Here is a 57671-nt window from a genome sequence, read left to right as displayed (position 1 = left end):
ATAAACGATAGTGATTAAATATTTAATATCCCTACGTTTCTTAGTACGTACTACTTGAAGACTAAAGAAAGCCAATATGTAAGCTGGGAAATCTTTTGATTTCTCGGCTTATTTTATTTTATTTTATTTTTGAAACTTTTCTTCTAGTCATCCGTACATAATATAGGAAGCCGATTTGTCACAAAGATAAGGAGGATCGTTATGAAATGGACACGTGTTATAAGTGGCTATTTATTGCTCTTAATATCTGTTCTATTAATCTTGCCTAACTTGCCCGTTAGCGCATCTGAAGTTTATCGAATTCCAATTCAAAAAGAAGTGGAAAAAGGTTTGTATGCTTTTTTACAACGAGCTTTTGAAGAAGCCGAAGAGGCAGGCGCCGAAGTTGTTGTTTTAGACATCAATACACCTGGCGGCTTTGTGAATTCTGCTGAAGATATTGCGAAGTTAATGGATGAAACACCCATAGACATAGTCGCTTTTATTAATGATGATGCGTTATCAGCAGGTGCATTTTTAGCGTTACATGCAGATAAAATTTACATGGTTCCAAGTGGTAGAATTGGAGCTGCAGCTGTAATTGACGGCTCTGGAAATGCAGCAGAAGATAAAGCGAACAGCGCGTGGCTTACCTCCATGAAATTTGCAGCTGAATCATCCAATCGAGATCCGCAATTTGCGCTTGCTATGGCTGATGAAAAGATTGATTTGCCACAATATCGTGCAGAACGTGGAAAACTCTTAACTTTGTCTGCTAATGAAGCCAGAGAAGTAGGATACTCAGAAGGAACTGTTGCATCTTTCGAAGAATTAATTACTAAATTGAATCTTTCAGATGTAACTGTTACTGCGGTAAGTGAAACGCTAGCCGAAAAAGTTGCTAGGTTTATAACTAACCCGATTATCGTGCCTATCCTCTTGTCAATTGCTAGTTTAGGATTAATTGTTGAACTGTATTCTCCTGGATTCGGAGTGGCTGGCACTATGGGATTAACAGCAATTGGGTTATTCTTTTTTGGACATTTAGTAGCTGGTCTTGCAGGATACGAATCCGTTCTTCTATTTGTGATTGGACTGGTACTTGTGGTAGCAGAATTCTTTTTAACAGGTGGAGTTTTGGGTATAATAGGGTTAGCGTTAATTATTGGTAGTATACTTCTTGCGGGAGGTAATGTGGTTCACATGGGAATAGCTGTGTTAATCGCGTTATTCGTTGCAATTGTGGGAATGGTGATAATCATGAAATTCTTTGGAAAGAACATGAAACTATTTAACAAGATTATTTTAAAGGATTCGACCGATACGAAGCATGGCTATGTATCGAACATAAACCGTGTTGAGTTAATTGGGAAATCAGCATTGAGCATGACACCTCTTCGTCCATCGGGTACAATTATATTAGAGGGTGAACGAATCGATGCGGTCACTGAAGGTGGCTATATCGAAATGGGTAAAGTAGTAAAAATCATTAAAGTTGAAGGCTCTCGTACAGTTGTTCGAGAAGTCACAGAAGGAGTCGAAGAAGCATGATTGAAGGAATTACAGGAAGTGCAATCGGCATTATCATTGCGATTATTGCCGCATTTATTTTACTATCAATATTCTTAACGTTTGTTCCAATCGCGTTATGGATATCTGCAGTAGCTGCTGGAGTAAGAGTTAGCATATTTACTTTAATAGGGATGAGATTACGTCGAGTTATTCCATCTCGTATTGTAAATCCTTTAATTAAAGCTGTAAAAGCAGGTTTATCGGTAACAATTAATCAATTGGAAAGTCATTATTTAGCGGGTGGTAATGTTGACCGCGTTGTAAACGCATTGATAGCAGCTCATAGAGCTAATATTGATTTACCTTTTGAACGTGCAGCAGCAATTGATCTAGCTGGTCGTGACGTATTAGAAGCTGTTCAAATGTCTGTTAATCCGAAAGTAATTGAAACTCCGTTTATTGCAGGTGTAGCAATGGATGGTATTGAAGTGAAAGCAAAAGCACGTATTACCGTTCGTGCAAACATCGATCGTTTAGTCGGTGGAGCAGGAGAAGATACAATCGTTGCACGTGTAGGTGAAGGGATTGTATCAACAATTGGTTCAAGTATTAATCATAAAAAAGTTCTTGAAAATCCAGATATGATTTCTCAAACCGTTTTATCTAAAGGACTTGATTCAGGTACTGCATTTGAAATTTTATCCATAGATATCGCGGATGTTGATATTGGTAAAAATATTGGTGCAGAACTTCAAACTGAGCAAGCTGAAGCAGATAAGAAAATTGCCCAAGCAAAAGCTGAAGAACGTCGTGCAATGGCTGTTGCTACTGAGCAAGAGATGATTGCAAAAGTTCAAGAGATGCGTGCTAAAGTTGTAGGTGCTGAAGCTGAAATTCCACTTGCAATGGCAGAGGCATTACGTGAAGGTAATTTTGGTGTAATGGATTATATGAATTACAAAAATGTTCAAGCTGATACTAGTATGCGCGATTCGATTAGTAAAATTGGCGACGATAAATCAAAAACTGATTTAACTGACTAATCCTGATCAGTAGCCCTTGAAGGAGGGATTTTACAATGGAAGTTATTATTTTTGGGATTATTGTATTTATCATTAGTGCAATTACTAAACGTAAAAATCCGAACGCTGGTGGTGGGACTCCTGATCCATCCATGTCAAAACCGGTTGATCAACGATCGACGACAAAAATTGAAGATTATGCAAGAGAAGTCTACGCGGATATGCAAAGGCAACTTTCTGATAACCAGCCTTCAACGCAATCTAAACCTGACGTAGAATACCAAATGGAAAAAAGACAAACTGCACCTTCACCTTCTAAACAAATAGACAAACAGCGAGCTACTAGACGGCCTGGAAGACTTTCAGCGCATCAGACAGTAGATCATGTTAGCGTGAAGACAGCTGACCCTTACTTCCTTGTACCGACGAAAAAGAGTGATATGCTTCAAGCAATCGTGTTTTCAGAGATTTTATCACCTCCAAAATCTAAAAGATAACTCATGACCTCCTTTCCATCAGCATATACTGATGGAAAGGAGGTCTTTTTCTGTTAAATAATCATTTGCAATTATCTCCATTTATTCATATTGATGACTTTGAACACATTCGAATTAATGGACCTTTTGAATTAGTCTTACTAAGTCCGCGTTTGTGTAAACTAAGCGGACAAGGATTTACTTTGACGATTGAATCTCTGGATACCATTATTTCAACCATGAATGTAGACGAAGTTACAATTAATGTACGAGACTTAACGCGTCTTGAACTTCGGAAAATGGATATAGTTTAATGACAACTAATAAAAAAGGTCGTAAGATTACATGTCAAATTAAGCCTCATAATGGAATGTATTCCTTCATTCAATCATTAAAAGAAAATAAAGTTTACATAATAAAATTATTTACTAGTAAATCAGGTGTAACTTTTACAATACTAGAAAAAGATTTACACATAGTTCGACGCGTTAGAAAACAGTATAAGATACCTATACATTTTTCAAGACCAGATGCTAAACAAATTATCCAATTCGAATGGACTATTATTATTGGTTTACTAGGTTTTATTATCCTTCCTTATCTATGTTCTTTATTTTTATGGCAAATATCCATTGAAGATGTTTCGGATGAACGAAAAGTTAAGCTTGAAAGAGAATTACAAGATTTACATGTAGGTGAAAGAAAAATAATGGATAGTCTTGCAACCGATTCAGAAATTAGACAAGTTCTTTTGGCGAATAACCACGATTTATCTTGGATTCATATTAAACGCACTGGTTCTAAAATGAAGATTACTTCTGTGCCAGCACCAGTAATAATTAGAGAACAAATTGATCAGCAGAAACCTTCAAATTTAGTAGCATTTAGAAGAGGTATTATCACACATTATGATCTTCGTTCAGGTGAACGTTTAATTTCGATAAATGAAACGGCAAACAAAGGAGATGTACTTGTAACTGGGGTTTTAAAAAAAGGAGAAAAAGATGTGATTGTCGGTGCGGAAGGGCAAGTGTTTGCTGACTTTTGGTTGGAAACATCTTTTCAGATACCTACAAAAATTGTGTATGATAAATTCTCTTCTGAACAAGTGAAAATTCTCCAAATATCACCATCTTGGAAGGAATTTAAAAAAGAACAAAATACCGAGAATTTTACAGAACTAATCAAAAGTGTTTTTCGTATCGAGCGAAATACCATCGTTCAAAAATCAATACTACCGGTAAGTGAACAGTGGATCCAAGAAGCATTTCTCCCTATGCTGAGGATGAGAACAGCTTCGAGTTTATCACCAAAAGGAAGAATAATGGATGAAAAAATTTTACACATGACATGGTCAAATGATAAAGTAAAAGGGAACATATTGTATTATATGAATGATAACATCGCAAGCAAAAGTCCGATTCATCAAGGAGACTGAGAATGCCGGAAGAACATACGGAATTACACGTTCAAGATCCAAATGAAGCCATCTTACTGCTAGGAATTTCTGATGGTAATATGAAGTTAATCGAACAAGAGCTTGCAGTTAAAATCATAACTAGAGGGGAATCGATTCGTTTAGTTGGGGAGTTAGATAAAAGAGCAACTGCTAAACTACTGATCGAACAACTACTCAAAGTCATTCGAAAAGGTATAAATATTAATCAAAGAGATGTAAGTACAGCGATTGAAATGAGTTCTGCTGGAACTTTGGAATACTTTGCGGAGTTATATGACGAAGAAATCGCTCGAAATGTAAAAGGCAAAGTAATTCGCGCTAAAACAATTGGACAACGCGAATATATTCAAGCTATGCGCCATAAAGATTTAGTATTTTGTATTGGTCCAGCCGGGACAGGCAAAACCTATTTAGCTGTCGTTCACGCAACACAAGCATTAAAGAACGGTCATGTAAAAAAAATCATTTTAACTCGACCAGCTGTTGAAGCAGGGGAGAGCTTAGGGTTCTTGCCAGGCGATTTAAAAGAAAAAGTAGATCCTTATATACGTCCTTTATATGATGCACTTCATGATGTACTAGGGACAGAGCAAACGGCTCGATTTATAGAGAGAGGTACCATTGAAATTGCCCCTCTTGCTTATATGCGTGGCCGAACACTAGATGATGCGTTTGTCATTTTAGACGAAGCTCAAAATACCACGAAAATTCAAATGAAGATGTTTTTAACTCGACTAGGCTTTGGGTCGAAAATGGTTATTACAGGAGATAAAACTCAAATTGATTTACCACGTGGTGCTGAATCAGGGTTAAAAGTAGCTGAGAAAATTCTGCATAACGTCAGTGGTATTCACTTTCAAATGCTTGAGCAAGGAGACGTTGTCCGTCATCCGCTCGTCGCAAAAATTATTCATGCATACGAGGAGCAGCAGTCTGAATAAGACTGCTGTTTTTTTCAATTCTTTTACAATTTCCTATGTAATAGTACAAAATTCTTGATATGATAGTAGGTAGAAGATGGGGTGATGTAGTGAATAGCTGGTTTAATAAAATGCAATCACTTGTAGGCTATCGAACTTTTACCATTTTAACCTTAGTGATTACAGGATTACTCCTATTCTTGCTCCTGCTAAATGGTGTCCGGTCAGAAACGTATGATATTAAACAGTTTCAACTGTCGAACGACACAATCCGTGCTGTAAAAACTGTTGAAGATCCAGTTAAGACGGAAGAAGAACGTAAAAGAGCGGAATCAGAAGTAACGAGTGTCTATCAATTTTCTGATGAAATTGGTGATAACAACTCATCAATTGTCACTTCAATATTTGATTATGTATTAGAAGTAAAAGCTCAATCAGGTGAAGAGCCAATAGAAAATCAAGTAAAAGAGTTAAAAGAAAGCCTACAAGTCCTTGAGACAGCGGGTGTAGACCTTAGATTTGCAGAAGATGCATTAACTTCATTACTATTACTAGATAACAGTAAATTAATCAATTTAAGCGATTTACTTTCAACTTCTATAAGAAATATCATGAGTAAACCAATTCGCACTGAAGACGTATCGAATGCTAAAAATGAAATTGAAAAACGTATGCGAGGAAATGAGGAAATTCCAGAAATAGTATTACCAACTGCTGTATTAATTGGTCGCTATAGTATTAATGAAAATGAAACTTTAAACGATCAACTAACGCAAGCTCGAGTTGATCAAGCGAGAGCGAGTATAGACCCGACACGTATTCTTCAAGGACAAGTAATTGTTCAAGAAGGGCAAGTCATCGATCGTGAAGTGTATCGTCAACTTGGTTTAGTTGGTATGTTAACGAATCAATCTTCATTAAAACCTATTTTTGGATTGATTCTTTTTATTTCTCTTTGTTTATGGCTCGTACATATGCAAATGACGAAATGGCATACTGATAAAAAAGAGCGTCAATCGGCACTTTTAGTCGTAATGATCATATTAATAATGTCAGTTGTTGGAATGAAGTTAATTAGTTTAGTATCAGATAACTTTGATGTAACCATTGCGTTTTTATTTCCTACTGCATTAGCACCAATGCTCGTACGTTCTCTTATCAACGAACGTTTTGCAGTTTTAGTGGCTTTCTTAACTGCGGCTGTAGCGGGAATTGTTTTTCAAGAAGGATATTCTGTTGTATTACAAATGGAAATTACTTTGTATATCTTATTTGGAGGTTTGGCAGGATTATACGTGATTCAAGGTGCTGAAAAACGGTCACACTTATTGCAGACTAGTATGAGCGTAGCTATTGTCAATCTTATTTTTATGGCATTTTACTTGTTAATGTCTCAATCGGATTTCGGACTTTCGGAGCTTCTATTCTATGGTATAGCCGCATTAACTTCTGGTCTGTTATCAGGTGCGTTAACCATTGGGTTATTGCCTTTTTTCGAAACAGCCTTTGGAATGATTTCTGCAATGAAATTAATCGAACTATCAAATCCGAATCACCCTTTGTTGAAGAAAATTTTAACCGAAACACCTGGAACTTATCATCATAGTGTCATGGTCGCAAATTTAGCAGATGCAGCTTGTGAATCCATTGGTGCTGATGGTCTGCTAGCGAGAGTAGGTTGTTATTATCATGATATTGGTAAAACGAAACGACCTGGGTTCTTTATTGAGAATCAGATGAGTCATGCGAACCCACATGACTCCTTGCCTCCGGAAAACAGTAGAGATATAATTCTATCCCATGGTAGCGACGGCGCAAAATTATTACGAAAACACAAAATGCCGAAAGAAATAATTGATATTGCCGAACAACATCATGGAACAACTTTATTGAAGTATTTTTATCACAAAGCTAAAGAGGATGGAAAAGAGGTAAAAGAAGAAGAATATCGTTATGCAGGTCCAAAACCTCAAAAGAAAGAAACAGCGATTATTTGCATTGCAGATAGCGTAGAAGCTGCGGTTCGTTCAATGAAGCAACCTACTTCTGAGAAAATAGATGAAATTGTCTATTCAATAATTAAAGATAAATTACACGATGGGCAGTTTGATGAATGTGATTTAACGTTAAAAGAGCTCAAAATAGTTGAAAATGTTTTGTGTGAAACGTTAAATGGGATTTTCCATTCACGGATTGAATACCCTCAATAAAGGAGAAGTTCATGTATCTAACATTAGATTTAATCGATGAAACACAGTCATTATCAATTAAAAACCTAGAGTTGATTGAAAAGATGTTACACCATGCTGCTGAGGTAGAAGGAATAGAGGCAGGAAGTGAATTATCTGTTACATTTATTACCAATGATGAAATTCAACAAATTAATCACGAATACAGAGGGAAAAATGTTTCAACCGATGTCATTTCATTTGCGATGGAAGAACTAGGTGAAGGGGAAATGGCTATTGAAGTCGAAGGGGCACCACGCATGCTGGGTGATATTATAATTTCGGTCGAACGTGCTAAAGAACAAGCAGCTGATTATGGTCATAGTGAAGAAAGAGAATTGGGTTTTCTAGCTATTCACGGCTTTTTACATTTACTGGGATACGATCATATTGATGTTGCGGATGAACAAGAAATGACTGAAAAACAAGAAGCCATTTTACAATCTTTTGGATTGAGACGTGAACAGGATGAAAAACAGTAATTTTACTTCCTCATTCAAGTTTGCGTTTGAAGGAATTATCCATGCTGGTATGCGAGAACGAAATTTTCAATTCCACTTGTTTGCCGCAACTGTTGTTATTATTAGTGGAGTTTTTAGCCGTTTATCAACTATTGAATGGATTCTTCTAATCTTATGCATTTCCGGAATGTTATGCTTGGAATTAGTCAATTCAGCTTTAGAAAGAGTAGTTGATTTAGCGTCACCTGATATTCATGATTTGGCAAAGCAGGCGAAGGACATGAGCGCTGCTGCAGTTCTTGTGTTTGCCTGTGCGAGTGCTATAATCGGGGTACTCATCTTTATACCTAAGTGGATGGAAATTTTTAATTGAGGTGTTTGAATAATGGATAAATTACAATTGATGGAACAATCAAAAATCGCACGCGAAAATGCGTACGTACCATATTCGAAATTTAAAGTAGGTGCTGCTTTAATAACAAAAGAAGGAAAATTATACCACGGTTGTAATATTGAAAATGCTGCCTATAGTATGACAAACTGCGCAGAGCGTACAGCGATGTTTAAAGCCGTTTCTGAAGGCGAACGTGATTTTGCTTCACTTGCAGTCGTTGCAGACACAGAAGGCCCTGTATCGCCTTGTGGAGCCTGTCGCCAAGTGATTGCGGAGTTTTGCAAGCCAAACATGCCCGTGTATTTAATTAATTTAAAAGGTGATATTCAGGAAACTACAGTTGCAGAACTGTTACCTGGTGCATTTTCTCAGGAGGATTTAACATATGTTGGAAGTTAACGAAGGATATAAATCAGGTTTCATTTCAATTATTGGTCGACCGAACTCTGGGAAATCAACTTTCTTGAATCGTGTAATTGGACAAAAAATTGCAATTATGAGTGATAAACCACAAACGACAAGAAATAAAGTCCAAGGCGTTTTGACGACTGATAAACAACAAATGATTTTTATCGATACACCAGGAATTAATGAGCCTAGACACAAATTAGGTGATTTCATGTTAAAAGTGGCTAAAAATACTCTACGTGAAGTTGATGCCATATTGTTGATGGTGGATTCAACTGATCGTATAGGAAAACAAGATCGTTATATTTTAGAAATGTTAAAAGGTAATGAAACTCCAGTATTTTTAGTGATGAATAAAATTGATTTAATTCATCCCGATAAGTTATTGAGCGTTATTGAATCCTTCCGCAAAGAATACGATTTTGCTGATGTATTACCAATTTCTGCGTTAGAAGGGATAAATATCGAGAAATTACTTGAGGTTTTAACAGGATATTTACCAGAAGGACCTCAGTATTACCCTGCAGATCAAGTGACAGACCATCCTGAACGTTTTATTATTTCTGAATTAATTCGCGAAAAAGTCCTTCACTTAACTCATGAAGAAATACCACATTCAATTGCAGTTGTGATTGAGAAAATTAAAAGAGAAGAAGATAGTGAAATGATTCGTATTAATGCGACAATCATGGTGGAGCGAGATTCACAAAAAGGAATCGTCATCGGGAAAAAGGGTGCTCTTTTAAAAGAAGTTGGGGTGCGTGCTCGTAAAGATATAGAAATGTTACTTGGTACTAAAGTATTTCTTGAGTTATGGGTAAAAGTTCAAAAAGATTGGCGTAATAAAAAAATCCACTTACGAGATTTTGGATTCCGCGACGACGAATATTAATAAAGGGCGTGTGGGCAGTTGCTGAATCGAGTCGAAGGCATTGTCTTAAAAACCCAAGATTACGGAGAATCTAATAAAATAGTGACGCTCTATTCTCGAGAATTTGGTAAGATTACAGCGATGGCTAGAGGAGCAAAAAAACCTGCAAGCCGTTTAGCTGCAATTACTCAACCTTTCACGTACGGTTCCTTTCTAATTCAACAAGGTCGCGGAATGGGAACCATGCAACAAGGGGAGCAAATAGAATCGTATCGACATATTCGAGAAGATATCGAAGCGACGGCGTATGCAAGTTTTGTTGTTGAACTAATAAATCGGGCAGTCGAAGATAGCACACCGCAGCCTGCAATTTTTAATTTACTTCAACAAGCTTTACATGCAATTGCAGATGAATATGATCCTGAAGCCATTGCGTTGTTTGTAGAGTGGAAAATGTTGCCGGTAACTGGTATTTATCCAACCTTACATCAATGTGCCAATTGCGGTGCAACAGATGGTGAATTTTCCTTTTCTTTTCAACAAATTGGTTTCTTGTGTCACCGGTGTTTTGCAGTAGACCCATATATTGTTCGTTTAACACCAGCTCAAGTTAAGCTTATTCGAACTTTTTACACGGTAGCGATTGACCAAGTGGGAAAATTAACATTAAAAAAAGAAACAAAAAAATTTATCAAAAAGATAGTACGAACAATATATGAAGAACAAACAGGGATTCGTTTAAAGTCCCAATCCTTTCTTGATCAACTCGACCGTTTACCTCAATATTTTCCTAAAAAAGAAAATCCGTCTACATCCCAAGAAGAAGGGGAGTAGACGGATTTTTTGTTGAAAAAAAAGACAATCTTTTATCTTTTATTAAAGTGACAGCTTCCCACGTTGTAGTCGAACTTGAGTGGGCAATGTGTTATCGCTTTTCTAAAATTAAAACTCTAAATGCTTTTCAATATACGCTTTTACATCAGCGATTGGCATACGTATTTGTTCCATTGAGTCACGGTGACGAACTGTCACTTGACCGTCTTCTACTGAATCAAAGTCATACGTAATGCAGAAAGGTGTTCCAATTTCATCTTGGCGGCGATAACGTTTTCCGATTGATTGTGACTCATCATAATCCACCATAAATGACTTGCTTAAATCAGCAAATACTTCACTAGCACCTTCAGATAATTTTTTTGATAAAGGCAAAATAGCTGCTTTTACAGGAGCTAAAGCTGGATGGAAACGTAAAACTGTGCGCTTGTCATCACCTTCAAGAGCTTCTTCTGCATATGCATCACATAAGAAAGCCAAAGTTACACGGTCCGCGCCTAGTGAAGGTTCTATACAGTAGGGTACATAGCGTTCATTTGTTAAAGGATCAATATAATTAAAATCTTCACCTGAATGTTCCATATGGCGTTTTAAATCAAAGTCAGTGCGGTCTGCAATGCCCCATAGTTCTCCCCAACCGAATGGGAATTTATATTCCACATCTGTTGTAGCAGAAGCGTAGTGAGAAAGTTCTTCTACATCATGATCACGCAAACGAATATTTCCTTCAGTTAAACCTAAGTTTAACAACCAGTTTTTACAAAAGTCGCGCCAGTAAGCGAACCATTCTAAATCTTCGCCGGGTTTACAGAAGAACTCAAGTTCCATTTGCTCAAATTCACGCGTACGGAACGTAAAGTTACCTGGTGTAATTTCATTTCTAAAACTTTTACCTATTTGTGCAATACCAAAAGGCATTTTTTTACGCATTGAGCGTTGAACATTTTTGAAGTTAACAAAAATTCCTTGTGCTGTTTCAGGGCGCAAGTAAATGTCATTTGAAGATGATTCTGTAACACCTTGAGAAGTTTTAAACATCAAATTGAATTGTCGTATATCCGTATAGTCTTGCGCGCCACAATCTGGACAAACTATCGAGTGTTCTTTAATGAGTTCTTCCATTCTTTCGAAAGAAAGGCCGTCAACTATTAATTCAATACCTTTTGCGTCGAGTGCTTCTTCGATTAATTTATCGACGCGATGACGTGTTTTACACTTTTTACAGTCAATCATTGGGTCGTTAAAATTTCCAATATGTCCTGAAGCTGACCATACTTTTGGATTCATTAGAATAGCTGCATCTAATCCTACATTGTATGGAGACTCTTGAATGAATTTGCGCCACCAAGCTTTTTTAATATTGTTTTTTAGTTCTACTCCTAGTGGACCATAGTCCCAAGTATTGGCTAATCCCCCGTAAATATCTGATCCAGGAAAGACAAAGCCTCTGTGTTTCGCTAAACTAACAACTTTTTCCATTGTGATTGTCATAAAAATCCCTCCAAAATAAAAATAGCACTCGTCCCCGGACATTTAATGTCCGGGGACGAGTGCATAATACCCGCGGTTCCACCCCAGTTGATTGCAAAATGCAATCCACTTTAAAAAGCATGACTCAAGGACGCCTTTTCATGTTCGATACAGACTTTCACTATCTCTGCTCGCTTAAGATGAACATTACTTATTACCCTATCTTCGTCTATATAATTTGAATAAATCATAGCATAGAAAAATGAAAAGTGCTACTCAAGCACGATACTAGATAACAACTCCTAAATAGTATATACTATTTAACATTGAGTATAACACTTTTTGAGGCGGTGAGTCCGATCGAACTCAACAAACGTCAAGAGGAAATCTTGGGTATAGTTAAAGAAAACGGTCCTATTACAGGAGAACAAATTGCAGAACGTTTGCATTTAACAAGGTCTACACTTCGACCGGATTTAGCGATTTTAACGATGGCTGGATTTCTGGATGCAAGACCTCGTGTAGGTTATTTTTATTCAGGTAAAAAAACAGGTCAAGCTGTAACAGATAGCATGATGAACATGAAAGTAAGAGACTTTCAATCGATACCCATTGTGGTAACTGAAAATATGATGGTATATGATGCTATCTGTCATATGTTTTTAGAAGATGTAGGAACTTTATTCGTTGTAGATAAAAATGCTTATTTAACAGGAGCATTATCAAGAAAAGATTTACTTCGCACAAGTTTAGGTAATAAAGAATTAAACAAAATTCCTGTGCATATTATTATGACTCGAATGCCAAATATTACGTATTGTTTTAAACATGATTCTCTTATTCATGCTGCAAAAAAACTGATTGATAAACAAATAGATGCACTTCCTATTGTGAAAGAACATCCAGACGGATATGAAGTAATAGGTCGAATAACGAAAACGAATATAACAGGTGCTTTTCTGTCATTAGCGGAAAATCACGATTTGTGAGGTGATGAAAACCATGAAAAGACTAAACATATTTATTGTTTCAGATTCAGTGGGAGAAACAGGAGAGTTAGTTGTGAAAGCAGCGGTTAGCCAATTTCGACCGGGTTTGCAAGATACTTCATTAAAACGTTTTCCTCATATTGAAACGATTGATCATGTAAAAGAAATTGTTCATTTGGCAAAACTTCAAGATGCGATGATTTTATATACGCTTGTTCAAAAAAATATGCGCTCTACTTTGCAAAAAGACTGCGCAAATCAAGGAGTTCTATCTATCGATTTAATGGGTCCTCTGATGGACACATTAGAAGGTTATTTAAATGAAATTCCATTTGAAGAACCAGGACTAGTTCGTAAACTTGATGACGATTATTTCAAGAAAATTGAAGCGATTGAGTTCGCTGTAAAATATGATGATGGTCGAGATCCAAGAGGCTTGCTGCTTGCGGATATTGTCTTAGTAGGTGTATCTCGTACTTCAAAAACTCCATTGTCACAGTATTTAGCTCATAAACGATTTAAAGTCGCTAATGTACCGCTTGTTCCTGAAGTGGAACCGCCAGAAGAATTATTTAAAGTAAATCCTACAAAATGTTTTGGTCTCGTTATTTCACCTGAAAAGCTAAATTCCATAAGGAAAGAGCGTTTAATTGCTTTGGGATTAAATGATGATGCGAGTTATGCAAAATTAGAGCGTATAGAAGAAGAAATTGAACATTTCAACAAAGTTGTATCAAGAATTGGCTGCCATGTCATTGATGTAACAAACCGTGCAGTAGAAGAAACAGCAAATGTTATATTAAACAAAATTCAATGAGCGAAAACCAACCCTGAAGGGTAGGTTTTTTCTTTTGAAAAGCAATTATTTTATGGATTTTTACAGTAAAATGTTTTATAATTAAAATTTGTGGTAAAAATATCAAATAAGAGTTGTCATTATAAGAGATTATTGCACTGATAAGATAACAATTATATTTGGATATCAGTAGAAAGAAGAGACATTATTATTCACCATAGTGAGTGGAAATTATATTTTTCTAATATTTTTGTCGAAACTTGCAGGATTTTCTTTAACTATCTCGAATTCAATATATAGCCTGAAAAGATGGTGATGACAACGTGCAAAGAATACCTGAAGAGACGATTGAACAAATTCGGACAAGTAATGATGTTGTTGATGTTATTAGCGAATATGTTCAATTGACAAAACGGGGACGAAATTGGTTTGGTCTTTGTCCATTTCATGGCGAACAAACACCATCATTTTCAGTCTCGCAAGACAAACAAATTTTTCATTGTTTTGGATGTGGAGCTGGAGGTAATGCCATTACGTTTGTAATGGATATAGACAACCTTACTTTCCAAGAAGCTCTAAGTAAGTTAGGCTCACGTGTGGGAGTAGAATTAGATATTGAACCACAAACAGGTCAATCCAAAATAATTTCTAAAGAAGAAACGCGCATGAAAGAAGCGCATATATTTGCAATGAATTATTATCACCACTTACTTCTTAATACGGAAGAAGGAGAAAAAGCCCTTCTTTATTTAGAAGAAAGAGGATTTTCACGGGAACTTATTGAACAATATAAGATTGGTTGGTCACTTCCTAATTGGGACGCCTTAACAAAATTACTCGAACGTAAAGGATTTGTCCCGGTTGAAATGGTGGAATGTGGTCTTCTAATTAAAAAAGAAAACAAAAATGAATATTTCGATCGATTTAGAGAACGGATTATGTTCCCTGTTCAAGATGAAGCGGGACATACAATCGCGTTTTCAGGACGAGTTTTAAATATGGAAACACAAGATGCGAAGTATATGAACAGTCCTGAATCACCAATTTTTCAAAAAAGTAAAGTTTTGTATAATTTGGATGTTTCACGTCCTATTATTCGCAAAAAAAGTAAAGTTATTGTTATGGAAGGCTTTATGGATGTTATAGCAGCAGCAAAAGCGGGCATTATGAATACTGTAGCTACAATGGGTACTGCACTTACCAAGGAACATATTCATAAGTTAAAACGTTTAACTGATACTGTCACACTTTGCTATGATGGTGACGTTGCGGGTTTTGAAGCCGCAAAACGTGCTGCACAGCTATTAGTGCAAGAAAAAATAAAAACGGAAATTGCCATTTTGCCTAATCAGATGGACCCAGATGACTTTGTTCAACAAAATGGGGCAGAGGCTTTCGAGAAACAAATCATTGATCGCCCTCATGCATACTTATCTTTTATGATGATGGCAGCAAGACGTAATAAAAATTTTCAATTTGAAAATGACACGTTGCAATACGTGCAAGAAGTTCTTGAATACTTTGTTGGAAATTCTTCACCTGTTGAAAGAGATTTATATATTCGACAATTAGCAAAAGAAACCAATATCTCTGAAGAAGCGATTTATCAACAATTTCGTAAAGTAGAAGGTAAATCCATTAAACAGCAGTCGAGACAACAAGCACCTCCAATTGCCCAAAATATACCTGTAAATCGTAAAAAGGTACAAGCAATTGACCGGGCTGAGAAATTGTTGCTTGCTCATATGTTACATCAAGTAGATATTGTTGATCGTATACATCAAGAACATGGCCTTCATGTATTTATCCACGATTCATATGAAGCGATATTTGTTCGACTCATAGGTTTCTACGACACATACCCTCAAGCAGATACACATCGTTTTCTAGAAATTTTAGAAGACACAGATTTACGAAATTTAGTAATGGAAGCAACGTTAACGGAACGAGACCCAGAACATGCAAGTGAAGAAGTTTCTGACTGTTTGCGACAAATAAATAAGCATCGAATCATGCTTCAAATTCATGAAAAAATGCACGAATCAAAAGAAGCGGAAAAATCGCTCAATATGAAGCGAGCTTTAGAACTTGCTATACAAATAATTGATTTGAAAAAATCGTTATCAGTGATATAAATTGATTGGTTTTAGAAGGAGGTAGGCGGCTTATGGCGGACAAGGTTGAACGTTCAAAAGAGGTTGAAACTGAGTTTACATTAGAAGAAGCAAAAAAATATCTACTTGATTTAGGTAAAAAAACAGGTGAGTTAACTTTTGGTGACATAGCTGATAAGTTATCGGTATTTGTATTGGAATCCGATCAAATAGAAGAATTTATTGAACAGTTAGAAGCACAAGGGATTGAATTAGGTCGTAAAGATGGCGACGAAGAAGACTTAGAAAAGTTAATGAAAAAAGGGCAAGATGAAGATACATTTGATTTGAACGATTTAAGCGTACCACCAGGTGTGAAGATTAACGATCCAGTTCGTATGTATCTAAAAGAAATTGGGCGTGTAGACTTACTTTCTGCAAAGGAAGAAATTGCACTTGCACAACGAATCGAATTTGGAGACGAAGAAGCGAAAAAACGTTTAGCTGAAGCGAACTTACGTCTTGTTGTAAGTATTGCAAAACGCTACGTTGGACGTGGTATGCTGTTCTTGGATTTAATTCAAGAAGGTAATATGGGATTAATTAAAGCTGTAGAAAAGTTTGATTTCCGTAAAGGATTTAAATTTAGTACTTATGCTACTTGGTGGATTCGTCAAGCAATAACACGTGCAATTGCTGACCAAGCTCGTACAATTCGTATTCCTGTTCATATGGTAGAGACGATTAATAAATTAATTCGTGTACAACGTCAGTTGTTGCAAGATTTAGGTCGCGAACCTTCTCCTGAAGAAATTGGAGAAGAAATGGAGTTACTAGCTGAAAAAGTGCGAGAAATCTTAAAGATTGCACAAGAGCCAGTTTCACTTGAGACACCAATTGGTGAAGAAGATGATTCTCATCTGGGTGACTTTATTGAAGATTCAGAAGCTCAATCTCCATCTGACCATGCAGCTTATGAACTATTAAAAGAGCAGTTAGAGGATGTTTTAGACACATTAACTGATCGGGAAGAAAATGTATTGCGCTTACGTTTTGGGCTAGATGACGGACGTACACGCACGCTAGAAGAAGTAGGTAAAGTGTTTGGCGTTACCCGTGAACGTATTCGTCAAATTGAAGCGAAAGCTTTAAGAAAATTACGTCACCCTTCAAGAAGCAAACGATTAAAAGACTTTTTAGAATAGAAAGTAAAGAGAATCTAATCACACTAATATAAGGTGATTAGATTCTTTTTTTTATGTCTTAAAATAGATAACCATTACTGTTTCAGTAGTGTCACTTACTTTAAAATATTTTATATTAGAAAAATTAGAGTTAAACCTCCTTGACGATAATAAATCCGTGAGTGCGTCGCCATAATTCAACTTACACTTCACAAAAAGCAGTGTAGTTAAATTTAAATTAATTTAACCCCCTGTGACTTCATGTTTCGGGTTTTTTTGTGGGAAATTGGTCGACTAGGATAACTTCAATTAATCTCCTTAATAAGAATAAATTAAAGTTGAAGTGAAAAAACACAGCGACCGAGAAATATTTCCCATATGTTTCTAGTAATCTACCAACCAGGCTAATTATTAATAAACTTCTTGTAAATAAAAAGATCTCTTTCTTCAACGTTATTTGGAAAGACGCATAATTGGAGAAATCAAATACAATGAAAAAACTACTTTAAACACATTTTCATTCGAAAAGTTATCCAATGACCTTATTTTGAGGTTTATTTTTTATAATTTGTGATTCAATGATTTTTTTGTTCTCTCTATTTTGATAATAAGAGAATAAAAGTTGTGAATGTTTGAATATTTCCGATATAATGAAAATTGGAAGCGTTTTAAAACAAAAAGGGGATGAATCTATTGAACTTTGACTTATCACAAGAACAACAAATGATTCGTAAAACAATGAAAGAGTTTACGGATAAAGTAGTAGCACCAGGAGCGCTAGAACGTGATCGTACAAAAGCTTTCCCTAAAGAAATCTTTAAACAGTTAGCCGACATGGGGATGATGGGCTTACCGTTTTCAGAAGAATATGGTGGGGCTGGAGCAGATACAATTAGTTTTGCCATCGTTACAGAAGAATTAAGTCGTGCTTGTGGATCCACTGGGATTACCTACTCAGCACATATTTCTTTAGGTGGAGCACCTCTAAATTTGTTTGGAACAGAAGAACAAAAACATAAATATTTAACACCAATTTGTACTGGGGAGTCTTTCGGGGCGTTTGGTTTAACTGAACCGAATGCTGGTTCTGATGCTGGTGGAACACAAACACGAGCAATAGAAGACGGAGACGACTTTATTATTAATGGGAGTAAAGTGTATATTACTAACGCTAGCTATGCTAAGCATTTGGCAATTACGGCAATTACAGATTTAAAGGATGGGAAGAAAGAAATAAGTGCAATTATTGTCCCAACCGACGCTGAAGGATTTACAGTTATCGATAACTACGAAAAAATGGGTTTACATTCTTCTAATACAACAGAACTAGTGTTAGAAAATGTGAGAGTACCTAAAGCTAACTTATTAGGTAAGCGTGGGGAAGGCTTCCGTCAATTTTTAGTTACACTTGACGGTGGACGAATAGGAATTGGTGCGATGGCAGTTGGTATAGCTCAAGGAGCATTTGATAAAGCACTTCGTTATTCAAAAGAACGCAAGCAATTCGGGAGATCATTGTCTGATTTCCAAATTACTCAATTTAAATTAGCTGATATGGCTATGAAAATAGAACTAGCTCGTACTATGGTATATAAAGCTGCTTGGTTAAAAGATCAAGGTCGTCCATTTACAAAAGAAGCGTCGATGTGTAAGTTATACGCTTCAGAGATTGCAATGGAAGTTGCTGATCAAGCCGTTCAAATTCATGGTGGTTATGGTTACATGAAAGAGTATGAAGTAGAGCGTTATATGAGAGATGCGAAATTACTTGAAATCGGAGAAGGAACTTCAGAAATTCAACGTATGGTCATTGCCCGTCAAATCGGATGTTAAAATAAATATACGAATTTGTCGAATTTGGCACAATAAGTTATAACAACCGTTTAAAGTCTTTTCGTTTGTGATAGAATGCAGTACAATAACAGTGTTGACTGATTCTATTTTAGAAAAAGAACGAGCGAAAAGAAGGAGGAAACATTATGCAAAAAAATCCAATAGTTCCTTTTATTTTAATTATGGCATTTGGTATTGGTCTTATTTTCTTCTTATCAATTCAAGGCGTTGATAAAAAAGAAGAAATTGCTGCTGGCCACGAAGAAGGTGCAGCTGGCGAAGAAGAAGGTGCTACAACTGAAGAGTTCGATCCTGAAGCTGTTGCACAAGGAAAATGTATTTCTTGTCATGGTGGAGATTTAGCTGGACAAGGTAACTTCCCTTCTTTAGTAGATACTAAGCTCTCGAAAGAAGAGATTGCTGATGTTATCACTAATGGTAAAGGTTCAATGCCAGGTGGCTTGGTTGAAGAAGCGAATGTAGAAGCAATGGCAGATTACATTTTATCTTTAAAATAAGCTAAAACCCTTATCCGAAACGGATAAGGGTTTTTTTATGTCTTTTAAAAGAACAACCTACACTACAGTTCTTTTTGAAAACGAATTTTCAATTCCTTCCAAAGCAGGTGTCGAGTTACACACACCTATCCGGAGTGGGCTTCACCGCTTTTGTCTATGGTACAATCTTGATATAGAAGAAAGGGGAGGATTTCGTTGAATGCACAACGTCTCTCAGAACGTTTAACTCGTGTGGCATCTTATGTTGAAAAAGGTGCAATTGTAGCAGATATAGGTAGCGATCACGCTTATTTACCTTGTTATTTAATTCATCATCAAATCGCAATAAAAGTTGTAGCAGGGGAAGTCGCGAAAGGGCCATATGAATCTGCTCGAAGCCAAGTTCTTGCAGAGCAATTACAAGAAAATGTAACAGTACGCTTTGCAAATGGCCTGCAAGCAATTGAACGTGATGATTTCGTAGATACGGTTACCATTGCAGGTATGGGAGGTCCGCTAATTGCTACTATTTTAAACCAAGATATCGAAAGACTAACAACTGTTAATCGACTAATTTTGCAACCCAATATTCATGCGAAAGCAATTCGGGAATGGGCTATTTTAAATGAATGGAAGCTCGTAGCAGAAGAAATCTTGCAAGAAGATGATAAAATTTACGAAATTCTTGTTCTCGAAAGAGGCCATATGAAGTTGTCTGCTACTCAAGCATTGATGGGACCATTTTTAATGATTGATAAAAAAAATCAAATATTTCTCTTAAAGTGGTCGAAGGAATCTGCAGAGTGGATTAGGATTTTAAAAGCTATTCATGGTGCCCAATTGTCTAAAGAAGTAGAAATAAAAAAACAAGAAATAGAAGAGAAATTGAAAATTGTGAAGGAGGCTCTTGAATCATGAAAATAGCAAATGGACACGAACTTATTCAATTATTTGAATCGTGGTCACCAAAATCCTTTGCATTAAAAGACGATCCCATAGGGTTACATATCGGACAATTAAATAGCCAAGTACAAAATGTGCTTGTAACATTAGATGTGACGTTAGACGTCGTACAAGAAGCCATTGACCAAAATTGCCAATTAATTCTTGCACATCATCCTCCTATTTATCGCCCGTTAAAAAATCTACGCACCGATACACCTTCCGGGAAAATGTTTTCGTTATGCATAAAACATGACATAGCTGTGTATGCAGCTCATACAAACTTGGATGTTGCACCTGGTGGAGTAAACGATTTACTAGCTGAAGCACTCGAATTACAACAAATTAAATTCTTGGATGAAACTTATGCAGAGCCATTGATGAAATTAGCCGTATATGTTCCTTCTATCCATGCGAAAGAGTTACGCAAGCAATTAGGGGTGGTAGGAGCTGGTCAAATTGGGAATTACGATAGTTGTAGTTTTTCTTCTTCAGGCACTGGTCGGTTTAAACCATTAGTGGGATCTAACCCGGTTATAGGCAGTTTAAATAGCTTAGAGGAACTAGAAGAAGAAAAAGTAGAAGTGGTGTTTGCATCTTCTATGAAATCTAAAATCTTAAAAACAATGTATGCAATTCATCCGTATGAAGAAGTGGCTTTTGATTTATGGACATTGGAATCAAAAACAGGACAACAAGGAATTGGGAGAGTTGGTTTTCTACAGCAACCCATGTCACTCGATTTGTTTGCTGAAAAAGTAAAACAACAGTTAAACGTTCCATTTGTCCGAGTGGTAGGTGAAGCAACAACAATTATAAGGAAAGTGGCAGTGCTTGGTGGGGATGGTAATAAATACATTAATACGGCAAAACGAGCGGGTGCAGATGTCTTGATTACAGGAGATTTATATTTCCATGTTGCTCAAGATGCTCAAGCTCTTGGTTTATCCGTTATCGATCCTGGTCACCATGTGGAGTCAATAATGAAAATAGGCGTGTCCGAAAAAATGAACAAGATGTGTGAAGAGAAGAAGTATGCATGTACTTTCATTGCATCAAAAATTTCTACCGAACCATTTAGACAACTTTAGAGGGTATTCATAACAAAGGGCAGCCCTTTTCATATAAAATGACGCCGTCAATTTCCGTTACAACGCACTTTCCGCGGGCGGGCCGTGAGTCTACCTAGTCGCAGGAGCACGCCGCCTTTCACTTCAATCTATTAAGTGTTTTTAAATCAACAGGTATATACAACAAAGCTTTAAAAATAAACACAAAAAAATCGTCCTACTTGTAAAATGAAAGTAACCAAACCTTCATTTTGAAAGGACGATTTTTAATGTACAATCCAAAGATTACTAATCAAAATTAGATGACTGAACAAACTTCACTTCCACTGACAATTCAAGAGGAAACATTGGTTTTTAAAAAAGAAAATTACTCACCTACTTTTCTTCCATACAATACCCAACAAGGAATTTCTCATTTCGATATTCAAGATTTAATCCCAAGTAACCATGTCTCACGAGTAATTGATGAAATGATTGAGTCGATTGATGATCGGATTGTTCGTTGAAAGCATTCTATACAAGAGCCAAAGACAATCGCCAAGTTCAATGCAATCCTATTTTTGAAGAAATGAAAGCAAAGGCTAAAGTATCCCTTGAATCTGAAACAAAATCACGCATCTACGCGCAACGTAAAATTGACGTAGAAAGTGTTTTTGGTCATATCAAAGGCAATAGTCGTTCCGTAGATTTTTACTGCGAGGACTTGATAAGGTCCACACAGAGTTTGGGATTGTGGCATTGGTACAAAATCTCTTAAAAGTAGTAGGGATCCGCCAGCTGCTTTCAAGAGCAATAAGTAAAAACATAAAAACAGGTGAAGAAAAACGACTCGTTTTCCTTCACCTGTTTATTTTAGGGACTTATTGGATAGCCTCTTTTGTTATGATAGTGGATATGGTTCAATTCTATTCACTGGTTTAATTGTTTTTATTTTAGGTAAAATTTTATCAATTGTTACTGTTCGTTCAAGACTAAACGTTTCTGGATTAAGTGGATCATACTTCTCTAAGAATTTAACGACTTCTTTTACGATGGGTGTAGGTGTTGATGCGCCTGCAGTTACCGCAATAACTTCAATACCATCTAACCACTCTAGCTTAAGTTCGGATAGATCAGAAATACGATATGAAGGGGTATTTGCAATTTCTTCTGATACTTGTGTCAGTCTGTTTGAATTATTACTCATCGGGTCACCAACAACGATTAACAATTCGGCAGCTCCAGCTTGACCAGCCACCGCTTCTTGACGAACCTGTGTAGCTAAACAAATTTCTTTGTGAACCTCAATATGAGGAAACTTTTGTTCTAAGCTTTTCATAAGAGCCGCAACATCCCATTGACTCATTGTAGTCTGGTTTGTCACGATTAATTTGTCTGACTTGATATTTAACTGCTCAACATCTTCGACAGTCTGTACGAGATGAACTGCATCTGGAGCTACACCAACCGCTCCTTCAGGTTCAGGATGACCTTTTTTCCCAATGTAGATTACTTGGTACCCTTCAGCAGTTTTTTCGCTTATCAAATCATGAGTAACCGTAACGTCAGGACATGTGGCATCAATAGAAACAAAACCTCTTTCTCTAGCTAATTCGCGAATTTCAGGTGAAACTCCGTGAGCAGTAAAGATAACAGTACCGCCGTCTACTTTTTCTAAAATCTCTCTTCGATTTTCACCATCTAACGTAATAATTCCATCTTTTTCAAAAGCATCAGTGACGTGTTTATTGTGAACAATCATACCTAATATATAAATAGGACGTGGTAGGGATGTGTCCATCGCTGCATTACGAGCAATAATCATGGCATCTACTACGCCGTAACAATAACCACGTGGGGTAATTTTGAGTACTTTCATATGTAGCACTCCTCTCGTAAGTTGTCATTATCTATTATAACGGAGAGAAGTGCCGAATTCAAAAATCAGAAAGGTGGCTGAAAAATCCTTGGTAAAGATGCACCAATTGTGCGAGGGACAGTAGCGGCAGCAGCAGCGGTAGTGGCGCCTCTAGTTACACCACTAAGAGCTGTTGCATCGGGCATGTTTTGAAAGCCGCGATAAATTTTCCAAAGTGCGGGAAGATTTTGTACCATAGGTGTTACTTTCTGTACCATAGGCGTTAGTTGTTGTGCTGTCGATAGGAAACGGTCAGCTGTTTGCAAATATTGTTCCATACGATTTCCTTGAGGTATTCCAGGGTTTCCAGGATTTGTAGGATTTCCAGTACTGAAGGGATTTTGAGAAGGCCCACCAAAAAAACGATTAGGTCCTTGTGGTGTTCCTGCATTTCCTAGACCAAATGGAGCTTGAGAAGGGTCACCAGAAAAGCGGTTAGGCGCTTGTGCCGGTGCCGCATTCCCTCCTAAACTTAATAGGCTGTTAAGAAAGCCATTTTGGAGCGTAGGAGGAGGCTGTGGGACGTTTGGGATTTGTGGAATTTGTGATTGTGAAAAAGGGTAAAAAGATTGGTAACGCATAAAATCCTCCTTTCAAAATAAATAGTTAATTGACTCAAGGGGCATTCAACATCTATGATAAGCTGATGGTCTTTAAAATAGACGAAACATGATATAATGTACAGAACGTAAGGAGGGGCAAAAATGTCCAAATATAGTGATTATGATTTCCAACCATTTTTACACAATGCCATTAGTAAATTAGGTTTTACAGAACCAACACCCATTCAAAAAGAAATAATTCCTTTAATTTTAAAAGGGAAAAGTGTGATTGGTCAAGCACATACGGGTACAGGGAAAACGCATAGTTTTTTAATTCCGATTGTTGAACGTTTACAAGCTGACAAATCTGAATTACAAGCCGTTATTACATCTCCAACACGTGAACTTGCTTCACAAATCTTTGAAGAACTTAACAAGTTGATTGAAGGTACAGAAATTCAATCAAAATTATTTATTGGTGGAACTGATAAACAGCGTTCAATCGATAAGTTAAAAACACAACCACATATCGTGGTAGGAACGCCTGGTCGAATTCGGGACTTAGTGCAAGAAAATGCATTACTTGTTCACACTGCATCATTATTAGTAGTGGATGAGGCCGATCTTGCTTTTGATTTAGGATTTATAGAAGAAATCGATGCGTTTGCAGGGAAAATGCCAAGTTCACTTGAAATGTTCGTGTTTTCTGCTACGATTCCAGAACGTTTACAGCCATTCTTGAAGAAATATATGGAATCACCTGTTCACATTCACATTGGTGAAAAACGTCCTGCAGCTGAGGGGATTGTTTTTAATTTAGTACCTGTTCGTAGTAAATCTAAAAAGAAACGTTTATTAGAAGTGATGGAAGGAATTAATCCTTACTTAGCCATTATTTTTACGAACACTCGTAAAAATGCAGATGACGTTGCTAATTATTTAGCTGAAGCAGGTTACCGTGTTGGTCGTATTCATGGAGATTTAGCACCACGTGAACGAACACGTATGATGAAACAAGTGCGCGACCTTGAGTATCAATATATTGTAGCTACGGATCTTGCTTCACGTGGAATTGACATTCAAGGCATTAGTCACGTTATTAACTTTGAGCTTCCAGAAGACTTGGAGTTCTTTATACATCGAGTTGGACGTACTGCTCGTGCTGGATTAAAAGGCACTGCTATTACATTATATGAACCAACCGATGAAGACGCGATTAATCGCATCGAAAAAATGGGAATTCCATTTGCTCATGTAGATGTTAAAGATGGTGAGTGGTCAGAATTAAAAGAACGACACACACGTGAAAATCGCAAAAAGAGCAGTGCAAGTGAAATTGATATAAAAGCAAAAGCATTGGTCCGTAAACCTAAAAAAGTGAAACCTGGTTATAAACGTAATATGAGATGGGAAATGGAAGCAATTAAAAAGAGAGAACGCCGTATGAAAAACCGTAGAAAGTAAGGGGGTTTTTTGTCATGTTATTAGGTTCACATGTTTCGATGAGTGGAAAAAACATGTTACTTGCTGCAAGTGAAGAAGCTGCATCTTATGGGGCGACTACTTTTATGATTTATACGGGAGCTCCGCAAAATACACGCCGTAAACCGATTGAAGATTTGAATATAGAAGCTGGCCATGCACATATGAAGACGCATGGTATGTCTAATATCGTGGTTCATGCACCATATATCATCAACATCGGTAACTCGCTCAAACCTGAAACATTTGCACTGGGCGTTAATTTTTTACAAAAAGAAATTGAACGTACAGCTGCATTAGGAGCAAAACAAATTGTCCTACACCCAGGTGCTCATGTTGGTGCTGGAACAGATAAAGGCATTGAAAAAATCATTGAAGGTTTAAATGAAGTACTTTCACAAGATTTCCCAGTACAGATTGCTTTGGAAACAATGGCGGGGAAAGGGACTGAGTGTGGTCGTTCTTTTGAAGAACTTGCACAAATCATCAATGGCGTAACTCATAATGAACGACTTTCTGTTTGTCTTGATACATGTCATATACATGATGCAGGTTATAATATCGTCGAAGATTTTGACAGTGTACTAAATCAATTCGATCAATTAATTGGTATAAATCGTTTAAAAGTTCTTCATATTAATGACAGTAAAAATATTCGTGGAGCAGGTAAAGACCGTCATGAAAATATTGGTTTTGGTGAAATTGGTTTTTACACACTTAATAACATTGTGCATCATCCGCAATTGGAAAATGTTCCTAAAATTCTAGAAACACCCTATGTAGGGATGGATGCAAAAAATAAAAAGTCACCATATTTGTACGAAATTGATATGTTTAAAGAACAAATATTTATGCCAGATAACATTGATAATTTACGGTCGTAATTTATAAGAGATTCAAGCAGATTGCTGCTTGGGTCTCTTTTTATAGACCAAAATATTGAAAAAGATTTTTGGTTCGTTTTGTTCCTAGAATCCCCGCTAATTGTTTATGGACATGTGCAGGAGGTCCTAATAACAACCATTGAATTGATGCTTTATCAAAGATGGGACGTACTAATTTCACTTCTTTTGGTGATAATTTAACAGGCATTGTACTAGTCATTTTAGAGATTTCATCATCTGTTTTATCTTTTGTTGCTTGAATTAGTTCCCAAATATCCAATACTTCATCCTTCCGAGATAATAGAGTTTACTTCTAGCCGATTCTTCGTTATACTAACTTATTGTAAATCGTAATGATTATGGATTAGAAAGAGGCGAGCTTGATGATTGCGCCATATGATATTGAACTACACAATGTGTCATTTCAATACGATCAGACAATCGTATTGAAAAATATTTCTTTACAAGTTAAACAAGGTGATTTCTTAGCTGTTTTAGGACCAAATGGTTCAGGAAAATCTACTTTATTAAAAATTATTTTAGGTCTGTTAAAACCATCCTCAGGTAATATTAATTTATTTGGCGAAGACAGTCGGAACTTCAAAAAAAGAGAATGGCTTGGTTATGTTTCTCAAAAATCCAATGCGTTTAATTCTGGCTTTCCAGCGACTGTTTACGAAGTGGTTGCAAGTGGTCTTGTAAAAAAAACTGGCCTGTTTAAAAAATATCCAAAGAACTCGGCTAAAAATATAGAAAAAGCCTTACATTCTGTTGGGATGGCGGAGTTTATTAATCAATCCATCGGAGAGTTGTCAGGTGGTCAACAACAACGTATTTTTATCGCACGTGCTTTAGTTGCTGAACCAAAGTGTTTAATCTTAGATGAACCTACCGTTGGAATTGATCATCAACATGTACAATCGTTTTATAATATGCTTGCCGAGTTAAATCGTGAACAACATCTTACGATTATTCTTGTAACACATGATGTTGATACCGTATCGAGCCGTATCAGTCATGTAGCATGTTTGAATCAAACCATACATTTCCATGGCTTTAAAAATGATTTTAACCAACTAAGTGATGAAGATAGACAAGCGTGGTATGGTCATTCTGTAAGGAAAATCCATCATCATTCTAAAAGTGAGGGAACTCAATGATTGCCGCATTATTAAACTATGAATTTTTACAGAATGCTTTTGCTTCAGGCATCATCATTGGTCTAATTGCCCCATTGCTAGGTGTATTTATTGTTGTCAGGAGGTTGTCACTCATTGCTGATGCATTGAGCCATGTTACATTAGCTGGAATTGCGGGTAGTTTATATTTGAGTCAAACCATAGCATTTTTTGCGTTTCTTAATCCCTTATATCTAGGTATTTTTGCCGCAGTAACTGGCTCAGTGTTAATCGAAAGACTACGACGTTTATACAAGCATTACGAAGAGCTTTCAATTCCTATTATTATGTCAGCAGGTATTGGATTCAGCGCCATTTTTATTTCGTTAGCAAATGGATTTAGTTCAGATTTATTCGGTTACTTATTCGGTTCCGTTTCAGCTGTAAGTCGTCAAGATTTATGGATTGTATTTGCAATTGCTTTAATAGTAGTGATATTTTTACTATTGTTTTATAAAGAGTTATTCTTACTGTCATTTGACGAAGAGTATGCTAAAGCATCAGGACTCCCTGCAAAGTGGGTACATTTTTTGTTTATGATTGTCACCGCACTCGTTATTGCAGCTAGTATGCGAATCGTAGGCATTCTACTCGTGTCATCCTTAATGACATTGCCCGTAGCTGCAAGCATACGTCTTGCTAAAGGCTTTAAACAAGCGATTTTATATGCTGTTTTGTTTGGTGAAGCAGCTGTGATTATTGGTCTTGTTACGGCTTTCTACTTAAATATTGCACCAGGTGGGACAATTGTCATGACATCCATCGTCATACTACTACTTGTACTAATTGGAAAAAAGATTTGGTTAAGCGTGGTAACGAAGGATGAAAGGGGACGTCTCGTATGAATATTACGAAGGCTTGGGACCTTTTAAAAGATAGAGGTTACAAAAAAACAGGCAAACGCGAACAAATTTTAGCTTTGTTTAGTGATAATGATCGTTATTTAACTGCTCGAAACTTACTTGATGTGATGAAGAAAGAATACCCTGGAATGAGTTATGACACAATTTATCGAAACTTAAGTACATTTGTTGAGCTTGGTATATTAGAAGAAACCGAGTTATCAGGGGAACGACATTTCCGATTGCAATGTGAAACTGACCATCATCACCATCATTTCATATGCATGGCTTGTGGCAAAATTAAAGAAATTCATGTATGTCCAATGGATATGCTCGAAGAATCGATGCCAAACTATCAAATCGATAACCATAAGTTCGAAATTTACGGAAAATGTCCTGATTGTCAATAAAAAAAGCGTGAGGCATATGCCTCACGCTTTTTTTGATAAGAATGAATATTGAATCCATGCATCTGCTTCCAGCCAGTTATTCACTCGTATAACACCATTAGGAACTGGTTGTTGATTATAGGGTGTATTAAATAACAAAACAGGAATGTTTAACTCTTCAGAAATACCAACTGCATTGTCATGCTTGTCTTCAAAAAACACGTCTATAGCATGGTTTTTTACTGTTTGAATTTTATTGTGTGACCCAATTAATTCAATGTGATCGTAATCAAGATTTTGTTCAACAAACCATTGTAACGTTACATCACGTACATTTTGGCCTCGAGCTGAAATGAAGTATAGCTCATGTTTCTTTTTCCACTCAGTCAAAATTGAATGCGCATCAACTTGTATAGGAGAAGACGCATAAATTTCAGGTTCAGCCTGTTTAAACCACTTGTAAAAAACTTCTGATTCAACTGGGAATGCTTTCGTTAGATCGTATTCTTTAATATCATCCAGCACTAAATTGCATGAGAAGGCTTTATTTATATGTGGCAGTAAAGAAGTAGGGCATGTGACTGTACCATCAATATCGATTCCAAATCGGTAGTTTGACATATGACCAACCGCCTTTAAGCTTTTTGATTTTCAAGAGCTTCTTTTTCAAGAGCTTCTTTTTCTAATGCTTGTTTGTCAAAGTACTGTTGTGCGATTTTATCAATTTCTTTTTTCAACTCGTCAACCATTGTTGCTTCAGGTACTTTACGAACGGTTTTACCATGCATAAAGAGCAATCCTTCTCCTCGAGCACCGGCAATTCCGATATCAGCTTCACGTGCTTCACCAGGACCATTTACAGCACAACCAAGCACAGCAACTTTAATAGGGGCTTTAATTGTTGAAATGTAGTCTTCCACTTCGTTAGCTATTGTAATTAAATCTATTTCAATACGACCGCAAGTAGGGCAAGAAATTAATGTTGCTGCATTAGATGAAAGACCAAATACTTTTAACATTTCTCTTGCAACTTTTACTTCTTCGACAGGATCTGCACTCAACGATACACGAAGGGTGTTACCAATGCCGTGACTTAACAGAGCTCCAAGTCCAGCGGCACTCTTGATAGAGCCATTAACCAACGTACCAGACTCTGTTATGCCAAGATGAAGCGGGTAGTCGAATGCTTGTGAAGCTTTCACGTATGCTTCAATTGCCAAACTAACATCTGAGGCTTTTAAAGAGACGATAATATCGTGGAAATCTAAGTCTTCTAATATTTTAATATGATGTAGTGCGCTTTCAACCATGCCGTCTGCAGTTGGATAGCCATATTTTTCGATGATTTTACGTTCAAGTGAACCTGCGTTAACTCCAATACGAATTGGGATACCTTTTGCTTTTGCCGCATTGACGACAGCTTCTACTTTTTCACGACGACCGATGTTACCTGGATTAATACGAATTTTATCGGCACCATTTTCAATCGCTTTCAATGCTAATTTATAATCAAAATGAATATCCACAACTAGTGGAATATTAATACGTTTTTTAATTTCAGCAATAGCATCAGCAGCTCGATCATCAGGGCAAGCCACACGAACAATTTGACAACCTGCTTCTTCTAAACGCAGAATTTCTGCAACGGTTGCTTCAACATCATGTGTTTTTGTTGTGGTCATACTTTGTATGAATAATTCATTGCTACCACCAATGGTTAAATCGCCAACACGAACCTGGCGAGTTTTGGAACGGTGAATAATTTCACTCATAAAAATTCTCTCCTTTTGGGGCTCAAAGCCTTCACTACTCTTTATTTTAGCAGTGATGAAAAGGAAATGACAATAAGAAACGTTACTTTGTGTTTATGAACAAGATATTTGTGTGTCTTTGTAAATTGGAACGTTAACAAATTCACCAGCTTGAATTTGTTGATTACGTAAATGAGGGTTCTCTTGATAGAAAGCTTCTAACCGATCAGGGAAGCTTACCCATACTTCTGATGGATATACACCAAACAATGACAGTATCGTATCGTCTTCAATTGTTTGAACAGGGAATATTTCATATTTATTCTCCTTTATACATTCTTGCTCAGTTTGAGAGAATGCAGCAAGTGAGATTGTACCATCAAGAAGATCCATTTTTATAATGTAAGAACATACTAATATTAAGACCGCTAGTCCAATTATGCGCATAATAAAATCCCCCTTTATTCAACCTATGCTGAATGAAGAGGGAGTATACTTTATTTTTGAGGGTAATATTTTAGTGCAAGACCTAAATAGAATATACAAATTACAGTTGTAATAATGGTAATCAAACCATCTGTTAAACCGATATATAGGAATACCAGAGATATGATGGTAGGAGTTGTGTAAGCAAATGCCGTTGAACGCCAAACATGTCTGTAATCTCCCCGTCGCTTCAGAAGCTTTAGGATAAACATTCCACCAAAAGCGACTAAACTTATACGGATAAACAGTAGAAGTGTAGTCATAATGAATTGAATGATAAAGGCGAAAGGATAAATAATCCATTCAATATCTTCTACGTGTTCGAGTAAACCTTCAATCGAAGAAGAATTTTCTCTAAATCCCGTGGTAAAGTTGATAAATGATAGGAAAGATAAAATAGTTACAAATAAAAATACATATTGAAGTACTTTACCAATCGGTAAAAGACGAAAAGCTGCAATTTTTTTTGGATTAATAATAGAAGCAATAAAAATTTGAGTTAAAGACACGATACCCACTCCTTATATCTATCATACTACTTTCTCATAGGAAATTTAGAAAAAATATTGATGAAAGTAAGAACAAAGTTATCTCTAATATTAAGTTATTGTAAATTTTACATGAAGAGTCTTTACATTACCTTGTCGAAGTATTCATAATGGAGATTGTTGATAATTGTCGAAATAGGAGTTGAAGTTAAATCGTGGAAATTAATTGGCAGGAAATGCTGTTTCAATTTATTGGAGGTCTAGGGATCTTCTTATTTTCAATCAAATACATGGGTGACGGTTTACAAAAAGCAGCAGGCGATCGCTTAAGAAATATTTTAGATCGCTTTACAACAAACCCGTTCATGGGGGTGTTAGTAGGAATTATTGTGACTGTTCTGATTCAATCAAGTTCAGGGACTACTGTTATAACGGTTGGGTTGGTTAGTGCAGGCTTTATGACACTTCGTCAAGCAATCGGAGTTATTATGGGAGCTAACATTGGAACAACAGTAACCGCATTTATTATTGGGTTTGATGTAGGAGAAGCCGCATTACCAATTATGGCAATTGGTGCATTCCTAATTTTCTTCGTTAAGAAAAATCAAATTCAAAACATTGGAGAAGTTATCTTCGGTTTTGGTGGTTTATTCTTAGGGATGGAGCTTATGAGTGGAGGAATGAAACCACTACGTGAATTACCTGCATTTCTTGATTTAACCATAAGTATGAGTGATCATTCCATTTTAGGCGTTGTCGTCGGAACTGTGTTTACATTAATTGTGCAAAGTTCAAGTGCAACAGTAGGAATTCTTCAAGGATTATATGCAGAAAATATATTGAACTTAGATGCGGCCTTACCAGTTCTTTTCGGTGATAATATCGGGACAACGATTACCGCAGTACTTGCATCTATTGGTGCTTCAATTGCAGCTCGTCGTGCAGCAGCAACTCATGTATTGTTTAACATAGTAGGTTCTGTTATTTTCATTATCATACTAGGACCTTTCACTATGTATGTAGAATGGTTATCAGTGATTTTAGGATTAGAACCAAAAATGCAAATTGCATTTGCTCACGGAACGTTTAATGTAACGAACACAATTATACAATTCCCACTAATTGGTTTTTGGGCATACGTAGTCACTAAATTCATTCCAGGTGAGGAAGTAACGGTTGAGTTTAAACCGAAACATTTAGATCCGCATTTTATCCAAACAGCTCCATCTATTGCAATTGGACAAGCGAAAGAAGAAGTTTTACGTATGGGTGCCTTTAGTGTTCGAGGTTTACAAGAAACGTTTGAGTATTTAAAAACAAAAAACAAAAAGCACGCAGAAACAGGATACCAACTTGAAGATGCGATTAATAATTTAGATCACAAAATCACGGATTACTTAGTGAAGATATCGGCTGAATCAATTTCGAATGCAGATTCAACACGACACATTATGCTAATGGAAACAGTTCGCGATATCGAACGAGTTGGTGACCACTTCGAAAACATAATTGAATTAATTGACTACCAACAAGTAAATCGTCTTAAATTAACAGATGATGCGATGGATGATTTAACTGAAATGTTTACATTAACAATAGCAACTGTTCAAAAGGCGCTAGATTCCTTAGACATGGTCAGTCTAGAGTTGGCGCGTGAAGTAGCTGAGCAAGAAGATTTAATCGATAAAATGGAACGTAAATTCCGCAAGAAACATATTTTGCGTCTTAATGAGGGGAAATGTTCTCCTCAAGCAGGAATTGTCTTCGTTGATATAGTGAGCAATTTAGAGCGTGTCGGTGATCACGCTGTAAATATTGCTGAAGCGGTATTAGGGAAAAGAGCATAATAATTAATATCTCCTCTAGTGCTTTACATCTTGATGGATGTAAGGCACGATAAAGAGGAGATTTTTTTTTTGGAGGAAGAACATGGAATATATTGCTTGGAGTTTAATTATTGTCTGTTTTATCATTGGATTTGTTGGACTAATTTATCCAATTATTCCATCAGTCATCTTTATATTAGGTGGATTTTTACTATATGGTGTTTTCTTCTCATTTGCTGAATTACCTTGGTGGTTCTGGTTAATTGAATTGCTTTTTGTGGGATTACTTTTTGGTGCTGACATGATGGCAAATGCATTTGGAGTCAAAAAATTCGGTGGTAGTAAAGCTGGACTTTGGGGAAGTACTATTGGGTTATTAATAGGACCTTTTGTTATCCCTTTTGTAGGAATAATTATTGGGCCATTTATAGGTGCCTTTATTGCTGAGTTACTAATAACACGTACATCTATTAAACAAGCAATTAAAATTGGTTTTGGCTCAGTAATTGGATTTTTAACATCAGTCATGACAAAGGGAATTGTACAAAGTGTGATGATTGTGATTTTCTTTTTTGTTGTGTAAAATTCAGACTAAAGACTGAATTCACCAAATTAGGTTGTTAATATTTGTAGGAAAGAACTAAGTTTGATACGCTATTAGATGTAAAATCTAATAAAGATATTCTTTAGGAGGAAAATACAAATGGCTTATGAATTACCACAATTACCTTACGCGTATGACGCACTAGAACCACATATTGACAAAGAGACAATGAACATTCACCACTCGAAACACCACAATGCTTATGTAACTAACTTGAACAACGCACTTGCAGGTCACGACGAACTTCTTAGTAAGTCTGTTGAAGAATTAATTGCAAACTTAGACGCAGTTCCTGAATCTGCTCGTACAGCAGTTCGCAATAACGGTGGAGGACATGCCAATCACTCATTATTTTGGGAATTGCTATCTGCTACCGGTGGTGGAAATCCATCTGGCGCATTAGCTGAAGCAATTGATACTAAATTTGGTAGCTTTGATGCATTTAAAGAAGAGTTTGCAAAAGCTGCTACAACTCGCTTTGGTTCTGGTTGGGCTTGGTTATCACTAAACAACGGTGAATTAGCACTAACTTCTACAGCGAACCAAGACTCGCCTATTATGGAAGGTAACACACCTTTGCTTGGTTTAGATGTTTGGGAGCATGCTTACTATCTAAACTATCAAAACCGACGTCCTGAGTACATCGGCGCTTTCTGGAATGTAGTAAATTGGGATGAAGTTTCAAAACGCTTTGAAGCTGCAAAATAACTCTGAAATGTGAAACAAAACACACACTTATGTCGTCAAATGAGTGTGTGTTTTTTTGTGCGAAATGATATACTACAGTACAGAAAGAAAGGGGTTGCTGCAGTGCGCAATTCATCCAAAAAAACATCCAAAAAAAGAGCCGCAAGTCCTAAAGCCAAACAGCGCGCTAGTGTAGCGTTCCGTATGAATATCCTCTTTTTCTCCATCTTTTTGTTATTCTCTATCCTCATATTACGCCTCGGATTCTTACAAATTGTCAAAGGAGAAAATTTTGTTCGTATTTTAGAACGAACGGAAGAAGTTCCTGTCAATACGAGTGTTCCTAGGGGACGAATTTATGATAGTGTTGGTCGTGTTTTAGTAGATAATGAACCTCAAAATGCGATTACTTATACGAAGTTACAAACGACCAAACAACAGGAAATGATGACAATCGCTGAAAAGTTAGCGACTATGATTAAAAAGGAATCAGACGATGTAACATTAAGAGATAGGCAAGATTATTGGATTAGTCTACATAAAGAAGAAGCCGATGGTAAGGTGTCAAAAAAAGAGAAAGACAAAATGGTAGCAGATGAAACATTGTCTGCAGGTGACATTCAAAATCAAATTGATAGACTGGTAAGAGAGAGAATTACTGAAAAGGAACTTGAAGGATTAACAGAGCAACAACTTGAAGTTCTGGCGATTTACAGAGAAATGGCTTCTGGTTATGCTCTTTCACCTCAAATTATAAAAAGTGAAGATGTAACTCCTGAAGAGTTTGCACGCGTTTCAGAACATCTAGGTGAGATGATTGGCGTTAACACCACTACCGATTGGGTTCGAGTTCCTAAGTCGTCTCTGGCTATATTAGGTCGTACTACATCACCTAAGCAAGGTATTCCTAATTCTCAAATTAATTATTTCTTAGCAAGGGATTACACACGAAATGATCGTGTCGGTAGAAGTTACATTGAACAGCAATATGAGGAAATATTACAAGGTCAAAAATCTGTTGTAAAAAACATTACGGATGGAAAAGGAACGGTAATGGAAACAGAATCTGTCTTTGAGGGCCAGCCAGGCAAAGACTTAGTTTTAACGATAGATAGTGAGATTCAAGCAAAAATGGAAAGTTTAGTAGAAGCGAAAATGATAGAATTGAAACAACAAAATGGTTCAAATTTATTTGATCGTGCTTTTGTAGTTATTATGGACCCTTATACAGGAGAAATACTTTCTATGGTAGGAAAACAATTTGGTGAAGATCCAGAGACTAAAAAACGAGTTATTAACGACTATGCATATGGAACGTTCACCACTGCATACGAAGTAGGTTCTATCATTAAACCTGCCACTCTATTAACAGGTTACGATCAAGGGGTCATTCAATTAAATGAAGTGATGATTGATGAACCGATAAAAATCGGGGAATTGGGAATACCAAAAAGCTCCGTTTTTAATAGATTTTCTAGAATTCCAATGAGTGATTTACAAGCCATTGAACAATCTTCAAACGTTTATATGTTTAAAGTTGGATTCAGATTAGCTGATGCAATTTATAAATATGAACAAAGTATGAGTATAGATACTGGCGCATTTAGTGTTTTACGTAATTCATATGCACAATTTGGACTTGGCGTTCAGACTGGTATCGATTTACCTGGTGAAACCACAGGGGTTACTGGACTAGGAGACCTTCCTGGTAATCTGATGGATTTAACGATTGGACAATATGATACATATACACCTCTTCAAATGGCCCAATATGTATCAACCATTGCAAATGATGGGTATCGAATCAAGCCTCATGTGGTTAAAGAAATAAGAGAGCCTTCTTCAGATGGAAAGACAATGGGTTCTTTAGTGACTGAAATTAGTCCTACTGTATTAAACCGCATTCATAATTCTCAAACTCAAATCGATCAGATTAAACGTGGGATGTCTCGTGTCTATTTTGGTAGTCAAGGTTCAGCAAAATCTTATTTCGGGGATGCTCCTTACGATGCTGCCGGGAAAACGGGGACAGCCCAAGTAGTTTACTCAGGTCCTAATAGCCTTAAATCGGGTGATCCAACCATTAACTCAACGCATATTGGTTTTGCACCATTTGACAATCCAGAAATTGCTTATGCCGTTATGATTCCTTGGGCACCTTATTATAATGGACAATATAAAAGTACAGGGACGATCTTAGCTCGTGAAGTAGTAGACGCTTACTTTGAAATACAAAAGAAAAATGGAACAGCAGAACAAAGTGAATCTCCTACATTACTACCTATTAAACCAGCACTCTCGGAAACCGAAATAGAAGAAGATAACGAAGATACAATTGAATAATTATTAAATTTAAAACCATGATATAAATACATATCATGGTTTTTTTGTATTTACAAACTCTTTACATTCAGTTTATATGTCCTTAACACAGGACCTTTATAGTAATGGATGTAAGCAAAACCAACCAACCTTAGGGGGAACTAAACAAATGAAAAACTGGAAATTCTTTATGATGTCAACAATGATCGGATCAGCACTTGTATTAGGTGCTTGTGGAAATGAAGAAACTGAAGGTAACGGCAATGATGAAGCGACAGAAACATTGTCAGGTTCAGTATCTGGTGATGGTTCATCTACAGTAGCCCCAATTACAGAAGCATTAGTTGAAGAATATTCGGCTGTTCAACCTGACGTAAAAGTAACTGCTGGTGTTTCTGGTACAGGTGGAGGTTTTGAAAAATTCATTTCAGGTGAAACAGATTTCTCAAATGCTTCTCGTCCAATTAAAGAAGAAGAAGTGGCTAAGCTTGAAGAAGCGGGCATTGACTTTACTGAATTAGAACTTGCTTATGATGGGTTATCAATTGTTGTTAACTCAGAAAATGACTGGGCTAAAGACTTAACAGTTGAAGACTTGAAAAAATTATGGGTAGAAGATGGAACAACTAAAAAATGGTCTGACATAAATCCTGAATGGCCTGATGAAGAAGTAGTATTCTACTCTCCAGGGACAGATTCTGGTACGTATGATTACTTTAATGAAATTATTCTTGAAGATGAAGATATTGTAAAATCAACAACGCTTTCTGAAGATGATAATGTATTAGTTCAAGGCGTAAAAGGTGACAAAAACGCAATCGGATTCTTCGGCTATGCTTATTACTTGGCTAACAAAGACTCAATGAACATTGTTACAATCGACGGCGTAGAACCAACGAATGAAACAATCGAATCCGGTGATTATTCACCACTATCTCGTCCATTGTTTGTCTATGTTAAAAATGCATCAGTAAAAGAAAATGAATCGGTTTATGACTTTATGAAATATTCACTTGAAAATGCTGGCGAAATGGCTGAAGCAGTTGGCTATGTAAGCTTGCCAGAAGAAAAATATAAAGAAGATCTTGAAGCATTAGAAGGATTAAAATAAATCACCAAATTATATGCGGTTGAGAGGTGAGTAGCAGCGGTGCTACTCTCTTCTCTTGTTAAAATACTATGTCTTGTTCCAAGCGCCTGTTTAAATGGCGCTTTATGCAATTCTTTAGTAAAGGGGGATTTCATATGGCTTTGAATGAACAAACAGACAAAAAGTCTGTTCAACAAATGATAGCTATACAAAAGGGAAAGAAAGGGAAAAAATGGTTTGAAAAATCAATTCCCGTCATACTTTTTGTAATTGCTTCTATTTCAGTGTTAACAACGTTCGGTATTGTTTTTACATTAATTTTTGAAACGTTTGAGTTCTTCCGACGTGTGCCTATTCTAGACTTTATATTCGGTAGAGAATGGTTGCCCTTCTCAAATAGTCAACCGCGCTATGGTATTTTGCCATTAATTGCGGGAACACTTAAAGTGACACTCATTGCTGCAGTGGTTGCAGTACCAATTGGATTAGCATCAGCTATATACTTAAGTGAATATGCAAGTGATAATATGCGTCGTGTTATTAAACCAGTTCTTGAAGTATTAGCAGGAGTACCTACAATTGTATATGGCTTTTTTGCCTTAACATTTGTTACACCACTGTTACAACAATTCATACCTGAGTTAAAGATTTTCAATGCATTAAGTCCAGGTATTGTAGTAGGAATCATGATTTTGCCAATGATTGCCTCTCTCTCTGAAGACGCAATGTCATCAGTGCCAAACTCAATTCGTGAAGGAGCATTAGCTTTAGGTGCAACTAAATTAGAAGTTGCAATGAAAGTTGTGTTACCAGCTGCACTATCCGGGATTATGGCTTCTATTGTACTCGCAGTATCTCGTGCAATCGGTGAGACAATGATTGTTGCTCTAGCTGGTGGTTCGACGCCTCGTTTTGATATGGATATGACAGATTCAATACAAACAATGACTGCTTATATTGTTCAAGTTGCTACAGGTGATGCAGGATATGGCACGACAATTTATTACTCAATATACGCTGTCGGTTTTACACTATTCCTCTTTACGCTTCTCATGAACTGGTTAGCTCATGTGATTTCAAAACGCTTTAGGGAGGAATATTAATATGGGATATATTGATCATGCATCCGTTGTCAAACGTATGAGTGGCAGAATGATTGTAAACAAGATATTTAAAGTGATATTCTTGGTCGCAACATTATTTGCATTATTAACTTTAGGTGTATTGTTTTACCGAATTATTAGCCAAGGCATAGGTTTTTTAACACCTGACTTTTTCATGAATTTTTCTTCGCGTTTTCCTGAAAAAGCAGGAATAAAGGCAGCTCTTGTTGGTTCGCTTTGGATGATGGCAGTTGTAGCACCAGTATCTTTAATTCTAGGTGTTGGATCAGCTATTTATTTAGAGGAATACGCGACAAAAAATAAAATTAATAGTTTTATTCGCATGAATATCGCTAATTTAGCGGGAGTTCCATCAGTTGTATTTGGTTTACTTGGTTTAACAATATTTGTTAGAGCATTATCACTAGGAAATAGTATTTTAGCTGCAGGATTTACAATGAGTTTACTCATACTACCTGTTATAGTGGTTGCCTCTCAAGAATCGATTCGAGCAGTACCAAAGGATTTACGTGAAGCTTCTTATGCAATGGGTGCTACCAAATGGCAAACCATTGCAAAAGTTGTCCTTCCATCAGCAATCCCTGGTATTTTAACAGGTGGAATTTTAGCGCTTTCGCGAGCAATTGGTGAAACGGCACCACTGGTTGTAATCGGAATTCCAGTTATTATACAATTCTTACCAGATAACTTTCTTAGTCAATTCACTGCCATGCCAATGCAGATTTTTGACTGGGCAAAACGACCACAGGAAGCATATCAAAGCGTTGCGGCAGCAGGAATTATTGTCTTGGTGATTTTCCTATTAGCTATGAATTCAATTGCTGTGATAATTCGAAATAAGTTTCAAAAACGCTATTAAGCCTATGCGGCACAGGAGGGTTTTAAAATGGTTCAATTAAAAGTGAAGAATTTAAAAACAGCAAATAAAAGTAATGAAAATATAGAATTTATAGATAAAAAAATTGTCTATGATACACGACAACTAAATTTATGGTATGGCAATCACCATGCTTTGAAAAATATTGATTTAGCTATAAAAGAAAATGAAGTAACAGCGATTATCGGACCTTCGGGTTGTGGGAAATCAACATATATTAAAACTTTAAATCGTATGGTGGAGTTAGTACCATCTGTCAAAACTTCCGGGCAAATAATTTATCGCGATCGCAATATTTTGGATGCGAATTATGATGTAGAGGAACTGCGTACGAAAGTAGGAATGGTATTCCAAAAACCAAATCCATTCCCAAAATCAATTTATGATAATATTGCATACGGTCCACGTATTCATGGAATAAAAAACAAGAAAATATTAGATGAAATTGTGGAGAAAAGTTTGCGTGGTGCTGCCATTTGGGAAGAAGTTAAAGACAGATTAAACGATAATGCTTACAGTGTATCTGGTGGACAACAACAACGTATTTGTATCGCACGTGCTCTTGCTATTGAACCAGATGTTATTTTAATGGATGAGCCTACATCAGCTCTTGATCCAATTTCCACACTGAAAGTTGAAGAGTTGGTACAAGAACTAAAAGAAAACTATTCGATCATTATCGTGACACATAATATGCAACAAGCAGCTCGTATTTCTGATCAAACAGCATTCTTCTTAAATGGAGAAATTGTTGAGTTTGATCACACGGATACCATTTTTTCTACACCTTCTGACAAACGAACAGAAGATTACATTTCAGGACGCTTTGGTTGATCAAGAAGGGGGTAAATAATTATGGTAGTTAGAGAAAAATTTGAACAAGAGCTTAAAGAGGTTCAAGATCAGTTTATAGCACTTAGTAGTCTAGCAATTTCTACACTGAATAAATCTTTTAATGCTTTGATTAGTTATGAAGTTGATGATGCATTATCAATTATTGAAAATGACGTGTATATAAATCGTTTAGAAGAAGAAATAAACGATCGTGTGATTTTATTAATAGCGAAACAACAACCTGTTGCTACAGACTTACGTCGTTTAATCGTTTATATTAAGGCAGCGCATGATATGGAACGAGTAGGTGACTACGCAGTGAACATTGCAAAAGAAACTATTCGTATGGGAAAAACTGAATTTGCATCACCAATTAATAACATTGAAAAAATGCGAGCAATTACGATCACCATGCTTAATGAGGTAATGAAAGCATTTATTGAAGAAAATATTGAAGAAGCACGTAAAGTTGCAGAACTTGATGACCAAGTAGATAACTTATATGGGCAAACAATACACCAACTATTAAAAGAGGGCTCTGATAACCCAAAATCATTAAGTCAAGTGACACAATTGGCTTTCGTTTGTCGTTACTTAGAACGATCGGCCGATCATGCAACAAATATTGCGGAAGAATTAATTTATATGGTAAAAGGACGTCATTACGAATTAAATAATTAAATTCACTAGAGAAAGATACCTTTTGTCTTTCTCTTTCTGTGTCTATAAATATTTACAACATAATAGTAGATATTTCAATGAGCTGTGCTATAATGGGTTAGTCGTATAAATCATGCTCAAAAAAAATTAAAATGAATCCTGATTAGAGTGGAGGGATAATGATGCGCGTTAACATCACACTTGCTTGCACAGATTGCGGCGAGCGCAACTATATTTCAAAGAAAAACAAGCGTAACAATCCGGAACGTCTTGAAATGAAAAAATATTGCTCACGTGAAAAGAAAATGACTACACACCGTGAAACAAAATAAAACCATTTAACCAAAACCTTCTTAGGTTTTGGTTTTTTTCATGGAGGAATCTAATTGGAAAAGTCTACATTACGAAAAATCACCTTACAAGTATTAAATAATCTTGATTTACTTGAACATCAACAAAATTCACATAAAATACATAAGAAAATATTAGTAGAAGAAAGTATAAAAAAAGCACAGGTCATCGGTATTACTTTATCGTCTTTCCCAGAAGTTGATACTTGGGGACTAATTGAAGAACTTTGGAAAAGAGGAAAAAGAGTAGCAGTCCCTAAATGTGAACCATTAACGCGAGGTATGACATTTTATGAAATCGAATCCTTTGATCAACTTGAAGTTGTTTATATGAAACTAAACGAGCCGATTCCTAATATCACCAAAAAGGTCGAAGCATCACAAATAGGCGTGCTAATCGTACCAGGTGTAGTTTTTAATAAGAAGGGATACCGGATTGGGTTTGGTGGAGGCTATTATGACCGTTTCTTAAGTGGCTATGATGGGACAACTATTGCTCTTGCATTTAATAGTCAAGTTGTTGAAGAAGTTCCTGTTGAACGATATGATCTTCCTGTAGAATATATTTTAACTGAGGCAACACGTATTGAGTGTTCGAAAATGTAGTTTATTTGTATATCAATCCGACAAACGGATTTTTATCAAAGATGATGGAAACATGTAATAGAAAATTAAAATATGAAACAATTGGGACCATAAGCAGGTTCCAGTTGTTTTTTTTGTGTGAGAATTATCTTTTTCTACTTAATTTATAAAAAGATGAAACTTTCAAAGGTTTTATTCGTCTTATAAAGGGTATTTAAGAATTTGAGACGTATATAATATTATACATGTGCATTGTTAATGTGAAGTTGCTTTATTGTAAAAGAAAGATTAAGATTGATTAATGTTTCTTTTCTATTTTGGAATAATATGAACCTTGTTTCAATAAGGTATGTAATATTGCTTTATTGATATACAAGTAACAAATATTTAATTAGACGGGTATCGTTTGATCCTATTTTATAAATAGGGATTGTACGGCTACTTTTTACGGATAAAAATTAGAAATACGAAAGTTAATAGGAGGATATAAGGAATGAAGAATAAAAGATACCTTAAACATTCGATTTTGGCTGTAGCCATTTTACTTACCTGGATTAAAACATACGTGATATACCACATTAGTTTTGATATGAAAATTGAAAATTTCATGCAACAAGTGATATTGTTTATAAACCCATTAAGCTTTTTGCTCGTAATTTATGGTATTTCTCTATTCTTTAAATCAGTTAAAGGTAGAAATCGATATTTGTTAATAACAAGTTCAATTTTAGCATTTATTTTGTACGCAAACGTTGCATTTTATCGCTTCTTTAGTGACTTTATTACTCTGCCAGTATTATTTCAAACGAGTAACTTCGGAGATTTAGGCGCATCTGCAGCAGAGAGCATCTATTTTACAGATGTATTGTACTTCATTGACGTTATCTTGTTATTTGTAGCGATGAAATGGTTGCCAAATGCGAAAGAAGCGGTAATTGTCAAACCAGCCATTCGTCGTGCTTATTTTGTGTTAGCTGCTGCAATCCTATTCTTAAATTTAGGACTTGCAGAAACTGAACGTCCACAACTTTTAACACGAAGCTTTGATCGTGAATTGTTAGTGAAAAATATCGGAACTTACAATTACCATGTGTACGATATTTATATTCAATCAAAGTCTCACGCAAAACGTGCGTTAGCGGATGGTAGTGAGTTAGTCGAAGTAAATAACTATGTTCGTTCAAATCAAGCAAAACCAAATGATGAGATGTTTGGGACTGCTGAAGGCAAAAACTTAATTATTGTTACCTTAGAGTCATTACAAACATTTGCAGTTAACGAGGAAATGAATGGTGAAGTGGTCACGCCATTCTTGAATGAACTATCAAAGGATAAAGATACTTTTTACTTCCCGAACTTTTATCATCAAACTGGACTGGGAAAAACGTCTGACTCCGAGTTTTTAGTTGAAAATGGATTATACCCTTTAGGTAATAGTGCTGTATTCTTTACACATAGTGGGAATACGTATAATTCAATGGCTGAAAGATTAGGAGAAAAAGGTTATTTTACAAATGTTATGCATGCTAACAACAAGAGTTTTTGGAACCGAGATATGATGTATAATGCACTAAATGTGGAGGAATTCTATGATGTCGAAAGTTATGATATCGCAGAAGGCCAAGCAGTTAATTGGGGAATGAAAGATATTCCATTCATGGAACAATCTGTTGAACACATGGCAGAAATGCCTCAACCCTTTTATTCTCGATTACTGACATTAACAAATCACTTTCCATTTCATTTGGATGAAGAAGATAAACTTATCCCTGAGTTTGATTCCAATTCTGGTACATTGAATCGTTATTTCCAAACCGTTCGTTATACGGATGAAGCAGTTAAGGCTTTATTCGATGACTTAAAAGAAAAAGGATTATACGAAAACTCAATTATTATGATGTACGGTGACCATTATGGTATTTCTGAAAATCATAATGAAGCAATGGGGCAATATTTAGGGAAAGAAGTTACGCCGTTTGAAAGTGCGCAATTACAACGTGTTCCAATGTTTATCCATATTCCAGGTTCTAATCAAGGTGAAGTAGTGGAAGATGTAGTTGGACAGATTGATATCCGTCCAACATTACTACATTTACTTGGTGTTGAAACAAGTAAAGATATGCAACTAGGTGCTGATGTCTTCTCTAAAGATCATGAAGAGTTTATCGTATTCCGCGATGGTCGTTTTGTTACTGATGAAGTGGTTTATGCGGGAGATATCTGTTATGACAAAGAAACAGGCGAAGAAACAGAAGCAGAGGCATGTGCACCTTATATTGAACGTGCAGCAGAAGAACTGGGATATTCTGATGAAATCATTAATGGAGATTTACTTCGTTTTTATGATCAAAAAACAGGAAATCTTTTAATTGATGAAACAACTGAGGGTAAATAACTCTTTTAAAAACCACCAAAAATGTGTACCATTTTTGGTGGTTTTTTTCTTTCTTGAAAAACATATGAATTACTTCTTGTGAAGAGGATATGAATTTAAACATAAATATATCCACTAATCTAGATGCCCCTCCTTTATGTCCATTCCATCATTGGAGAAGAAAGTGGATGCGTCGTAATTGAGTCAAGTGGCTTATATATTCTGACCGCTAGGCGGTACTAAGTGAAGTCTTATTTAAATTACTGTGCAAAAAAGAGTGAAATATATAAAAAAGCTGACGTTTAAAGTAAACGCCAGCTTTTTTATATATTAGTGTAAACTAGGTGGATAGCCTTGGTTCAAGACCGTCATTACTGTGAAAAATCCAAAAACCGCAAAAGTACCAAAATTAAAGACTAAACTCAAAAGATTTTTTTCTTTAAATGCTTGATAAGTACCAACTGCAGCAAAAATTGCAACAAGGCCAAAAATAACCATTAATAAGTTCATTATAGACACTCCTTTTGACATCAAAAAATGACTTTCGAATAAAGTTTTCTTACTTATTATAAGTTTTAATAAAGGTTTTGTCGAGGATTAATAAGTGTCTAATGTATGAACGAGGATATATGTTTAAACACTTTCTGCTACAATTAACTAGAGGTGAAGCACATGCTAAATATACGAACGTTTCCACTAGGGCCATTACAAACGAATTGTTATGTGATATCCAATAAAGAAAAACAATGTTTGATAATCGACCCAGGTGAACAAGGAGAAACATTATTAAAAGAAATTCGAAGATTGCAGTTGAAGCCATTGGCAATACTATTAACGCATGCTCATTTTGACCATATTGGTGCTGTTGATGTTGTAAGAGAATTCTATAAAATTCCAGTTTATATTCATCAAGCGGAAAAAAGTTGGTTAGCTGATTCAACTAAAAATGGTTCAGCCCGTTTTAGAGAACTTCCATTAGTTGAATGTAAACCTGCAGACGTTTTGATTGACGGAGAAGGACAGTTAGAAATCGGCCCATTTTCATGTTATATGTTTTATACACCTGGTCACTCGCCAGGGAGTATCACCTACTGGTTTGAAGAGGATGGATTTGCTATTGTCGGAGATACCCTGTTCCAAGGTAGCATAGGTAGAACAGACTTGCCTCATGGTAATGATAAAGAGTTAATTCAATCCATTCATAACAAGCTGCTCACATTGCCTGAGAACACTATTTGTTATCCAGGTCATGGGAACCCAACGACTCCACAAGAAGAAATGAATCAAAATCCATTTCTAAACGGTTTTTAATAAAATACAAAAAAGACAGTCAATTTAATTGACTGTCTTTTTTGTATTCGTTAATAATTTCTAAATCCGGAGACACGTCCACACATCTGTTTTACAACTTCATTGTCAACACAAAATAGCATGCTCCACTTTGTTAGTCCAAGATCTCCTAAACGGTTCTTAGTGAGTACCAGGGACATGAATGAATGTCGTATAGTAACTGAATCCAGCAAAGAATACTGTTAAATACGCACCAAAGATATAGATGTACATGCGTTCTGAAAGGTTTAAGAAACCTAAAAGAATGAATAAGCCTGTGTTTGCTAATAATAATAATGATGCCGTATACATATCACCTAAATATAACATAACTGCGAAAATTCCTGTCCAGAAACCCATCACTTTATACATATTGTTCATGAGTAGACCCCTCCTTTTACAACTATACATTTATCTCTCCCCCATTATAAAGGATTTTATTCCTAGATGTAAACTCTAGAATGTCTTAAGAATGTGACAATACCGTGGAAGTTATCAAATCTTTTCAAAAATAACCTTAATCTTATAAGTTTATGCAAGGTTATCTACTAAAAAGACTATAAATTAATAATAAATAATAGGTGACAAACATTATACAAATGTTGTACAATACGTATAACGAAAAACTTAATTTGGAGGGGTTAAATTGACTGAACTCATGTTTTATACGTATCCATCTTGTACATCTTGCCGAAAAACGAAAAAATGGTTAATGGCAAATCAAATTGATTTTGAAGAAAGACATTTATTTCGTCAAACACCAACGGTAGAAGAACTTATTTTTTTATTATCTTTAACAACAGAAGGTTTAGACGAAATCTTAGCAACGCGTAGTCAATCATTTAAAGAATTAAATTTAGATATTGAAGATTTACCATTATCTCAAGTAGTCGAATTAATTGTAAAAAACCCAAAGTTATTAAGAAGACCTATTTTAACTGATGGAAAACAATTAGTGGTGGGGTACCAACCAGAACATCTAGGTACTTTTTGCCGCAAAAGAAAATTATTCCCCGCAGTTTAGTGAGCAAAATTAAAATTTCCTACCTAAAAAGGTAGGAAATTTTAATTTTGACGAAAAGTATTCCCTAATAAACAATCAGCGGCTATAGTATACGTGACGGGTGAAGAGCGGTCCTTACCTGTTTAGGGTGAATGGTAAAATTTATGAGTGAATTATTGAATATCATTGAACAGAAAAGTGAAGAGTTGATAAATCGGGCAGTTCTAGCTCGTGCTTCAGATATTCATTTAATTCCAACTATAGGCCTATACACGATATATTTTCGGTTACACACAAAACTTGTCCCTGCAGGAAAGCTTCACCTGGATATAGGGGATCGCATGATTTCATACTTCAAGTTTTTATCCTCTCTCGATATCAGTGAAAAACGAAAACCTCAAAGTGGTTCATTTCAACAAACCTTCAATTCTCAAATATGTTCATTTCGTGTTTCAACGTTGCCATCTGTTCAAAATAAAGAAAGTTTGGTAATTAGAGTCCAATTACATGATGATTCTAAGCCTTTGCACGAACTTTCTCTGTTTAAAGAAACGGCGCAAGTACTACATGAGCTAATGATGGCTCGTCAAGGACTTATATGTATTACAGGTCCAACTGGTTGTGGAAAAACAACCACCATGTATTCGTTAACTAGTTACAGTGCACATCAACTAAGTAGGCATGTAATTTCTTTAGAAGATCCAGTAGAAAATAGCCAATCTCATTTACTTCAAATTCAAGTAAATGAGCGCTCTGGCATTTCATATGCTTCAGGATTAAAAGCGATATTACGACATTCTCCAGATGTCATTATGATTGGAGAAATTCGTGACGTAGAAACAGCTCGAGCGGCTGTTCAAGCATCTCTAACAGGTCATTTAGTCATTACCACCGTACATGCGAAAAATCCAGTAGGGTGTTTATATCGATTAATGGATTTGGGAATACCGATTGACGATTTGCAGCAAGCATTATTAGGGATAACTAGTCAACAACTGGTTATTACGTCTTATGATAGGGAAGATGATCGAGTTATTCCAAATCGTTCATCTTTGTATGAAATTTTATATGGGAACACACTTGAACAAGCGATAGAAGAAATCAAAGCTGGTAGGACTTTTAGAATGCCTCAAGAATTTACACTTAATGCTCAGTTTAAAAGAGGGGTTGAGATGGGTGTTATTCAAGTACCTCCAATCACATATTGAGATAAAGGATCGCCAAATTCCAAAGAAAAAGCAAGCTCAGTTTTTGAAAAGACTTTCTTCTTTATTACAAGAAGGATACACATTTTATGCATCTCTTATCATGTTGTTGCCTCATCATGTGAAATCGAGTGAAGAGGCGCAAAAAAAACTGTCCTCTCAATTGAAAAACGGAGATGGAGTAACCTCGGTGTTAATGGCTTTAGGAATTCCGACAAGTTATTTATTATCAATTCAAATGGCAGAGGAACATGGGAAATTACATCAAGCTTTACTTGTACTCCAAACACATATTGCAATGGTCGATCGAGCAAAAGCGAGTCTGAAAAAAGTTGTGATGTATCCCATATTTTTATTTAGCATGTTAGCTGGATTGTTTGTTGCATTCAGAATATATTTTCTACCTAATATGGAATTACTTGCATCTTCACGACAAGCAACAAGTTCTCCTACTACAATGAACTTGACGAGTGCGATGCTTCATTTACCTGATGCTTTATTAAGTTTTTGTATTTTATTATTTTTAATAGCTTTAGCTTTTCAATGGAAAATTAAAAGATATCCGGTAGCGCATCAAGTTAACATCTTGAAGAAGATGCCAGTTTTTTCAAAATGGATGAAATTAATGTGGACAAAGAGTTTTTCACAAGAATTAGGGACGTTATTAGCGAGTGGATTATCTTTACAGCATGCTTTAAATGTACTTAAACGGCAAAAATTCCAACCCTACTTACAAGTTATTTCAGAGGATATTTACAGTTCAGTATTAGTGGGGGAATCCTTAAAGCAAGCTGTACAGTTATCTGACTGTTTTATTAATGACTTTCCTACGTATATTTCACATGGAGAAGCGAGTGGTCACTTAGACCGGGAGTTATTAATCTATAGTGATTTATTAAATGAACAAACTGAAGCATCTTTAACAAGGTGGTTATCATTTGTCCAACCTGTTTTATTTGGGGTATTAGCTATTTGTATTCTAGCTGCTTATTTATCCATACTATTGCCAGTCTATGGAATGATCGACTTTATCTAAAAGGGGGAAAAGAAATGAAAAAAATTACATGCCAAAAGGGATTCACTTTAATTGAAATGATGATTGTTTTGTTAATCATATCGGTTTTAATATTAATTGCTATTCCAAATGTTACGAAACACTCAGCGACGATTGATAAAAAAGGATGCGAAGCTTATATAAAAATGGTTCAAGGACAAGTTGAATCTTACCGAATCGATGAAAAAAAGGTGCCCACAATTGAGCAATTAGTGTCTAATGACTACCTCAATGATGGCGAAACAACATGTCCAAATGGGAAAGTAATCCAAATTGATTCAAATACGGGACTTGTAACAGAACTTGTTGTCGTACCTCAATCATAAAGGATATTCCTTGCTTGAATTACTACTTGTATTGATGATCGTTATGGTCATCAGCTCAAGTGCTTTATTTATGAATAATCGTTATGTTGAAAAACACACATTTGATTTGTTTTATAATCAACTAAAACTTGATGTAGCTCACATACAATCGAAAGCATTGGTAGAAGAAAGATATTTCAAATTGATTTTTGATTCTGGTGGGACTCGGTACATAGCGAGAAGATCACTATATGATCCTCTTTTTGAACGGGGGTTGCCTAAAGGATATAGTTTGTCACAAGGTAGCACGATTACTGAAGTTGCCTTTCATGCGAATGGAAATATTGAAAAGTTTGGAACGCTAGTTTTTAGTACACCTGGAGGGTTAAAAATTGTCCGTGTTTATATCGGGAAAGGACGTTTGATGCTTGAACAATAATCAAGGATTTTCGTTTGTTGAAACAATCTTAACTGTCAGCATTTTATTTTTGATATTTGGGACATTAATGCCTTTTACTAACCTTATGAAACTGCAGTTAGCAGAAAAGAGAGAGGCATTACATGTGGCCATTACAAAAAATCAAGCGGCAACAGCTATAAAAAATGGGGATATATCTGGGGTAGTCATCTTAGATGATGTGGGTTACGTCTGGGAGTGGAGTAGTCCAATTCTATGTGTGAACTATGTGATTTTTGAGGTGAGTTACGAATCATGCGACACTTATTAACAAATAGAGGGTATACCTTAATTGACTCCATTCTTCAATTAACTGTATTGCTGTTGTTTTCTCAACTTATTTTGTTTTATTCAGTTTGGTTTAAACAAGTAGAAAAGCATTTCTTTTATTCCGAAACCGTTGATTGGGAAATGTTTTCAGTGGATATGGAAAGTTACGTGTCTTCAGTTTCTTTGATGCAAGAGCAAATTAATCATTCTGGAATTCGATATATAAAAGATGGGTTTGAGTATGATATTGAATGTTATCCATTGCTCATTCGTAAACAAAAAAATCGTCTAGGACATGAACCCATGTTAATCGGTGTTAAATCATGCGATATGCAAGTTATAGAAAATCAAGTAGTCATCCGTGTAGAGTTTGCAAGCGGGCGAAAAGAGGAACGTACGTATGAAGTATTTGTATCCTCACAATGAAAATGGTTTCTTACTTCCTGTAGCTATTGTCTTATTGTTTATTGTGTCTAGTGTACTACTTTACTTCGTTACCTCCTACATTTCTCAGATGAATATATATGAGATGTTGGAAAGTCGTTATATATCTGCTACTATTAAAAAAATGGAAAATTAGCGATAGTAGTCGTTTTATGACGATTTGTAGTAAGTGAGTGGGGTAGAAGTATGAAAAAAATTTACTTAATTGGCTTTATGGGATCAGGAAAAAGTGCAATCGGTAGACGTTTAAGTTTTTTGCTTAAAATTCCTTATTACGATATGGACCAAGAAATCGTAAAAAAGATAGGGATGAGTATCCCAGAAATTTTTGCGAAATACGGAGAAGCGTTCTTTCGTCAACAAGAACATGAATTTCTTAAAACGCTTCGAGATGAATGGTGTATTGTGTCGACAGGGGGTGGAGTGGCAGTTAATCCTAGCAATACTAAAGTTATGCGGCAAACAGGTTTAGTGTTGTTTTTAGATGCTACATTCGCAGATATTTGGAAACGTATTCATCGAGATGTCAACAGACCGATTGTGCAGGCTTCTACTCGGGAAGACTTAGAAGCGTTGTATACAACTAGAAAAAGATTTTATAAAGCTGCAACACACATTACAATAAGAACTCAAGGTCGCTCATTGAGACAAATAACTGAATACGCTGCATTTCAAGTAAATCGCTTAAAGTCGAACAATAAATGAAATTTAATTAAAAGCGTTCGCCTTTCGGTCATAAACGCAAAAAAGATTGTGCTTACATCCAATCAATGTTAGGATATAAAAAAGCGATAAGCGCTTTAGTACATTGATTTCTTTATATACCAAAACACATGTTTTGGGCGGATGAGTATACGGGGAGAGAACGCGCAAGTCGCGTCACCGAAGGAGCAAGTAGAAGCTACGAATCTCTCAGGTAAAAAAGACTCGTATAGGACGCATCTCTGGAGAACGCTATGATTTCATATAGCTACCAAAGAGGAAAGCCGATTTCAGGTAAACTTTCAGGTACCAGGACAGAGAATTCCCAGTTATAGGGAATTCTCTGTCCTTTTTTGTGTAGCGATTAAATATCTTAATTCTCTATTATTTAAAGTGAAGAAAAGTATATTTAATTGTCGATTAGGTCAGCCTTATTTATTAAAGCATATATGCCTGAAAGGACAATTTTTGCCCGTTATGAAAAGAGGAGGAAATTAAATTGTCAGAAAATTTAAAACGTACACCTTTATTTGATTCGTATAAAACATACGGAGGTAAAACAATTGACTTTGGTGGATGGGAATTACCTGTCCAATTTTCAAGTATTAAAGTAGAGCATGAAGCCGTTAGAACAAAAGCTGGATTGTTTGATGTATCACATATGGGTGAAATTACAGTTCGTGGTAAAGATAGCCTTGTATACCTGCAAAAATTATTGACAAATGATGTGTCTAAGTTAAAAAATGGACAAGCCCAATATAATGCGATGTGTTATGAAGATGGTGGCACGGTTGATGATTTACTTGTTTATAAAATTGAACAAGATGATTATTTACTAGTCGTAAATGCCTCAAATATAGAAAAAGATTTTGAATGGATGGAAAATTTTGTGTTTGATGACACTATTATAACTAATGTCTCAAATTCATATGGTCAACTTGCTTTGCAAGGTCCTTTAGCAGAAACAGTTTTACAGAGACTGACAAAAGAAAATTTATCTGAAATTGGCTTCTTTAAATTTAAAACAAATGTAAAAGTTGGCGACTATGATGCATTAGTTTCTCGAACGGGTTATACAGGCGAAGATGGATTTGAAATTTACGGAGATCCGGCTTCAATTGTCGCATTATGGGATTTGATTTTACAAGAAGGCGAAAAAGATGGAGTTCTACCATGTGGTCTTGGTTCACGTGACACACTTCGTTTTGAGTCATGCTTAGCCCTTTATGGCCAAGAACTTTCAAAAGATATCTCTCCACTTGAAGCGGGTATCGGTTTTGCTGTCAAATTGAAAAAAGTAGATGACTTTAATGGTCAAAAAGCGCTTGTTGCACAAAAAGAAGCGGGAATTCCACGCAAGTTAGTGGGCCTTGAAATGATTGATAAAGGAATACCTAGACATGGCTATACAATTTTTAAAGATGATCAAAAAATTGGTGAAGTTACTACAGGCACGCAGTCACCAACGCTTAAGAAGAACATTGGTTTAGGTTTAATTCAAAGTAAATTCAGTGAGCTTGGAACTGAAGTTGAAGTAGAGATTCGCGGGAAGCGTTTAAAAGCTGTTACCGTTGCAACACCGTTTTATAAACGTCAAAAATAATTGTTGGAAAGAGGTCATGACCCAATGAAACATCGTTATTTACCAATGACAGAACAAGATCAAAAGGAAATGTTAGAAACCATTGGTGTTTCTTCTATAGATGAACTGTTTTCTGATATACCTGAGAAAGTACGCTTTCAAGGACAATATAATATTAAACCGGCTAAATCAGAGTCCTCTTTACTAAAAGAGTTGTCTCAAATGGCTGCGAAAAATGCAGATAGTAAAGCTTATGCTTCATTCTTAGGTGCTGGTGTATATGATCACTACAAGCCAATTATCGTAGATCATGTCATTTCTCGTTCGGAGTTTTATACGGCTTACACACCTTACCAGCCAGAAATTTCTCAAGGTGAATTGCAAGCTATCTTTGAATTCCAAACAATGATTTGTGAATTAACAGGAATGGATTTAGCGAACTCTTCGATGTATGACGGTGGTACTGCATTAGCTGAAGCGGGAACGCTTGCTGCTGGACATACTAAACGTAAAAAACTTCTTATATCTGGTGCAGTTAACCCTGAATCTCAAGATGTCGTACGTATGTATGCATTAGGTCAATCGATTGAAGTAGTTCAAGTGCCGACTAAAGACGGAATAACGGATATCGATGCTCTAAACAATATGATTGATGAAGATACAGCCGCTGTTTTAGTTCAATATCCAAATTTCTACGGTCAAATAGAAGACATTCGCAAAATGGAAGGTATGACACATGAAGCAAAAGCTTTATTAGTTGTTTCTTCAAACCCACTTGCACTTGGTATCTTAACTTCACCAGGAAAACTAGGGGCAGATATTGTAGTTGGGGATGCTCAACCCTTCGGTATTCCAGAATCATTCGGAGGACCACACTGTGGATACTTCGCAGTAACTAAAAAATTAATGCGTAAAGTACCTGGTCGTCTAGTAGGTGAAACTACTGATGAAGTTGGGCGTCGTGGCTATGTATTAACACTACAAGCACGTGAACAACATATTCGTCGTGATAAAGCGACTTCGAACATCTGTTCAAACCAAGCGTTAAACGCACTTGCTGCTTCTGTTGCTATGACAGCTCTTGGTAAAAAAGGTGCTCAAGAAATCGCTGCACAAAATATTTTAAAAACCAACTATGCTAAAAAAACGTTTGAAGCAGCAGGATTTGAAGTTGTGTACCAAGGTGCACATTTCAATGAAATCGTTGTAAATGTTAAGGGGTCTGTATCTGCACTAAACAAAGAATTATTTAAAGTAGGAATAATCGGTGGATATGACTTGGGTAAAGTTGATGAAAAGTTAGAAGGACATGCGTTAATCGCAGTTACTGAACAACGAACAAAAGAAGAAATCGATGCGCTTGTGCAAGAAATGGGGTCTTTCCGTGCATAAAGAAAATCAACCACTAATTTTTGAAATAACAAAACCAGGCCGTATTGGCTATAGCTTGCCAGAACTTGATATTCCGGAAGTAGATTTATCATCTTTATTACCTGAAGGTTTGCTTCGCGAAGAACCTGCAGAACTTCCTGAAGTATCTGAGCTAGACATTATGAGACATTATACGGCATTATCAAAACGTAACCATGGTGTCGATTCAGGATTCTATCCACTTGGATCATGTACGATGAAATACAATCCAAAAATCAATGAATCCGTTGCACGTTTCCCTGGATTTGCAGACATTCATCCTCTTCAAGATGAAGATACGGTTCAAGGTGCATTGGAATTAATGTACGATTTGCAAGAACATTTAATTGAAATTACAGGTATGGACGATTTAACACTACAACCTGCTGCTGGAGCACACGGTGAATGGACTGCACTTATGATGATTCGCGCATTCCATTTAGCAAATGGCGACACACAACGTACTAAAGTTATTGTCCCTGACTCTGCACACGGTACGAACCCTGCATCTGCAACTGTTGCGGGATTCGATACGATAACAGTTAAGTCTGATGAGAATGGATTAGTCGACTTAGAGGATTTAAAACGTGTTGTAGGTGATGATACGGCAGCATTAATGTTAACAAACCCAAACACACTAGGCTTATTTGAAGAAAACATTTTAGAAATGGCTTCAATTATTCATGGTGTTGGTGGTAAATTGTATTATGATGGAGCTAACTTAAATGCTGTAATGTCTAAAGCACGTCCAGGAGATATGGGCTTTGACTGTGTACACTTAAACTTGCATAAAACCTTCACAGGTCCACATGGTGGCGGTGGTCCAGGTTCTGGTCCAGTAGGCGTAAAGAAAGACTTGATTCCATTCTTACCAAAACCTGTTTTAGTGAAGACAGAAGAAGGATATCACTTTGATTACAACCGTCCTCAATCAATCGGACGAGTTAAACCTTTTTATGGAAACTTTGGTATTAACGTCCGAGCGTACACGTATATTCGTTCAATGGGTCCAGATGGTTTGAAAGCCATCACTGAATATGCAGTACTTAATGCAAATTATATGATGCGTCGTTTACAACCGCACTTTGACTTGCCTTATGATCGTCATTGTAAGCATGAATTTGTTTTAAGTGGTCGTCGTCAAAAGAAACTAGGCGTGCGTACATTAGATATGGCAAAACGTCTTCTTGACTTCGGCTATCACCCACCTACAATTTACTTCCCATTAAATGTGGAAGAAGCGATGATGATTGAACCAACGGAGACAGAGTCTAAAGAAACATTAGACGCGTTTATCGATGCTATGATACAAATAGCTAAAGAAGTAGAAGAGACGCCAGAAATCGTCCAACAGGCACCTCATACAACGGTAATTAAACGTTTGGACGAGACCAAAGCTGCACGTACACCAGTTTTACGTTATAAAAAAATATAAAGAAATATAAAAAAAGGGTCTTTCCGCGAGAGCGGGAGGACCCTTTTTTACAATACAAGAAAGTATATAAATTTAGTGAGCCATGAATCCAGTATTCCTGGTATTTTAAGGAGTAGGTTCTAGTATGATATCGCTGATTTGCGCTCCAGGCGGACGCTTTCCACTGGGCGGGCGACGAGCCTCCTCAGGCCAACACGATGTTGGTCACAAAGGCGTTGTCACATGATGTGACGTTCTTAGCCTTTGTTCCACTTGGCGCTCCACTGCGGGGTCTCGCCTGTCCCGCTAAACCCGTAGGAAAGATATTGGACGAACTGTCATTCGTCCAATATCTTTGCGACGAGTAACCGCAGGAGCACATGTTTTTTCGTCGCCTTCCGCTTCAATCAAGTAATGTTTTCGAATTGATCACAAATGAAAAGATAACTTAAAAAGAACAGAATATATACTTTTTAAGGCCAGAAAGTCACTGTACTTTAAATAATGGAAAAATGCAGTGTTTTGCATCATGAACACTGAAATTCTGGTACTTTGAGCTAGTATTTCTCTTTTTAGAAATAGTGTAGAAGAAGTATTTCTGCTAGCTTTGTATCGCTCACGATTTCAAATAATTGTCACTAAAAATAGAACTATAGAGTGTCATGAACCCCGTGTTCATAGTGTTTTTAGTATATGGAAACTAACATGAATTTCCAAGGCGAGACTCACGCTAAACAGATAAATGTAAAGAGGTGATTCTCTTTTTTAAAGCTCACAAGTCTCCTCTTGAATTTCAGTGGAAGTGATGTTTGTTAAGTAATATAAACTTGTTTAGTAATCCTATCTAAATTTAGGAGTTGGTACATTCAGCTAACAAGACGACTTTTTATATTTATTTTTATAACATATTGTCATCACTGTTGATTTATAATTAGGAGAATGATTGAAGTGGAAGGCGGCGACTCCGGTGGGAAAAGCGCGAGCCGAAGACCCTGCAGCGAGCGGAGCGAGTGAAGCGGCTGAGGCCGTGCCCACGGAAAGCGTCCGCCTGCAACGGAAATCGCTAGATCTAAATAGAAGGCTGTCTTATTCTTTAAACTGATACTTAAATCATCTGTACTTTTTTAAAGGACCGGGTGCACTTGCCGGTTTTTCTTTATAGAGAAGAAAGTATAAACTTTTTGTCATATTGTTCGACAAAGATTTCCTGGTCGTTTTGGACGGCAGACATACTGCACAATAACCTAGAAAAGTGAATAAGTATAGGACTCGCCCTTTATTTTTTCACCTTAAAAGATTAGGGTTTCCAAGGAGAAGTTGTATTGAATCTCCTTAGCTTACACTTAAATTAATCGTACTTTCCTAGCATTACTTTTTAGAAGAAAAAAAGGTTCCTCCAAATGGAAGAACCTTAATATACTTATTTTGTTTTTATTTTACCAGTCCATTGGCGGAAACCGCCTTTTAATTGATAAATCTGTGTGCATCCTTTTTTCTTTAAAAACAAAGCTGTACGTGCACTTCTTGCGCTATTTTGGCAATATAAATAGACGGGCTTGTCTGGACGAATCTCTTTAAAACGTTGACGCATTTGTGATGAAGGAATGTTACGAGAACCTAGAATGTGGCCTCCGTCAAATTCTTTTGGTTCACGAACGTCTACAAGTTGTGCTTTTCGGTATCCTTCAATAAACTGTTCTTGCGATAAAACTGACACGGCTTTTTTTAATCGGAGTGATGAAATTAAAAAATAGATCACTAACCCAAATAAACCGGCAGCAATAAT

63 protein-coding genes and 1 riboswitch (1 of these 64 only partly in view) are annotated in these 57671 nt (G+C 36.3%); of the genes, 52 read left to right on the top strand and 11 right to left on the bottom strand.

Features of this window, described 5'->3' with window-relative positions; genetic code table 11:
• The first annotated feature begins 201 nt into the window (after nucleotides 1–201).
• From C406_RS0108310 to recO, 12 genes are all read left to right on the top strand, one after another.
• Complete coding sequence (locus C406_RS0108310) at nucleotides 202–1530, top strand: NfeD family protein (RefSeq protein WP_017380144.1); 1329 nt, start codon at nucleotides 202–204, stop codon at nucleotides 1528–1530.
• Entirely contained in the window at nucleotides 1527–2534 is a 1008-nt protein-coding gene (gene floA, locus C406_RS0108305) for a flotillin-like protein FloA (protein ID WP_017380143.1), read from the top strand. The genes C406_RS0108310 and floA overlap by 4 nt, the downstream gene beginning before the upstream one ends.
• A gap of 35 nt (nucleotides 2535–2569) precedes the next feature.
• Nucleotides 2570–3010: a hypothetical protein gene (locus tag C406_RS0108300; protein WP_017380142.1), complete on the top strand. Its 441-nt coding sequence runs from the start codon at nucleotides 2570–2572 to the stop codon at nucleotides 3008–3010.
• A gap of 65 nt (nucleotides 3011–3075) precedes the next feature.
• Nucleotides 3076–3303 (top strand): hypothetical protein, encoded by a 228-nt coding sequence (locus tag C406_RS20710; protein WP_017380141.1) that lies wholly within the window; start codon nucleotides 3076–3078, stop codon nucleotides 3301–3303.
• Nucleotides 3303–4427 (top strand): sporulation protein YqfD, encoded by a 1125-nt coding sequence (locus C406_RS0108290; RefSeq protein WP_017380140.1) that lies wholly within the window; start codon nucleotides 3303–3305, stop codon nucleotides 4425–4427. The genes C406_RS20710 and C406_RS0108290 overlap by 1 nt, the downstream gene beginning before the upstream one ends.
• A gap of 2 nt (nucleotides 4428–4429) precedes the next feature.
• Nucleotides 4430–5389, top strand: coding sequence for a PhoH family protein (locus C406_RS0108285; protein ID WP_017380139.1), 960 nt, complete (start codon nucleotides 4430–4432; stop codon nucleotides 5387–5389).
• A 110-nt stretch (nucleotides 5390–5499) separates the two neighbouring features.
• The gene (locus C406_RS0108280) at nucleotides 5500–7578 is read left to right on the top strand and encodes an HD family phosphohydrolase (RefSeq protein ID WP_036654338.1); all 2079 of its coding nucleotides are present in this window, start codon (nucleotides 5500–5502) and stop codon (nucleotides 7576–7578) included.
• 11 nt (nucleotides 7579–7589) lie between these two features.
• The gene (ybeY, locus tag C406_RS0108275; RefSeq protein WP_017380137.1) at nucleotides 7590–8078 is read left to right on the top strand and encodes an rRNA maturation RNase YbeY; all 489 of its coding nucleotides are present in this window, start codon (nucleotides 7590–7592) and stop codon (nucleotides 8076–8078) included.
• Nucleotides 8065–8430 (top strand): diacylglycerol kinase family protein, encoded by a 366-nt coding sequence (locus C406_RS0108270; RefSeq protein WP_017380136.1) that lies wholly within the window; start codon nucleotides 8065–8067, stop codon nucleotides 8428–8430. Before ybeY ends, C406_RS0108270 begins: the two co-directional genes overlap by 14 nt.
• 12 nt (nucleotides 8431–8442) lie before the next feature.
• Nucleotides 8443–8850, top strand: coding sequence for a cytidine deaminase (locus C406_RS0108265; protein ID WP_017380135.1), 408 nt, complete (start codon nucleotides 8443–8445; stop codon nucleotides 8848–8850).
• Nucleotides 8837–9751 carry a GTPase Era gene (era, locus tag C406_RS0108260; RefSeq protein ID WP_017380134.1) on the top strand — a complete coding sequence of 305 codons (915 nt, stop codon included), beginning with the start codon at nucleotides 8837–8839 and terminating at the stop codon, nucleotides 9749–9751. Before C406_RS0108265 ends, era begins: the two co-directional genes overlap by 14 nt.
• An 18-nt stretch (nucleotides 9752–9769) precedes the next feature.
• Nucleotides 9770–10564: a DNA repair protein RecO gene (gene recO, locus C406_RS0108255; protein ID WP_017380133.1), complete on the top strand. Its 795-nt coding sequence runs from the start codon at nucleotides 9770–9772 to the stop codon at nucleotides 10562–10564.
• A 108-nt stretch (nucleotides 10565–10672) separates the two neighbouring features.
• Here recO and C406_RS0108250 read toward each other — a convergent pair whose 3' ends face one another.
• The gene (locus C406_RS0108250) at nucleotides 10673–12055 is read right to left on the bottom strand and encodes a glycine--tRNA ligase (RefSeq protein WP_017380132.1); all 1383 of its coding nucleotides are present in this window, start codon (nucleotides 12053–12055) and stop codon (nucleotides 10673–10675) included.
• A 329-nt stretch (nucleotides 12056–12384) separates the two neighbouring features.
• Here C406_RS0108250 and C406_RS0108245 point away from each other — a divergent pair, with 329 nt between their 5' ends.
• The 10 genes from C406_RS0108245 (at nucleotide 12385) to C406_RS21400 (ending at nucleotide 22195) form a co-directional block, all read left to right on the top strand.
• A complete protein-coding gene (locus C406_RS0108245) occupies nucleotides 12385–13023 on the top strand; it encodes a helix-turn-helix transcriptional regulator (protein ID WP_026045643.1) in 639 nt (212 codons plus the stop codon).
• Nucleotides 13024–13036: 13 nt separating this feature from the next.
• Entirely contained in the window at nucleotides 13037–13840 is an 804-nt protein-coding gene (locus tag C406_RS0108240) for a pyruvate, water dikinase regulatory protein (RefSeq protein ID WP_017380130.1), read from the top strand.
• 302 nt (nucleotides 13841–14142) lie between these two features.
• Nucleotides 14143–15954 (top strand): DNA primase, encoded by a 1812-nt coding sequence (dnaG, locus tag C406_RS0108235; protein ID WP_017380129.1) that lies wholly within the window; start codon nucleotides 14143–14145, stop codon nucleotides 15952–15954.
• A gap of 32 nt (nucleotides 15955–15986) precedes the next feature.
• Entirely contained in the window at nucleotides 15987–17117 is a 1131-nt protein-coding gene (rpoD, locus tag C406_RS0108230; RefSeq protein ID WP_017380128.1) for an RNA polymerase sigma factor RpoD, read from the top strand.
• Nucleotides 17118–17789: 672 nt separating this feature from the next.
• Nucleotides 17790–18929, top strand: coding sequence for an acyl-CoA dehydrogenase family protein (locus C406_RS0108225; RefSeq protein WP_017380127.1), 1140 nt, complete (start codon nucleotides 17790–17792; stop codon nucleotides 18927–18929).
• A 146-nt stretch (nucleotides 18930–19075) separates the two neighbouring features.
• Nucleotides 19076–19447 carry a cytochrome c550 gene (cccA, locus tag C406_RS0108220; protein WP_017380126.1) on the top strand — a complete coding sequence of 124 codons (372 nt, stop codon included), beginning with the start codon at nucleotides 19076–19078 and terminating at the stop codon, nucleotides 19445–19447.
• 195 nt (nucleotides 19448–19642) lie between these two features.
• Nucleotides 19643–20344, top strand: coding sequence for a tRNA (adenine(22)-N(1))-methyltransferase (locus tag C406_RS0108215; protein ID WP_017380125.1), 702 nt, complete (start codon nucleotides 19643–19645; stop codon nucleotides 20342–20344).
• A complete protein-coding gene (locus C406_RS0108210; RefSeq protein ID WP_017380124.1) occupies nucleotides 20341–21459 on the top strand; it encodes a Nif3-like dinuclear metal center hexameric protein in 1119 nt (372 codons plus the stop codon). Before C406_RS0108215 ends, C406_RS0108210 begins: the two co-directional genes overlap by 4 nt.
• 281 nt (nucleotides 21460–21740) lie before the next feature.
• Nucleotides 21741–21944, top strand: a complete 204-nt coding sequence (locus C406_RS20510) for a hypothetical protein (RefSeq protein WP_192812585.1) — start codon at nucleotides 21741–21743, stop codon at nucleotides 21942–21944.
• A complete protein-coding gene (locus C406_RS21400; protein ID WP_081503739.1) occupies nucleotides 21941–22195 on the top strand; it encodes a transposase in 255 nt (84 codons plus the stop codon). The genes C406_RS20510 and C406_RS21400 overlap by 4 nt, the downstream gene beginning before the upstream one ends.
• A gap of 123 nt (nucleotides 22196–22318) precedes the next feature.
• Here the strand turns inward: C406_RS21400 and C406_RS0108200 are convergent, their stop codons facing one another.
• Entirely contained in the window at nucleotides 22319–23296 is a 978-nt protein-coding gene (locus C406_RS0108200; RefSeq protein ID WP_017380122.1) for a 4-hydroxy-3-methylbut-2-enyl diphosphate reductase, read from the bottom strand.
• Nucleotides 23297–23361: 65 nt separating this feature from the next.
• Complete coding sequence (gene vrrA / locus C406_RS0108195; RefSeq protein WP_017380121.1) at nucleotides 23362–23916, bottom strand: VrrA/YqfQ family protein; 555 nt, start codon at nucleotides 23914–23916, stop codon at nucleotides 23362–23364.
• A 123-nt stretch (nucleotides 23917–24039) separates the two neighbouring features.
• On the opposite strand from vrrA, the gene C406_RS0108190 reads away from it, so the two are divergent.
• Both C406_RS0108190 and C406_RS0108185 read left to right on the top strand, forming a co-directional pair.
• Nucleotides 24040–25341, top strand: a complete 1302-nt coding sequence (locus C406_RS0108190; RefSeq protein ID WP_017380120.1) for a DEAD/DEAH box helicase — start codon at nucleotides 24040–24042, stop codon at nucleotides 25339–25341.
• 14 nt (nucleotides 25342–25355) lie between these two features.
• Entirely contained in the window at nucleotides 25356–26243 is an 888-nt protein-coding gene (locus C406_RS0108185; protein WP_017380119.1) for a deoxyribonuclease IV, read from the top strand.
• Nucleotides 26244–26283: 40 nt separating this feature from the next.
• Here the strand turns inward: C406_RS0108185 and C406_RS0108180 are convergent, their stop codons facing one another.
• Nucleotides 26284–26523 (bottom strand): hypothetical protein, encoded by a 240-nt coding sequence (locus tag C406_RS0108180; protein ID WP_017380118.1) that lies wholly within the window; start codon nucleotides 26521–26523, stop codon nucleotides 26284–26286.
• A 103-nt stretch (nucleotides 26524–26626) separates the two neighbouring features.
• Between C406_RS0108180 and C406_RS0108175 the strand changes: the two genes are divergently transcribed.
• Genes C406_RS0108175 through C406_RS0108165 form a run of 3 tightly spaced genes read left to right on the top strand, consistent with a single transcriptional unit; the run spans nucleotide 26627 to nucleotide 28673 of the window.
• Complete coding sequence (locus C406_RS0108175) at nucleotides 26627–27403, top strand: metal ABC transporter ATP-binding protein (protein ID WP_017380117.1); 777 nt, start codon at nucleotides 26627–26629, stop codon at nucleotides 27401–27403.
• On the top strand, nucleotides 27400–28266 hold the full coding sequence (locus C406_RS0108170; protein WP_017380116.1) for a metal ABC transporter permease: 867 nt from the start codon (nucleotides 27400–27402) through the stop codon (nucleotides 28264–28266). Before C406_RS0108175 ends, C406_RS0108170 begins: the two co-directional genes overlap by 4 nt.
• A complete protein-coding gene (locus C406_RS0108165; protein WP_017380115.1) occupies nucleotides 28263–28673 on the top strand; it encodes a Fur family transcriptional regulator in 411 nt (136 codons plus the stop codon). The genes C406_RS0108170 and C406_RS0108165 overlap by 4 nt, the downstream gene beginning before the upstream one ends.
• 21 nt (nucleotides 28674–28694) lie before the next feature.
• Here C406_RS0108165 and C406_RS0108160 read toward each other — a convergent pair whose 3' ends face one another.
• The 4 genes from C406_RS0108160 to C406_RS0108145 all read right to left on the bottom strand — a co-directional run bounded on the left by C406_RS0108160 (nucleotide 28695) and on the right by C406_RS0108145 (nucleotide 31398).
• Nucleotides 28695–29273: a hypothetical protein gene (locus C406_RS0108160; RefSeq protein WP_017380114.1), complete on the bottom strand. Its 579-nt coding sequence runs from the start codon at nucleotides 29271–29273 to the stop codon at nucleotides 28695–28697.
• A gap of 14 nt (nucleotides 29274–29287) precedes the next feature.
• Nucleotides 29288–30424 (bottom strand): flavodoxin-dependent (E)-4-hydroxy-3-methylbut-2-enyl-diphosphate synthase, encoded by a 1137-nt coding sequence (gene ispG / locus C406_RS0108155; protein WP_017380113.1) that lies wholly within the window; start codon nucleotides 30422–30424, stop codon nucleotides 29288–29290.
• 93 nt (nucleotides 30425–30517) lie between these two features.
• Nucleotides 30518–30850, bottom strand: coding sequence for a hypothetical protein (locus tag C406_RS0108150; protein WP_017380112.1), 333 nt, complete (start codon nucleotides 30848–30850; stop codon nucleotides 30518–30520).
• Between the two features lie 50 nt (nucleotides 30851–30900).
• Nucleotides 30901–31398, bottom strand: a complete 498-nt coding sequence (locus tag C406_RS0108145) for a DUF1189 family protein (RefSeq protein ID WP_017380111.1) — start codon at nucleotides 31396–31398, stop codon at nucleotides 30901–30903.
• A 194-nt stretch (nucleotides 31399–31592) separates the two neighbouring features.
• Here C406_RS0108145 and C406_RS0108140 point away from each other — a divergent pair, with 194 nt between their 5' ends.
• The 12 genes from C406_RS0108140 (at nucleotide 31593) to C406_RS0108085 (ending at nucleotide 44731) form a co-directional block, all read left to right on the top strand.
• On the top strand, nucleotides 31593–33224 hold the full coding sequence (locus C406_RS0108140; protein ID WP_017380110.1) for a Na/Pi cotransporter family protein: 1632 nt from the start codon (nucleotides 31593–31595) through the stop codon (nucleotides 33222–33224).
• An 82-nt stretch (nucleotides 33225–33306) separates the two neighbouring features.
• Nucleotides 33307–33786 (top strand): DUF456 domain-containing protein, encoded by a 480-nt coding sequence (locus C406_RS0108135; protein ID WP_017380109.1) that lies wholly within the window; start codon nucleotides 33307–33309, stop codon nucleotides 33784–33786.
• A 120-nt stretch (nucleotides 33787–33906) separates the two neighbouring features.
• On the top strand, nucleotides 33907–34515 hold the full coding sequence (locus tag C406_RS0108130) for a superoxide dismutase (RefSeq protein ID WP_017380108.1): 609 nt from the start codon (nucleotides 33907–33909) through the stop codon (nucleotides 34513–34515).
• 102 nt (nucleotides 34516–34617) lie between these two features.
• Nucleotides 34618–36837, top strand: a complete 2220-nt coding sequence (locus C406_RS0108125) for a peptidoglycan D,D-transpeptidase FtsI family protein (protein ID WP_017380107.1) — start codon at nucleotides 34618–34620, stop codon at nucleotides 36835–36837.
• Between the two features lie 148 nt (nucleotides 36838–36985).
• Nucleotides 36986–37927 (top strand): PstS family phosphate ABC transporter substrate-binding protein, encoded by a 942-nt coding sequence (locus C406_RS0108120; RefSeq protein ID WP_017380106.1) that lies wholly within the window; start codon nucleotides 36986–36988, stop codon nucleotides 37925–37927.
• 134 nt (nucleotides 37928–38061) lie between these two features.
• On the top strand, nucleotides 38062–39009 hold the full coding sequence (gene pstC / locus C406_RS0108115) for a phosphate ABC transporter permease subunit PstC (RefSeq protein ID WP_017380105.1): 948 nt from the start codon (nucleotides 38062–38064) through the stop codon (nucleotides 39007–39009).
• 1 nt (nucleotide 39010) lies between these two features.
• Nucleotides 39011–39889 carry a phosphate ABC transporter permease PstA gene (gene pstA / locus C406_RS0108110; RefSeq protein ID WP_017380104.1) on the top strand — a complete coding sequence of 293 codons (879 nt, stop codon included), beginning with the start codon at nucleotides 39011–39013 and terminating at the stop codon, nucleotides 39887–39889.
• A 27-nt stretch (nucleotides 39890–39916) separates the two neighbouring features.
• Nucleotides 39917–40741 carry a phosphate ABC transporter ATP-binding protein PstB gene (gene pstB, locus C406_RS0108105; RefSeq protein ID WP_017380103.1) on the top strand — a complete coding sequence of 275 codons (825 nt, stop codon included), beginning with the start codon at nucleotides 39917–39919 and terminating at the stop codon, nucleotides 40739–40741.
• Nucleotides 40742–40762: 21 nt separating this feature from the next.
• Nucleotides 40763–41422, top strand: coding sequence for a phosphate signaling complex protein PhoU (gene phoU / locus C406_RS0108100; protein WP_017380102.1), 660 nt, complete (start codon nucleotides 40763–40765; stop codon nucleotides 41420–41422).
• Nucleotides 41423–41583: 161 nt separating this feature from the next.
• On the top strand, nucleotides 41584–41733 hold the full coding sequence (gene rpmG / locus C406_RS0108095; protein ID WP_017380101.1) for a 50S ribosomal protein L33: 150 nt from the start codon (nucleotides 41584–41586) through the stop codon (nucleotides 41731–41733).
• A 54-nt stretch (nucleotides 41734–41787) separates the two neighbouring features.
• On the top strand, nucleotides 41788–42357 hold the full coding sequence (locus C406_RS0108090) for a 5-formyltetrahydrofolate cyclo-ligase (protein ID WP_017380100.1): 570 nt from the start codon (nucleotides 41788–41790) through the stop codon (nucleotides 42355–42357).
• 472 nt (nucleotides 42358–42829) lie between these two features.
• Nucleotides 42830–44731: an LTA synthase family protein gene (locus C406_RS0108085; RefSeq protein ID WP_017380099.1), complete on the top strand. Its 1902-nt coding sequence runs from the start codon at nucleotides 42830–42832 to the stop codon at nucleotides 44729–44731.
• A 309-nt stretch (nucleotides 44732–45040) separates the two neighbouring features.
• Here the strand turns inward: C406_RS0108085 and C406_RS0108080 are convergent, their stop codons facing one another.
• Complete coding sequence (locus tag C406_RS0108080) at nucleotides 45041–45220, bottom strand: DUF2759 domain-containing protein (protein ID WP_017380098.1); 180 nt, start codon at nucleotides 45218–45220, stop codon at nucleotides 45041–45043.
• 162 nt (nucleotides 45221–45382) lie between these two features.
• Here C406_RS0108080 and C406_RS0108075 point away from each other — a divergent pair, with 162 nt between their 5' ends.
• Complete coding sequence (locus C406_RS0108075) at nucleotides 45383–46021, top strand: MBL fold metallo-hydrolase (protein ID WP_017380097.1); 639 nt, start codon at nucleotides 45383–45385, stop codon at nucleotides 46019–46021.
• A 159-nt stretch (nucleotides 46022–46180) separates the two neighbouring features.
• Here the strand turns inward: C406_RS0108075 and C406_RS0108070 are convergent, their stop codons facing one another.
• Entirely contained in the window at nucleotides 46181–46420 is a 240-nt protein-coding gene (locus C406_RS0108070) for a DUF2626 domain-containing protein (protein WP_017380096.1), read from the bottom strand.
• Between the two features lie 265 nt (nucleotides 46421–46685).
• Between C406_RS0108070 and C406_RS0108065 the strand changes: the two genes are divergently transcribed.
• The 12 genes from C406_RS0108065 (at nucleotide 46686) to gcvPB (ending at nucleotide 55906) form a co-directional block, all read left to right on the top strand.
• A complete protein-coding gene (locus tag C406_RS0108065; RefSeq protein ID WP_017380095.1) occupies nucleotides 46686–47063 on the top strand; it encodes a Spx/MgsR family RNA polymerase-binding regulatory protein in 378 nt (125 codons plus the stop codon).
• Nucleotides 47064–47194: 131 nt separating this feature from the next.
• A complete protein-coding gene (comGA, locus tag C406_RS0108060) occupies nucleotides 47195–48250 on the top strand; it encodes a competence type IV pilus ATPase ComGA (RefSeq protein ID WP_026045642.1) in 1056 nt (351 codons plus the stop codon).
• Nucleotides 48219–49283, top strand: a complete 1065-nt coding sequence (comGB, locus tag C406_RS0108055; protein ID WP_017380093.1) for a competence type IV pilus assembly protein ComGB — start codon at nucleotides 48219–48221, stop codon at nucleotides 49281–49283. The genes comGA and comGB overlap by 32 nt, the downstream gene beginning before the upstream one ends.
• Before the next feature lie 14 nt (nucleotides 49284–49297).
• Nucleotides 49298–49627: a competence type IV pilus major pilin ComGC gene (gene comGC, locus C406_RS0108050; RefSeq protein ID WP_017380092.1), complete on the top strand. Its 330-nt coding sequence runs from the start codon at nucleotides 49298–49300 to the stop codon at nucleotides 49625–49627.
• Nucleotides 49628–49637: 10 nt separating this feature from the next.
• The gene (locus tag C406_RS0108045; protein WP_017380091.1) at nucleotides 49638–50045 is read left to right on the top strand and encodes a hypothetical protein; all 408 of its coding nucleotides are present in this window, start codon (nucleotides 49638–49640) and stop codon (nucleotides 50043–50045) included.
• A complete protein-coding gene (locus C406_RS0108040; protein ID WP_017380090.1) occupies nucleotides 50035–50334 on the top strand; it encodes a hypothetical protein in 300 nt (99 codons plus the stop codon). Before C406_RS0108045 ends, C406_RS0108040 begins: the two co-directional genes overlap by 11 nt.
• Complete coding sequence (comGF, locus tag C406_RS0108035; RefSeq protein WP_017380089.1) at nucleotides 50319–50759, top strand: competence type IV pilus minor pilin ComGF; 441 nt, start codon at nucleotides 50319–50321, stop codon at nucleotides 50757–50759. The genes C406_RS0108040 and comGF overlap by 16 nt, the downstream gene beginning before the upstream one ends.
• Nucleotides 50734–50913, top strand: a complete 180-nt coding sequence (locus C406_RS21005; RefSeq protein WP_017380088.1) for a hypothetical protein — start codon at nucleotides 50734–50736, stop codon at nucleotides 50911–50913. Before comGF ends, C406_RS21005 begins: the two co-directional genes overlap by 26 nt.
• 50 nt (nucleotides 50914–50963) lie before the next feature.
• On the top strand, nucleotides 50964–51482 hold the full coding sequence (locus C406_RS0108025; protein WP_017380087.1) for a shikimate kinase: 519 nt from the start codon (nucleotides 50964–50966) through the stop codon (nucleotides 51480–51482).
• Nucleotides 51483–51623: 141 nt separating this feature from the next.
• Nucleotides 51624–51716: riboswitch (glycine riboswitch) on the top strand.
• A 262-nt stretch (nucleotides 51717–51978) separates the two neighbouring features.
• Nucleotides 51979–53082 carry a glycine cleavage system aminomethyltransferase GcvT gene (gene gcvT, locus C406_RS0108020; protein WP_017380086.1) on the top strand — a complete coding sequence of 368 codons (1104 nt, stop codon included), beginning with the start codon at nucleotides 51979–51981 and terminating at the stop codon, nucleotides 53080–53082.
• A gap of 24 nt (nucleotides 53083–53106) precedes the next feature.
• On the top strand, nucleotides 53107–54453 hold the full coding sequence (gcvPA, locus tag C406_RS0108015; protein WP_017380085.1) for an aminomethyl-transferring glycine dehydrogenase subunit GcvPA: 1347 nt from the start codon (nucleotides 53107–53109) through the stop codon (nucleotides 54451–54453).
• Nucleotides 54416–55906: an aminomethyl-transferring glycine dehydrogenase subunit GcvPB gene (gene gcvPB / locus C406_RS0108010; RefSeq protein ID WP_443146800.1), complete on the top strand. Its 1491-nt coding sequence runs from the start codon at nucleotides 54416–54418 to the stop codon at nucleotides 55904–55906. Before gcvPA ends, gcvPB begins: the two co-directional genes overlap by 38 nt.
• Nucleotides 55907–57305: 1399 nt before the next feature.
• On the opposite strand, the gene C406_RS0108000 is transcribed toward gcvPB, so the two are convergent.
• Nucleotides 57306–57671 carry the 3' portion of a rhodanese-like domain-containing protein gene (locus C406_RS0108000; protein WP_017380082.1) on the bottom strand. It continues 15 nt past the right edge of the window, so 366 of the gene's 381 nt are visible here — the last part of the coding sequence; the start codon falls outside the window, past its right edge; the stop codon is at nucleotides 57306–57308.

This window comes from Paenisporosarcina sp. TG-14, from assembly GCF_000297555.1.
GTDB classification, from domain to species: Bacteria; Bacillota; Bacilli; order Bacillales_A; family Planococcaceae; genus Paenisporosarcina; species Paenisporosarcina antarctica.
Note: the sequence above shows the minus strand (reverse complement) of the source record. Positions and strands in the feature narration are given on the sequence as shown.

Excerpts from the sequence above, each read along its gene's own strand:
- C406_RS0108310 (WP_017380144.1), top strand. The coding sequence starts at position 202 with ATGAAATGGACACGTGTTATAAGTGGCTATTTATTGCTCTTAATATCT.
- floA (WP_017380143.1), top strand. The coding sequence starts at position 1,527 with ATGATTGAAGGAATTACAGGAAGTGCAATCGGCATTATCATTGCGATT.
- C406_RS0108300 (WP_017380142.1), top strand. The coding sequence starts at position 2,570 with ATGGAAGTTATTATTTTTGGGATTATTGTATTTATCATTAGTGCAATT.
- C406_RS0108290 (WP_017380140.1), top strand. The coding sequence starts at position 3,303 with ATGACAACTAATAAAAAAGGTCGTAAGATTACATGTCAAATTAAGCCT.
- C406_RS0108285 (WP_017380139.1), top strand. The coding sequence starts at position 4,430 with ATGCCGGAAGAACATACGGAATTACACGTTCAAGATCCAAATGAAGCC.
- C406_RS0108280 (WP_036654338.1), top strand. The coding sequence starts at position 5,500 with ATGCAATCACTTGTAGGCTATCGAACTTTTACCATTTTAACCTTAGTG.
- ybeY (WP_017380137.1), top strand. The coding sequence starts at position 7,590 with ATGTATCTAACATTAGATTTAATCGATGAAACACAGTCATTATCAATT.
- C406_RS0108270 (WP_017380136.1), top strand. The coding sequence starts at position 8,065 with ATGAAAAACAGTAATTTTACTTCCTCATTCAAGTTTGCGTTTGAAGGA.
- C406_RS0108265 (WP_017380135.1), top strand. The coding sequence starts at position 8,443 with ATGGATAAATTACAATTGATGGAACAATCAAAAATCGCACGCGAAAAT.
- era (WP_017380134.1), top strand. The coding sequence starts at position 8,837 with ATGTTGGAAGTTAACGAAGGATATAAATCAGGTTTCATTTCAATTATT.
- C406_RS0108250 (WP_017380132.1), bottom strand. The coding sequence starts at position 12,055 with ATGACAATCACAATGGAAAAAGTTGTTAGTTTAGCGAAACACAGAGGC.
- C406_RS0108240 (WP_017380130.1), top strand. The coding sequence starts at position 13,037 with ATGAAAAGACTAAACATATTTATTGTTTCAGATTCAGTGGGAGAAACA.
- rpoD (WP_017380128.1), top strand. The coding sequence starts at position 15,987 with ATGGCGGACAAGGTTGAACGTTCAAAAGAGGTTGAAACTGAGTTTACA.
- cccA (WP_017380126.1), top strand. The coding sequence starts at position 19,076 with ATGCAAAAAAATCCAATAGTTCCTTTTATTTTAATTATGGCATTTGGT.
- C406_RS0108210 (WP_017380124.1), top strand. The coding sequence starts at position 20,341 with ATGAAAATAGCAAATGGACACGAACTTATTCAATTATTTGAATCGTGG.
- C406_RS20510 (WP_192812585.1), top strand. The coding sequence starts at position 21,741 with ATGACTGAACAAACTTCACTTCCACTGACAATTCAAGAGGAAACATTG.
- C406_RS0108200 (WP_017380122.1), bottom strand. The coding sequence starts at position 23,296 with ATGAAAGTACTCAAAATTACCCCACGTGGTTATTGTTACGGCGTAGTA.
- vrrA (WP_017380121.1), bottom strand. The coding sequence starts at position 23,916 with ATGCGTTACCAATCTTTTTACCCTTTTTCACAATCACAAATTCCACAA.
- C406_RS0108190 (WP_017380120.1), top strand. The coding sequence starts at position 24,040 with ATGTCCAAATATAGTGATTATGATTTCCAACCATTTTTACACAATGCC.
- C406_RS0108185 (WP_017380119.1), top strand. The coding sequence starts at position 25,356 with ATGTTATTAGGTTCACATGTTTCGATGAGTGGAAAAAACATGTTACTT.
- C406_RS0108175 (WP_017380117.1), top strand. The coding sequence starts at position 26,627 with ATGATTGCGCCATATGATATTGAACTACACAATGTGTCATTTCAATAC.
- C406_RS0108170 (WP_017380116.1), top strand. The coding sequence starts at position 27,400 with ATGATTGCCGCATTATTAAACTATGAATTTTTACAGAATGCTTTTGCT.
- C406_RS0108165 (WP_017380115.1), top strand. The coding sequence starts at position 28,263 with ATGAATATTACGAAGGCTTGGGACCTTTTAAAAGATAGAGGTTACAAA.
- C406_RS0108160 (WP_017380114.1), bottom strand. The coding sequence starts at position 29,273 with ATGTCAAACTACCGATTTGGAATCGATATTGATGGTACAGTCACATGC.
- ispG (WP_017380113.1), bottom strand. The coding sequence starts at position 30,424 with ATGAGTGAAATTATTCACCGTTCCAAAACTCGCCAGGTTCGTGTTGGC.
- C406_RS0108150 (WP_017380112.1), bottom strand. The coding sequence starts at position 30,850 with ATGCGCATAATTGGACTAGCGGTCTTAATATTAGTATGTTCTTACATT.
- C406_RS0108135 (WP_017380109.1), top strand. The coding sequence starts at position 33,307 with ATGGAATATATTGCTTGGAGTTTAATTATTGTCTGTTTTATCATTGGA.
- C406_RS0108130 (WP_017380108.1), top strand. The coding sequence starts at position 33,907 with ATGGCTTATGAATTACCACAATTACCTTACGCGTATGACGCACTAGAA.
- C406_RS0108120 (WP_017380106.1), top strand. The coding sequence starts at position 36,986 with ATGAAAAACTGGAAATTCTTTATGATGTCAACAATGATCGGATCAGCA.
- pstC (WP_017380105.1), top strand. The coding sequence starts at position 38,062 with ATGGCTTTGAATGAACAAACAGACAAAAAGTCTGTTCAACAAATGATA.
- pstA (WP_017380104.1), top strand. The coding sequence starts at position 39,011 with ATGGGATATATTGATCATGCATCCGTTGTCAAACGTATGAGTGGCAGA.
- pstB (WP_017380103.1), top strand. The coding sequence starts at position 39,917 with ATGGTTCAATTAAAAGTGAAGAATTTAAAAACAGCAAATAAAAGTAAT.
- phoU (WP_017380102.1), top strand. The coding sequence starts at position 40,763 with ATGGTAGTTAGAGAAAAATTTGAACAAGAGCTTAAAGAGGTTCAAGAT.
- rpmG (WP_017380101.1), top strand. The coding sequence starts at position 41,584 with ATGCGCGTTAACATCACACTTGCTTGCACAGATTGCGGCGAGCGCAAC.
- C406_RS0108085 (WP_017380099.1), top strand. The coding sequence starts at position 42,830 with ATGAAGAATAAAAGATACCTTAAACATTCGATTTTGGCTGTAGCCATT.
- C406_RS0108080 (WP_017380098.1), bottom strand. The coding sequence starts at position 45,220 with ATGAACTTATTAATGGTTATTTTTGGCCTTGTTGCAATTTTTGCTGCA.
- C406_RS0108075 (WP_017380097.1), top strand. The coding sequence starts at position 45,383 with ATGCTAAATATACGAACGTTTCCACTAGGGCCATTACAAACGAATTGT.
- C406_RS0108070 (WP_017380096.1), bottom strand. The coding sequence starts at position 46,420 with ATGAACAATATGTATAAAGTGATGGGTTTCTGGACAGGAATTTTCGCA.
- comGA (WP_026045642.1), top strand. The coding sequence starts at position 47,195 with ATGGTAAAATTTATGAGTGAATTATTGAATATCATTGAACAGAAAAGT.
- comGC (WP_017380092.1), top strand. The coding sequence starts at position 49,298 with ATGAAAAAAATTACATGCCAAAAGGGATTCACTTTAATTGAAATGATG.
- comGF (WP_017380089.1), top strand. The coding sequence starts at position 50,319 with ATGCGACACTTATTAACAAATAGAGGGTATACCTTAATTGACTCCATT.
- C406_RS21005 (WP_017380088.1), top strand. The coding sequence starts at position 50,734 with ATGAAGTATTTGTATCCTCACAATGAAAATGGTTTCTTACTTCCTGTA.
- C406_RS0108025 (WP_017380087.1), top strand. The coding sequence starts at position 50,964 with ATGAAAAAAATTTACTTAATTGGCTTTATGGGATCAGGAAAAAGTGCA.
- gcvPA (WP_017380085.1), top strand. The coding sequence starts at position 53,107 with ATGAAACATCGTTATTTACCAATGACAGAACAAGATCAAAAGGAAATG.
- gcvPB (WP_443146800.1), top strand. The coding sequence starts at position 54,416 with ATGCGCTTGTGCAAGAAATGGGGTCTTTCCGTGCATAAAGAAAATCAA.